The organism is Tatumella sp. JGM130 (assembly GCF_018257525.1).
Taxonomy (GTDB): domain Bacteria; phylum Pseudomonadota; class Gammaproteobacteria; order Enterobacterales; family Enterobacteriaceae; genus Tatumella; species Tatumella punctata.
Genome location: NZ_JAERJS010000004.1, coordinates 1 through 57,671 on the forward strand (window position 1 = coordinate 1; position 57,671 = coordinate 57,671).

Consider the following 57,671-nt stretch of genomic DNA (forward strand, 5'->3'; position numbering starts at 1 on the left):
AACGCACAGAAATGGAAGCCACAAAAGTACCTCAAAAACACCATCATACACTAATCAATAAGTTGGTAGCATTACCTTGGCGTACAATAAAACATCAGCATGATAACCAGCGGAATAAAACGCTCAAGGTCTCTGAAAAACAGATTTAATGAACTTATCGCTAAAGACAGCCCAAGAGTTAATATCATTTGCGCCATTCCGATTAACGGAACACCCCATAACCATGACCATGAGGGGGTCATATTATATATCAATAGGAAAATAATAATTACTGGTATGGTACAAATAAAATGCAAAAACTCCATGAAAACATTACAAAATGGAATGATTGACCTGGGGAATACGGTTTTTTTGATGATCTGTGCATTAGAAATAAATGAGAATAACGAATTACTGACTGAACTGGCGAACCATTGCCAGGGGAATAATCCGGTAATCAGAAAAACTGTATAGTCCGGTATCTGAACCCTCATTACCAATTTAAAAATAAAGTAATAAATCAGCGCAAATAATAAAGGATTTGCAATAGACCATAAATAGCCAAGAAAACTGCTTTTATACCTGACCTTCAGTTCTTTCTCCGTAAGCACAGAGATAAGATCGATTAAATAACCAGCACTAAACTTCATTTTCTCTATCCGATTTTAAGTCTGAGAAGGTAACTGACTGTATTTTTCCACGCTACCGCCCCGGGCTTTTCAGCTACCCGTACACTATATAACTGTTAAAAATTCAAGCTGAACTTATGTGCTAATATGCCGGCAACTCTGTCACCGGCATCCCAGATTCCTTATCAGCGATACCCGTTGGGATTTTTACTCTGCCACAACCAGGTATCACGCATCATTTCATCAAGGCCGCGGCTGACTGTCCAGCCCAGTTCACGTTCTGCCAGCGAAGGATCCGCCCAGAAAGCCGCCAGATCACCACTGCGACGTGGTTTGATAGTATAAGGCACCGGTTTTCCGCAGGCTTTTTCAAAGGCTTTGATCATTTCCAGCACCGAATAACCTTTGCCGGCACCCAGATTATAAGCACGGTAACCAGTACTCTGTTTCAGGTGATCCAGGGCTTTAAGGTGCCCTTCCGCCAGGTCAACTACGTGGATATAATCCCGCTGGCAGGTACCGTCCGGAGTGTGGTAGTCGTCACCGAAGACACCTAACTGCGCCAGCTTACCGATAGCTACCTGGGCTATATAAGGTAGCAGATTATTCGGGATACCGGCCGGGTCTTCACCGATTTCACCTGACGGGTGCGCCCCTACCGGGTTGAAATAACGTAACGCGATAGTATTAAACGCCGGCTCTGCACGGGAAAAATCCTGCAACACCTGTTCGATCATCACTTTAGATGTCCCGTAGGGGCTGGTCGTCCCGCCGATCGGGGTGGTTTCAACATAAGGAACCGGGGCATGCTCACCGTATACCGTCGCTGAAGAACTGAAAATAAAATTCATGATCCCGGCGTTGCGCATCTCTTCCAGTAATATCACTGTGCCTGAGACATTATTGTCATAATATTCAAGGGGCATACGGGTGGATTCACCCACCGCTTTCAGTGCCGCGAAATGAATGACTTCCGTCACAGGATAGTCAGCAAACAGTTTTTGCAGGCACTGACGATCGCGGACATCACCTTCAACAAAAGTCGCAGCTTTACCGGCCAGTTTTTCCACACGGCGCAGAGATTCCTGTGACGCATTACAAAGATTATCCAGTACCACAACGTCATCACCACGTTCCAGCAGTGCCAGTACCGTATGAGACCCGATATAACCTGCACCACCCGTGACTAAAACTGACATATCTGACTCCATGTTGTTAATGTTATAAAGAGATAACAATCAATTATTTTGCGATAATACGGCGTATGCTCTCACGGAATTCCTGCCCCTGTGAAGGGTTATGCAGCCCGTAACTGACAAAAGCCTGCATATAACCAAGTTTGCGCCCACAGTTATAATCCGTACCACTCAGTAACGAAGCTTCTACCGGTTGTTTTTTGCTCAGGCTGGCGATGGCATCTGTCAGCTGGATACGCCCCCAGGCACCGGCTTCCGTCTGCTCCAGCTCTTTCCAGATCGCCGCCGACAGTACATAACGCCCTGCCGCTGCCAGGTCTGATACTGTCTCAGCAGCCTGTGGCGGTTTTTCGATAAATTCTTCTATCTCGCTCACATCTCCGGGGTTATCAAGCACTGTGCGGGTAGTGATGACGGAGTATTCAGACAGGTCTTCGCCCGGCATATGCTTGCTCAGTACCTGGCTGCGGCCTGTTTCTTCGAAGCGCTCTATCATTGCCGCCAGGTTATAACGCAGGTGATCGGCAGTAAAACCATCCAGCACAATATCAGGCAATACCACGATAAAAGGATTATCGCCGATCATCGGTTTAGCACATAAAATAGCATCCCCCAGCCCCAGAGGTTGTGGCTGACGGACATTCATGATCGTCACACCCGGCGGACAAATGGACTGCACCTCTTTCAGTAACTGACGCTTAACCCGCTGTTCCAGCAGGGCTTCAAGTTCATAAGTCGTATCAAAATGGTTTTCGACCGCGTTTTTAGACGCATGGGTCACCAGGATAATTTCTTTAATCCCTGCGGTTGCACATTCATCAACGATATACTCAATCATTGGCTTATCAACTATTGGCAACATTTCTTTGGGAATAGCTTTTGTGGCCGGTAATAAATGCATACCTAATCCGGCAACCGGAATCACAGCTTTTAATTTGGTCATAAATAATCCATTCCTTAATCAAAATTAATGCCTGATTATGTGCGACAACGCAGCTTAATCTGCATCAGTATCTTCTGAAATCATCTCAGCGACCAGCCATTCCGTCGTCATTGTCTGCCGGTTCGCACTGCCGGTAACCCGGATGCCGTTTTCACCGGATAATGGTAGCCAGTACAGCGATACCGTTCAGGTACCGGTGACACAGCGTACCTTCTGAGTCACTGACTGCGTCTTATGCTGCTGGCTGTACAGTTATTCTCAGCAAAAACGAATGTTATTCACGTTCTGAAAAACCAGCCCCGTTCAGGTTTACCCTTTCCCCGCCATAATCAGCCCCCCGGGGGAAGGCTTATCCGGACAGACTATTTTTGAGGTGCAGTGCGATCCGTATGGTCTGTCCAGCGATTCAGGCGATTTCTCAGCTCATTGCGCATATCACCATTCAGCAGCTGGCCGATGGGTAATGCATAGCGCAGTTTATCCCATGGCCCGTAGAAACGCAGGGGTATTGGTTGGTCAGCCAGTAACTGTACCAGCCTGCTATCCCCTTGCCAGTTTTTCATCAGCAATGCAAAAGTGATATCCATAGAACGGGCCGAAAAACTGATATTCCCCTGACCGTTAAGTTGCATATCATGACTTTCTCCCCGCAGCTGAGTGATTTTCAGTACTCCCGGGGTCAGGCTGATGCGGCCATTAAGTTCCGGCACCGGTGAATGGGCCAGTGACCCCGCCTGTACCCTGTCACTGGATCTGGTAACCGCGTCACTGACCATCTGCGGCAGGTTGAAAGGTGCCGTATCCAGCTGATCGATTCCCAGGCTGGCTTCGCCCTGCCATTGATTAAGAATATCATTATTACTCAGGCCATTACCTCTGAACTGTCCGTTCAGTGTTAAGGTGCCTTTCACTGCCTGCGGTAACTGCAAAAAGGCCAGTACCGGTTGTAACTCAATATTACGTAATACGGGGCTGAAGCTGACCTGCATTTCGGCTGGCCGTAAGTCAATCTGTCCCGGCAGCGAGAAGTTCCCCGCCCCTGACTGCCCGGTCAGAGTATTAATATTGATTAATCCCTGATTCGCGGTGGTATCTAACTGTAAATGTGCTAATGGCAGCCCTCGCCATATGGCGTTACTGGCACGGATGCTGATATCCATATTCGCAGTACGTAGCCAGGTTTGCTGCAACGGCTGGCTGGCAGTATCGGCAATCACCGGTGCCCTGACGACATGGGGTGATGACTGACTGACTGAGCTGCCGGCAGATGCCAGCAACTGGTCAAAGTCCGCAGTGTCGGATACCAGTCGCGCCCGCAGTCGCGGAACAGGTTGTAACTGGCCGTCAATATTCCCCGAAAAATCACTGTTGTTCGCCTGCAGCGAAAGGCCGGAAACGGCAAACTGCTGACCTGACGGACGCCAGATGGCATTAAATACGGCATGGCCATTGATACCGTTTGCCGGTAAGTCGACCCCGGAAATCTGATAGCCGGACGCTGTTACCTGCAACCCCAGTTGTTGCGGATACTGGCTGGCATCCAGGTTACCGCTCACTGTCAGTTGCAGATTCTGCTGATTACGCGAGACCCTGCTACTGAAGTCAAACTGGCCTTGTTTATTTTTTTGCTGGCGGACAGACAAATTAAGATCACGAAAATTCATCTGGTTGCCGCTGGCGTCCTGCCAGACAAACAGGCTGTCGACAATATCCAGTCGGGCAATATCGAAACTCCATCCGCGTCCCACTGCCGGTTCTCCGGTGGGGCCTTCTGCCGGCCCCACCGGAGAACCGGGCTGGCGTTCACCTGCAGTCGACGGCAGGTCACGGATCACCGCATTTTTCAGCAACACCTGGCTGACTTTAAGCTGATGGGATAACAGTGGTAATAACTCAACATCCAGCCGCATATTTTCTGCTGTCACCGCCGGCTGGCTGGCACCCGGGGCGGTTAACGATAACTGGTCACTGAGGATGCTGAGCTTTGGCCATACATGCCAGCGTAATTCACCGGAGAGTTTTAACTGATAACCACTGCGTTTAGCGACCTGTTGCGCCATATACCCGCGAAAATCATTCGGATTTACCAGCAGTACCAGCGCTGTCATTCCTGCGACAATGACCACCAGTAATATTGCCAATGTGGTTATCAATCTTTTCATACCATCCCCGGTGTGAATAGTTAGTCTTTATCTATCCTGCTGGCAACTGCGCCTTGCTGATCGCGATATTTTGCGTCTTCTCTGCGATTATACGGGCGCTGGGCAGGGCCTGACAGTGGTTCGAAACTTAATGCCCCTATCAACATACCCGGTCGTAAAGCCAATGGCAATTTACCTGAATTATAGAACTCCAGCACAATCCGGCCTTTCCAGCCCGGGTCAATACGGTGCGCCGTCACATGAACCATCAGGCCCAGCCGTGCCAGAGAAGAACGTCCGTCCAGCCAGCCTACCAGGTCATCCGGCAGGGTCACCGATTCCAGGGTAACAGCCAGAGCCAGCTCACCCGGATGCAGGAAAAATGCATCCCCCTCCGGCAGGTTAATCTCATCACTCATCACCCGATCCAGTGCCGCGCTGACTTCAGCTTTCGGACCACTTAAATCGATATATGCCGCCGTGTGCCCGCGGAATGTCCGGAACTGGTTACCCAGCCGGACATCTACGGTCGCACCGTTGATACGCTCCACCGGCGGACGCGGTGAAATATCAAGTCTGCCATCGTCGAGCCAGTTTTCTATATCCCGGTCACACAATCTCATGCAGATGTCTCCTTTAATCCCTGCTGCTGACAAAAAAGGAGGGAAATCCCCTCCCTGTCGTCGTTATTCAAAAAACTGATTAATTTTCGCTTTCAGAATATCAATAGCAATGCGGTTTTTACCCCCGCGCGGCACAATGATATCGGCATACTGTTTGGAGGGTTCAATAAACTGCAAAAACATCGGACGAACCGTTTTCTGATACTGAGTCATCACGGAGTCCATTGATCGGCCACGTTCATTGACATCGCGTTTCATTCTGCGCATCAGACAAATATCTAACGGTGTATCGACAAAGATTGAGAAATTCAACTCATTGCGTAACCGCGGGTCGGTCAGTAACAGGATCCCTTCAAGGATAATAACCTTTTTAGGCTCCAGATTAATCGTTTCCTTCATCCGCGTGTGTTCAGAATAGCTATACACCGGAAGTTCGATCGCACTACCTGCTTTCATTGCCTGTAAATGCGCCAGTAATAAATCATGATCCATCGCATTCGGATGGTCATAATTAGTTTTAATCCTCTCTTCCATAGTGAGGTGGCTTTGGTCCCGGTAATAACAATCTTCCGGGATCACACCGATATGTTCGTCACCTACCTGGTCACGAATTTCACGATAGAGCGTGCTGGCAATCAAACTCTTACCTGAGGCTGAAGCTCCGGCAATACCGACGATTACGCACTGATGGGACGTGTCAGTCATACTTTTTTGAGACCTGAAACTGAAGCCGGTATTTTCTGATAATCTACAGATCATACAGGCAAATTGAGAGGGTATACGCCGGCGATTATAGGGATTTCACCGCACTGATGCCAGAAAAAAGCATCAGTAATCTTCAGACTACGCCCATAGGCTGCCCCGGTAATATTCTATATACTCCCCTGCCACACCGGATACTGATTAATTATTGCCCGCAGCTACGGCTATCACCTGAATACTATGTTCACCAGGGAAAATATGTACTGGAAAAATTTAACTTATTTTGGCGACAGTATGTTGCTGCTACCCACTGCCGTATTAATAGCTATATTTCTGCTCTGGAAAAGCGGTCGCTGGCAAACCGCCTTCGGCTGGCTGGTCACTTTTGGCAGTGCCGGTATGATTGTCAGTATCTCTAAGGTAATGTTTATGGGCTTTTTTCTCGGCAGTAAAACCTATAATTTTACCGGTTTCAGTGGCCATACCACTATGTCCTCCACCTTCTGGCCGGTCTTTATGTGGCTGATATCGGCCCAATGGCCGTTAGTGCGCCGCCGCTGCTTAATTATTGCAGGGTACCTGCTGCCGCTGGCTATTGGCTTTTCCCGGCTGCAATTACATGCCCATTCTCCCAGCGAAGTCATTACCGGCGCCATACTTGGCCTGAGTCTGAGTTCGCTGTTTTTGTTTGTTCAGCGACATACGGCGCTGAAAGCTATTCCGCTAACCCAGCTGGCACTTTTTGCCTGCCTGCCGGCGGTTATTTTATTGCAGGGACAACCCGCAACTACTCAGCAATTCCTGGCAAAGCTATCAGCACGGCTGGCAGGTATCGAAAAACCCTTCACCCGGGCTGAGCTGCTGCACTCAGGCACAACAAATTAATTTCAGCCATTTACGCACGGCCGTTAACAGGGTAAAGTCGCCCCTTTTTTTTATTGATCAGGGGGCGAAAGCCATGTTTATTGGTTTTGATTACGGTACGGCGAACTGTTCTGTCGCAACTGAACAGGCGGGGATATTCCGGCAATTACTGCTGGAGAATACGTCACCGCTGCTGCCGTCAATGATATCTGCGCCGCTGCGCACCGTCCCCAGTGAGTGGCTGTATCGCTGCCACAATATCGACTTTCCTGCTGCAGAGAATAAAGCACTGCTGCAATATGCATTGCGTCTCAACCGTGAAGAAGATATCCGTGTCACACCGCAGAATGTCAGTTTCGGCCTGCAAGCGCTGGAAAACTATATTGCTGACCCTGAAGATACCTGGTTCGTAAAATCACCAAAGTCCTTCCTCGGGGCTTCCGGTCTGAAACCACAACAGATCGCTTTTTTCGAAGATCTGGTCTGTGCCATGATGCTACATATTCGCCAGCAGGCAGAATTACAGACCGAAACCCCCGTCACCCATACAGTGATAGGCCGGCCGGTCAATTTCCAGGGGATCGGCGGCGAAGACGCTAACCGTCAGGCGCAGAATATCCTGTTACGGGCGGCACAACGTGCCGGATTCCGTGAAGTAGAATTTCAGTATGAACCTGTGGCTGCAGGGCTGGAGTTTGAAGCCACCCTGAGTCGTGAAACCCGGGTGCTGGTTGTCGATATTGGCGGCGGTACCACCGACTGTTCATTGCTGCTGATGGGCCCGGAATGGCGGAATAAAGCTGACCGTACCGCCAGCCTGCTCGGCCACAGTGGCTGCCGTGTCGGCGGAAATGACCTGGATATTATGCTGGCTTTTAAAACCCTGATGCCGTTACTTGGTCAGGGCGGTAACAGCCGTACAGGTACCGGCTTACCGACACTGCCATGGTGGAATGCTGTCGCCATTAATGATGTGAATGCTCAGAGTCAGTTTTATTCCACTGAATGCGGAGCACAACTCCGGCAGATGGTTAAAGACGCACAGCACAGCGAACTGGTACAGCGCTTATTCACGGTATGGAAACAGAAACAGAGTTACCAGCTGGTACGCAGTGCCGAAGAAAGTAAAATCCGCTTATCAGAAAGCAGTCACACTGCTGTTCCCCTCAGTTATATCGATGCCGGTCTCGAAACATCCCTGGATACCCGGCAGCTCAATGAAGCAATACGCCAGCCGCTGGACAAAATGATCCAGCAAATTACCGGCGTTATGGCCGGGTCAGATACGCTGCCGGATGTGGTCTATCTGACCGGCGGCAGTGCCCGCTCTCCTCTGTTGCGCGAGGCTATCGCCCGGGTTCTGCCTGAAACCCCGGTCACCAGTGGTGATGATTTCGGCTCCGTCACCCTTGGTCTGGCTCGCTGGGCCAGTACGCTGTTTGGTTAACTCTGCATTGAGTTACCGGCGCCCCGTTACGGGGCGTTTTTTTGCTTTCAGTTCCCCTTCTCCCGTCATCATTCCCTGTATTCCGCTGCCAGATATCCTTATTTCCTCCAACTTTCTGCCGAAATTTACGGTTATACTGAGCCAGTCTTAGAGCAGATTTACGCCGGAATTGATTATGCAGGAGAGCATAAAACAGTATGAGAGCAAAATATCGGATGGCTACCGTCGTTCTTTTTTTACTGATTATCATAGCGTTAATTTTAGCCGGCATTCATTCCTGGCATGGGAAAAGCGTCTACAGCACTCAGCAGGCCCGTGACCGGCAGTCATCCGCCATTCCTGTTCAGGTCGCGGTAGCACGCAGGGAGACTGTTCCCCTGTTTATCTCTGCCCTCGGCACCGTCAATGCATCCTCCACCGTGACTGTACGCAGCCGTGTTGACGGGCAACTGATGTCTCTGCATTTTAAGGAAGGAGATACTGTTACCGCCGGTCAGTTACTGGCCGACATTGATCCCCGGCCTTTCCGGGTCGCACTGTTACAGGCTCAGGGACAACTGGCAAAAGATCAGGCTACGTTAAGTAATGCCCGTAATGATCTGCGCCGCTACCAGAAACTGGCAGCCACCCGGCTGGTTTCACAGCAGGATCTTGATAACCAGCAGGCAGTAGTCCGCGAAAACGAAGGCAGCGTAAAAAGCGACCAGGCGGCGGTGGATAATGCGCAACTGAATCTGACCTATAGCCAGGTGACTGCCCCGATCAGCGGCACCGTGGGTCTGAAACAGGTTGATGCGGGTAACTATATTACTGCCAGCGACACCGGCGGTATTGTAGTGATCACCCAAACACAACCTGCGGATGTCATCTTTACGGTACCGGAAGGTATGATTGACCAGATAGTCAGCGCCCGCAGTGAGGGGACACCTTTACGGGTCGAAGCCCGCGATCGTACCGACAGCCGGCAACTGTCAGAAGGGCAATTACTTAGCCTGGATAACCAGATTGACAGCACAACCGGTACCCTGAAAATCAAAGCACGCTTCGCAAACCAGGATAACCGCTTGTTCCCGAACCAGTTTGTGAATATCCGTCTGCAGGTCAATACCCTGAAAGATGCACTGGTGATCCCGGTCGCGGCATTACAGATGAACACCGACGGTCCTTTTGTCTGGGTTGTCAGTCCGCAAAATACGGTCAGCAGGAAAGAGGTCACCACCGGACCACAGCAGGATATGCAGGCGGTCATTACCGCCGGACTGAGTGCCGGAGACAAAGTCGTCACTGATGGTATTGATCGCCTGAATGAAGGCTCAGTGGTGGATATTGTTCAGGGAGTACAGCAACTGCCCGCATCTGACAACACCACACAGGTCACGGCCCCATGAACCAGCCAGCAGAAACCCCGGCAGGAGGACCGTCTCGCCAGTTTATCCTGCGCCCGGTTGCCACCACCTTACTGATGGTCGCCATTGTACTGGCCGGTATACTGGGTTACCGGTTTTTGCCGGTATCGGCACTGCCGGAAGTCGACTACCCGACCATCCAGGTAGTAACCCTTTACCCGGGGGCCAGCCCGGAAGTCATGACGTCGGCAGTAACGGCCCCCCTTGAGCGCCAGTTTGGCCAGATGTCCGGTCTGAAACAGATGACCTCCGGCAGTTCAGGCGGTGCCTCGGTAATCACCCTGCAGTTTCAGCTCTCCTTGCCGCTGGATATTGCGGAACAGGAAGTGCAGGCAGCCATTAATTCAGCGATGAGTTATCTGCCGGCAGATCTGCCCAACCCCCCCGTCTACAACAAGGTAAATCCGGCTGACCCGCCGATAATGACCCTGGCAGTCACGACGTCCAGCCTGCCCCTGACCCGTGTACAGGACCTGGTGGAAACACGGATTGCCCAGAAGATTTCCCAGGTCGGCGGTGTCGGACTGGTCACCCTGGCTGGCGGACAGCGCCCGTCGGTACGGGTCGCCCTGAATTCTCCTGCGCTGGCAGCTCTCGGGTTAACCAGCGAAAATGTGCGCAGTGCTATCAGTGAAAGCAATGTGAATACCCCTAAAGGCAGCCTTGATGGTCCGGAACGGGCCATTACCCTGTCGGCTAATGACCAGCTACAGTCAGCCGAAGACTACCGTCGCCTGATTATCAGTTACCGGAATAATGCCCCTGTCAGACTCGGCGATGTGGCTTCGGTTACTGAAGGTGCTGAAAACCAGTGGCTGGGCGCATGGAGTAATGGCCAGGGAGCGATTATTCTGAATGTACTGCGTCAGCCCGGAGCCAATATTATCGAAACGGCGGATAATATCCGGTCCCTGTTACCGTCATTGAAGAGTACCCTGCCGGCATCCGTGGATTTGCAGCTTGTCAGTGATCGTACCCGGAATATCCGTGCATCTGTCAGTGACACGCAGTTTGAATTACTGCTGGCCATCGCTTTAGTGGTCATGATTATTTATCTGTTTTTACGCAATATACCGGCCACCATCATCCCTGCGGTAGCAGTGCCTATTTCCCTGATTGGTACTTTTGCTGCCATGTACCTGCTGGGATTTTCTGTCAATAATCTCACCCTGATGGCACTGACTATCGCCACCGGATTTGTGGTCGATGATGCTATTGTAGTGATCGAAAATATTTCACGTTATATCGAAAAAGGGGTTCCGCCGTTGCAGGCGGCATTGCGCGGGGCAGGGGAAATCGGCTTTACCATTATTTCACTGACCATATCCCTGATTGCCGTTCTGATCCCACTGCTGTTTATGGGGGATGTCGTCGGCCGGTTATTCCGTGAATTTGCCGTCACCCTTGCCGTCTCTATACTGATCTCCGGACTGGTTTCACTGACCCTCACTCCGATGATGTGTGCAAGGATGCTGAAAAACGGTACGCTTCACCAGCAAAACCGCTTTTCACTGGCCTGTGAAACACTGTTTGTGCGGGTGATTTCCGGCTATGGCCAGTTGTTAACCCGGGTTCTGCAACACCAGTGGCTGACCCTGAGTGTCGCGATCAGCACACTCTTATTCACGGTACTGTTGTGGATCCTGATCCCTAAAGGCTTTTTCCCGCAGCAAGATAACGGATTGATACAGGCCAGCCTGCAGGGGCCGCAGAATGTCTCATGGACCAGCATGGCACAACGTACCCGTGAGGTTGCCGGTATTATCCGGCAGGATCCTGACGTCGAAAATGTCAGTGCTTTTGTCGGTGTTGACGGCAATAACCCCTCACTTAACAATGCACGGTTGCAGATTACACTGAAACCACTTTCTGAACGCCAGCAACGTATCCCGGCCATTGAGCAACGGTTACAGCGTGAGGTCAGCCGGGTCCCGGGGATCAGCCTGTGGATGCAGGCAGTCCAGGATCTGACTATCGACACAGAGGCCAGCCGCACACCTTATCAGTTCACTCTGCAATCCCCTTCTCAGAATGATCTTTCCGTCTGGATACCCCGTCTGCTGGCGGAATTACAAAATGCCCCGCAGCTGCGCGATGTCAGCAGCAACTGGCAGGACCAGGGGAATCAGGCCTTTATCCGTGTCGACCGTGACAATGCCAGCCGACTGGGGATTACCATGGCCGATATTGATAACGCACTCTATGATGCTTTTGGTCAGCGGCTGGTTTCGACGATCTATACCCAGTCAAACCAGTACCGGGTAGTACTGTCCCAACAGACCGACACCACACCGGGCTTACAGGCACTACAAAATATCCGGCTGACCAATGCTGACGGCGGGACTATCCCCCTGACGTCCATAGCAAACATCGAACAGCGCCACAGCTTACTGGCAATAAACCATCTTGATCAGTTCCCGGCCGCAACGTTTTCTTTTGATGTTGCCGATGGTTATTCGCTGGGTGAAGCCGTGGATACCGTCACCCGTATCGAAAGTCAGTTAAACCTGCCTTCTGATATGCTGACACATTTCCAGGGCAGTACCCTTGCCTTCCGTGCCGCACTGTCAGGCACAGTCTGGCTGGTGATTGCCGCTATCGTTGCTATGTATATTGTGCTGGGGATCCTTTACGAAAGCTTTATTCACCCGATCACTATTTTATCGACACTGCCTACCGCCGGGGTCGGAGCACTGTTAGCGCTGCTGATATCAGGGCATGAACTGGATATTATTGCCATTATCGGCATTATTCTGCTGATCGGAATTGTGAAAAAAAACGCCATCATGATGATCGATTTCGCGCTGTCTGCCGAGCGCAATCAGGGGTTAACGGCACATGACGCCATTTACCAGGCCTGCCTGCTGCGCTTCCGGCCAATACTGATGACCACAATGGCGGCACTGCTCGGTGCCCTGCCCCTGATGCTCAGTGTCGGTGTCGGTGCCGAATTACGCCGGCCGCTGGGGATAACCATGGTCGGCGGATTAATCCTCAGCCAGATCCTGACCCTGTTTACCACGCCGGTTATCTATCTGATGTTCGACCGCCTTAGCCATAAACTGAAGCGTCATCGCCGGGCAGCTCCGGAGTCAATATCGTGAAGTTTCTGGCGTTGTTTATCTGTCGGCCGGTAGCCACCCTGTTACTCTCGGTGGCTATTCTGCTGGCCGGATTGCTGGGGTTTCGTTTACTGCCGGTTGCAGCCTTGCCGCAGGTAGATTTCCCGGCGGTAGTGGTCGCCGCCAGTATGCCGGGGGCTTCTGCAGAAACCATGGCTGCCTCGGTCGCCACACCGCTGGAACGTTCTCTGGGCCGGATTTCCGGGGTCAGTGAAATGACCTCTTATAGCTCTCTGGGTAATACCCGTATCATTATGGTGTTTGATCTGGACCGGGATATCAACGGTGCAGCCCGTGATGTTCAGGCGGCACTGAATGCTGCCCAGAGTCTGCTCCCCAGCGGTATGCCATCGCGTCCGACCTACCACAAGGTTAACCCCTCCGATGCCCCGGTAATGATCCTGACACTGACCTCCGGGAGTTACTCTCCGGGCCAGTTGTATGATTTTGCCACCACCCGTCTGTCACAGTCTGTATCGCAGATAGAAGGCGTCGGAGATGTCACTATCGGGGGTGCTTCACTGCCTGCGGTAAGGGTTGATGTTGACCCGCAGCAATTATTTAACCTCGGGATTTCCCTCGACCAGTTACGAACCACCATCAGCAACGCTAACCAGTTACGGCCGCAGGGGGCAATTGATGACACTCAGCAACGCTGGCAACTGGCGACTAACGATATGCTGGATAATGCAGCACAATACCGCCCGCTGATTATCCATTATAAAAATGGCGGCGTTGTACGCCTCGGTGATATCGCAACAGTGACCGATGGGGTGGAAGATAGCCGTAATATGGGAATGAGTGACGGTAAACCGGCAATACTGATGATGGTCAGAAAAACGGCCGACGCTAACGTAATATCCACCGTCGATCGGATCCGTGAGCAATTGCCGCGCCTGAGTCAGGAAATTCCGGCGGGGATCCAGCTCAGTGTGGCACAGGACCGTTCTCCCACCATCAGAGCGTCTCTGAACGAAGTCGAATTTTCACTGACAGTCGCAGTAGCACTGGTCATTATGGTGGTATTTCTGTTCCTCGGTTCGGCCAAAGCCACCCTGATCCCTGCCGTTGTGGTACCTGTATCGCTGATCGGCAGTTTTTCCGCCATGTATCTGTTTGGTTTCAGCCTGAATAACCTGTCCCTGATGGCCCTGACCATTGCTACCGGATTTGTGGTCGATGACGCGATTGTGGTACTGGAAAATATTGCACGGCATGTAGAATCCGGCATGAAACCCTTTAAAGCCGCGCTGCTTGGTCTGCAGGAGGTCGGATTCACGGTGGTCGCCATGAGTCTGTCACTGGTGGCAGTTTTTCTGCCCCTGATGCTGCTGGGCGGGCTGGTAGGTCGTTTTTTCTCAGAGTTTGCGATTACCCTGTCCGTCGCTATTCTGATTTCGTTATTTATATCTCTGACTCTGACGCCGATGATGTGTGCCCGTCTGTTAAGCAACAGCGGACCGCAGCAGCAACGCATCAGTCTGTTCCGGCGCATTATTGACCGGTTACAGGCCGGATATGGCCGTTCTCTGGTTTGGGTATTACAGCATCAGAAGCTGACTCTGGGGCTGTTACTGGCCACCTTCGGCCTGAATATTGTGCTGTTTATCAGTATCCCGAAAACATTTTTACCGGAACAGGATACGGGACGAATTTCCGGCAGTATTGTGGCTGACCAGAGTATTTCGTTCCAGGCCATGAGCGGTAAACTTGCTGATTTTATGCGGATTGTCCGTGCTGATCCGGCAGTAGATAACGTAACCGGTTTCACCGGGGGGATGCGTACCAATAGCGGTTCCATGTATATCGCCCTGAAACCACTGTCTGAACGTAATGTCAGTGCACGCCAGGTAATTGACCGGTTACGTAAAGTACTGGCAAACGAGCCGGGAGCCAGACTTTACCTGACTCCGGTTCAGGATATTCGCACCGGTGGCCGGGCCTCGAATGCCACCTATCAATACAGTCTGTTATCTGATGATTTGTCGGCATTAAGACAGTGGGAACCGGTGATCCTGAAGGCCTTCCGTCAGTTACCACAGCTGACGGATGTCAGCTCCGACCAGGAAGATAATGGCGGCGAGCTACGGCTGGTCTACGATCGGTCCGCGATGGCTGCATCAGGCATCAGCGTCGCCAGTGCCAATGCATTACTTAATAACGCATTCGGCCAGCGTCAGGTATCAACAATCTACCGGCCGCTGAATCAATATAAAGTGGTGCTGGAAGCTGACCCGCGCTATACCCGGGATGCATCGGCTTTATCACAAATGTACCTGATCAACAGTGACGGAAAACCTGTGCCCCTGTCGCGGATTGCCCGCTGGGAACCCGCCAACACGCCTGTAACGGTAAATCATCAGGGATTATCCGCCGCTTCAACCCTGTCGTTTAATCTCGCCGATGGCGTCGCCTTATCACAGGCTTCAGACGCTATCGAAGCGACAATGGTCAGGCTGGGGGTGCCCCCTGCCCTGCGCGGTGAGTTTGCCGGTAATGCAAAACTGTTCCGTGACTCCCAGTCCAGCCAGATCTGGTTAATTGTCGGCGCTATTGCCGCCGTCTATATTGTACTGGGCATGCTCTACGAGAGTTATATCCATCCGATAACCATCCTCTCGACTCTGCCCCCTGCCGGGGTCGGGGCATTAATCGCATTGCGGCTGTTTGATACGCCTTTCAGCCTGATAGCCATGCTCGGCATTTTACTGCTGATTGGGATTGTTAAAAAGAATGCCATTATGCTGGTTGACTTCGCCCTGGTGGCCGAGCGTGAGGGAAAATTATCACCGCGTGAAGCCATTTCTCAGGCCTGCCTGCTCAGGTTCCGGCCAATACTGATGACCACCCTGGCGGCACTGTTTGGTGCATTGCCTCTGGCACTCAGTTACGGAGATGGGGCAGAATTACGGCAACCGCTGGGGATTGCTATCGCCGGGGGGCTGATTATCAGTCAGTTACTCACCCTCTATACCACCCCGGTGGTGTTCCTGATGATGGATAAACTCAGAAAACGCCAGGCGCTGTCACAGGAAACAGGCGAATGAATAAAACAGCCCACGCCGATACCCCGCCACACCCTGTATCGGTACGCTGGCAGTTATGGAGTGTCGCTGTCGGTTTTTTTATGCAGTCACCGGAGACCACCAATGTCATCTATTCACTAACCTGAGAAAATAGAAAAATAATAAAAATCAACAGAGTATCAGGTGATACTGTTTTTCAACACCCCCGCAGTGTCAGCAGAGTGATGTAAGTTTTCCGGCAATAAAAAACTGTACCGGAACTCCCGCTGCTGGCAGGCGTGGTTAATTTCCGGCCATCTTTCTGCTGTTTACCCGTCACTGATTGATCCAAAAATGGAACAATCTAATCCAAAACACCCTCTTTATCCCCTGACAAGATCAGAGCATGATTACTCCATAATTTTGGAACAATCATTTTAGTACTGAGGTGATCCTTATGAGCAAACTGTTTACTCCGGTTAATTTGGGCCGTTACACACTCAAAAATCGCCTGGTTATGGCACCGATGACCCGTTCACGGGCTAATGCTGACGGAACTCCTGGCGAGCTTGCCGCATTATATTATGCACAGCGTGCGAGCATTGGCCTGATTATCGCCGAAGGCACTCAGCCGTCCGAAGACGGATAGGGATACCTGATGACTCCGGGAATTTATACTGATGCACATGTTGCTGGCTGGAAAAAAATTGCTGACGCTGTGCATCAAAAAGGCAGCAAATTATTCATTCAGCTTATGCATGCAGGCAGAATGTCCCACCCAGACAACACCCCCCATCACCGGCGGGGAGTCGGACCGTCTGCAATTGCACCTGGTTCTCAGATGTTTACTGCAACAGGTATGCAGGATATTCCCGTACCACGTGCGCTCAGTACTGATGAAGTGCATCAGACGATACAGGATTTCCGCTTTGCGGCACGTCGTGCTGTAGAAGCGGGAGCCGATGGCGTTGAAATTCATGGTGCAAATGCTTACCTCATTCATCAGTTTCTTGCACCGAGTGCGAATGTCCGTACTGATGAATATGGCGGTTCTGTTGAAAACCGGGCGCGTTTCGCAATTGAAGTCGCTAAAGCAGTCGCCGAAGAAATTGGTGCAGACCGGACTGGTATTCGTTTATCCCCGGGAATGAATATGTGGGGTATTGATGAAGGAACACAAAGCGAGGAGTTGTATCGTTATCTGAGTACCGAACTGAACAAACTAAAGCTCGCATATTTGCATATTATGCATATGAGTAATGAAAACTTATTGAAAGATATGCGGACCATTTGGAAAAGTGACCTGATTCTTAACCGTCCGGGGCGGCCACGTGAACAGGCTGGCCAGGATGTTGAGTCGGGACTGGCTGATCTGGAGTCTTACGGCACAATGGTACTGGCTAACCCTGACTTTGTTGAGAGACTGCAAACGGGTGCCCGCATGAACGAAGCTTATCGGGAAGGTTTTTTCGGGGGTACGGATAAATTCTATACCGATTACCCGGTAATAGGCTGATCGGAGGAAGGGTTATGACACCGGATATTGTCTCTCTTCGGAGAATGCGACATGGGGATAATTTTCGCGCAACTTCTTTACGTATGCCGGAAAATATTCAGGGCCCTGTGATCGGAGTTGATCATGCATGGATGAGCGGGCCTGTATTCCCGCCTCATCACCATGCGGGCCTGTCTGCAGTATCTTATGTATTTCTGGATTCGGAAACGGGTATAAATAACCGGGATAATATCGGTACCAGTAATTTTATCGCGCCGGGAGGAATGCACTGGACCACCGCTGGCCGGGGAATTATCCATGAGGAAGTTCCTGCTGAAAGTAACAAAACGGTACATTCTTTACAGATTTTTGTCGGGCTTTCGGCCGGCAAGCAGAGTATGCCACCAGAGGCTCTGCCCCTGGAAGCTTCTGAGATCCCGGTGGTGCGCACAGATAAATACAGTGTACGTATCCCGGCAGGTGATTTTCAGGGGATCAAATCCCCGCTGTTACCTCCTGAAGAGATCACGATACTGTATATCTCACTGGAGAAGAATGCGGTTATTGAGCTTCCCCTATCCGCTGACCACTGTGCTTTCATTCTCCCTGTCTACGGAGAAGTAAATATTGACGGGTTAAAATTTAACCACAATGATTTAAGGGTGCCGGTTTATTCATCACAGGATAAACCAGTAACTCTCTTTGCTGAGGCAACTGAAGAAAAAACAAAATTTATGTTTTTCTCTGGTCCTCCGCTTTCATAGAACTCAAGAGGAGTCGATGATGTCCTGGAACCGTTTTACTGCAGAAGACTGTGCTCTTTTACTTATCGATCATCAGGTCGGTACTATGGGATGGGCGAAATCTTTGCCTTTTGAGGAGCTGAAACGTAATGCATTAATGCTTGCTAAAACAGCCAAAATTCTGAATATCCCTGTTGTTCTGACCTCCAGCATGGAGGAATATGATCAGGGGCCATTATTCAGTGAGCTGGCCTCTGTTCTGCCTGACGAATTCGCGGCACGCATTAAGCGTGCCGGCATCGTCAACGCGATGGATGATGAAAATTTCTCACAGGCAGTGAAATCACTGGGCCGTAAAAAATTAATCCTCGCTGGTGTTACTAATGATGTATGCACCGTTTATCCGGCACTGAGTCTGGCCGGTGATGACTACGAGGTTCAGGTTGTAGCCGATGCCGGAGCTTCGCCGACAAAATTCGCTGATGATATTGCTCTGCGCCGGATGGAAAAAAATGGAGTAACGCTAACCAGCACCAATCAGGTTATCGCTGAACTTGTTGGTACCTGGGCATCACCTGAAGGTATGAAAATTGTTCAGGAAGTTGTAATGCCTGCATTGCAGGGATAATACATATCCCCTTCTGCTGCCAGTAGTCGGGGATAATTCATCATCCTATAGAGGCATTTCTGATGGCTACAAATAGATTGCCTGAATATCGGGACATCCTGGACTTCTGGTTTTTTTCCGAAAATAAACACCTCTGGTTCAAAAAAAATGATTATTTTGATCTGCTAATAAGAAAGCGGTTTTATCCTATCTGGATATCTGCCTGTCATGGAGAGTTATTTTCATGGCGGAGAAATGCCGGAGGCAGGCTGGCAGAAATAATTATACTGGATCAGTTTTCTCGAAATCTGAATCGGGGTTCAGGCAAAGCATACAGTCAGGATGGAATGGCGCTGATTCTTTCTCAGGAACTTGTTTCATCAAACATATGGGATGATCTGAACAGTGAGGAAAAAGCTATATCGTTGTTGCCATGGATGCATTCGGAATCACTGGTTATTCATGAAAAAGCTAAAGAATTATATAAGAGGATCCCTTTAGCAGGCTTCTATGAATATGAACTGAAACACAGTGAAATAATTGAAACTTTCGGAAGGTACCCGCACAGGAACGCGATCCTCAATCGTGACTCAACCCAGGGTGAATTAACATGGATGAAAAACAACCTTGGATTCTGATGGTTTCTATATAGCCACCATCACTTTTAATGAATACTAATCTGGCCTGTTAATTTATTTTCAGGCGTATATATAAAATCAAAGAGGCTAATATGACTGTTTTAGTTACAGGAAGCACCGGAACAATTGGTAAAGTTATTGTAAATAAACTGGCTGAGCAGGGTATTAATGTTCGGGCATTGATGAGAACTAAAAAAGAAGGCCTTTTCCCGGAAACGGTGACAACCGTCACCGGCGATATGACTTCAGTGTCTGATATGAAAAAAGCACTACAGGGAGTTGATACCTTATTCCTGTTAAATGCAGTTGTTCCGGATGAACTGACTCAGGCACTTATCACCCTCGATCTTGCGGTTGAGGCCGGTGTTAAAAATATTGTCTATTTCTCAGTGTTTAACCGCGAACATTTTATTAATGTCCCGCATTTTACCTCTAAATACACTGTAGAAAAGGCCATTAAAGAAAGTGGTCTTCATGCGACAATCCTTCAGCCAGCCTATTTTTATCAGAATGACTCAATGCTGCAGGAGGCAATTAAACACTATAATGCTTATCCAATGCCTGTAGGCAACCAGGGAGTCGCGATGGTTGATGCAAGAGATATTGCAGAAGTTGCTGCATTGGAAATCATACAGCGTGAGCATTCTGAGCAGCCATTGCCTTTAAAAACTATCGAAATCACCGGCCCTGACCTGATTACAGGTGAAAAAGCTGCCGCAGTCTGGAGCTCTGTTTTAGGAACATCTGTCAGCTATGCGGGAGATGATTTAGATGCTCTGGAAAATATGATGTTGCAGTTTGCTAATGAGACCCTGGCGAGAGATATGAAAATTATGTTCCGCAGTTTCCAGACAGGGGGTATGAAACCTGCCGCTGATACTGTAAGTAATGTTGAAAGCATTCTGAACAGAAAACTTAAAACCTATCAGGAGTTTATTGCTGAGTCAGTGAGATAAAACATCTGGCGATATGCAAACAGAGAAGAAAGCACGGTTACCCTGGCCCGATGGGTAATCGTGTCCCGGCCCTGTGATTATATATTACTCCCTGAGAACTGGTTAAACGTAAGTGGCAGGTATCTTTCCGGCAATATCTGCTTTATCTCACTTTCAACCTACGGATAACAGGGGTTCCGATTAACGCCATTAACAAACATTGCCAGCCACATTCTCCCGGCCTCGCTGTAGCATGGTGTCTTCATTATACTGGTTATGGTAACGACGGCTCTGCGTACACTCCCTGAAGTTCAGTATGATGAAACTGTATGTTCCTATGCTCAGCACGTCTGAAAACGCGTCCGTACCGTTGATGAGAAACATTCACCGACTGGTCAGGCACATAGTCTGGTCTTTTTATAGATATCTGCAGCGATAAAACAGCAGGCAACGATTTTTTCCTGTACAGATTTTTATCTGGCTGTGACTGTGGCAGGTATAGTATGTGTTTTTATCATGGTATTACAGTAATTGATAAAATAGAATCCCGTAATCAGCAAAGCGTAACTGATTAGCTGATTATAGGTTACTGTTCAACTACTCTTTTTAAAAGAGCGGACACCCTGATAAGAATGTTTATTCAGTATTGGTTTAATGACTATGAAAAATTACCTAAGTGATATGGCGCTTTTTGTCGAAGTGGTGAAAGCAAAAGGGTTCAGGAAAGCTGCAGAAATTACAGGTGTTCCAGGCTCAACGCTATCCCGCCGCATAAGTGTACTCGAAAAATCGACAGGGTTAAGATTGCTTAACAGAACTACGCGGAAGATCGAATTAACAGAGGCAGGACAAGTTTATTTTGACCGGTGTAAACGGATTGTGAATGAGGCACAGCTTGCCCATGAACAATTAGGCAGCATTTTAGCAAAACCCAGCGGTATCCTGAGAGTTTCCTTACCTGTTGACTTCGCTATTATTTATCTCGCGCCACTGGTTACTGAGTTTGCTGAACTGTATCCGGGTATAACATTTGACTTTGATCTGACCCCGCGAAAAGCTGATCTTATCAGTGACCCCTCAGATATTGCGATACGTATGGGAGAACCTGAAAATTCGTTACTTATTGCAAGACGTATCGCCACACTGACAGCAAAATTATATACATCTCCTGAATATATTCAGCGTTCAGGTATGCCCGAATCCCCCGCGGATCTTCAGCATCATGAGTGTCTCGGAATGCTGAAAACCCGTACCTGGACTCTTTGTTCACCGACAAAAAAAGAAACAGTCCCTGTCAGCGGTCGATTTTCTTTGAATAATGTGGGGATGATTAAGCGTCTTGTCGTTCTGGGACAGGGGATCATGCTGGTCCCCGAAGAAGTCGTGTCTGACGAGCTGACTTCCGGGAAAATCATACCTATACTGCCTGAGTGGCACAGCATACCACAGCCCGTATACGCACTTACCGAAACACGCCTGATTCCGGCGAAGACACAGAAATTTATAGATTTTATCAAGCTACGGCTTTCACAGAAAACACATCCCGACCGGTAATCTGCGGATGATTGTTCTTACCCGGCAATAACGGAATGCGACTGACTAAGTAAACGCTTAATTCAGAGGTTACTCACATTAAAATCCCTGTCAGCCTCTATAAATTAATCAGTGATGATAACTGCTTTAACACTTACCCCCTGCCATCACTGTTTAGTACATTACTTCTGGCGCTCAGTGACGGAAATAGGGAAGAATGACGGCAACCGCCGGGGGGCTGATTATCAGTCAGTTACTCACCCTCTGTCCCCCCCCCGGAGCTGTTCCTGATAATGGATAAACTCAGAAGACGCCAGGCTCTGTCACAGGAAACAGACGAATGAATAAAACCGCCCACGCCGATGCCCCGCCACACCCCGTATCGGTACGCTGGCAGTTATGGATTGTCGCTGTCGGTTTTTTTATGCAGTCACTGGACACCACAATTGTAAATACGGCGTTGCCATCAATGGCCAAAGCTCTGGGCACCAGTCCGTTGAATATGCATATGGTGATTGTCTGTTATGTACTTACGGTCGCCGTGATGTTGCCCCTGAGTGGCTGGTTATCTGACCGCTGTGGGGTGCGTAACGTATTTTGCGGAGCGATTAGTTTGTTTACCCTGGGCTCCCTGTGTTGTGCCTTATCTGCAAACACCGACCAGCTAATTCTGTCACGGATCCTGCAGGGCATCGGCGGAGCAATGATGGTTCCGGTGGGCAGGCTGACGGTGATGAAAATTGTTCCGCGGGCCCAATATATGGCGGCAATGACATTTGTCACCTTACCCGGCCAGTTGGGGCCGCTGGCTGGCCCGACGCTGGGGGGGATACTGGTCGAATATGCCAGCTGGCACTGGATTTTTCTGATCAATCTGCCGGTCGGTATTATCGGCATTATCGCCACCCTGAAATTACTGCCCAATTACCGTTTGCCACCCCGCCGTTTCGACTTCGGGGGATTTCTGCTGCTGGCAATTCCGATGGCAACCCTGACGCTGGCTCTGGAGAGCCATCAATGGACAATCACGCGACAGGGGGTATGGCCGTGGCTGTTGCTCAGTTGCGGCATCGGTTGTCTGCTGTGGTATCCCTGTTATGCCCGTCACCGGGATAATGCGTTGTTCAGCCTCGATTTATTCAAAAACAGGGTCTACCGGACAGGACTGATTGGCAGTATGCTGGCCCGTACCGGCAGTGGTATGCTGCCCTTTGTAATGCCACTCTTCTTACAACTGGCACTGGGTTACAGCCCTTTTCATGCCGGGCTGATGATGATTCCGATGGTCGTCGGCAGTATGCTGATAAAACGCGTGGTAGTACGGCTGGTAAACCGGGCTGGCTACCGTAACGCCCTGACCGGCGCGACCCTGTTGCTGGGTACGATCGTCCTGCTGCTGCCATTACTGATAAAATTCAACCTGCAGGGCGGATTACCGTTACTGCTGTTCCTGCTCGGCGGTGTCAACTCGATACGTTTTACCACCATGAATACCCTGACCCTGAAAGAATTACCCGATACGCTGGCATCCTCCGGTAACAGTCTGTTGTCGATGGTGATGCAACTGTCGATGAGTACCGGGGTCAGCCTGGCCGGATTACTGCTGGCAGCCTTCAGCGGCGGCCAGGTCACTGACAAGGCTGCGATGCTCAGTACCTTTAGTTATCTGTGGGTAGCTATCGGTATTTTCCTGTGGCTGCCTGTCGCCGTGTTCTGGTTTATCCCTGCCGGCCTCAGCCGTAACAGCCAGTTAAAAAAATCAGGTAAGCCATTATGAAATACCGCTGGCCCTTTACTATCGGCAGTAAGCTATTCATCACTCTATTTGCCACCTGTTTACTGGTACTGGTCACCATGCACTGGGCGGTCAGGATCAGCTTTGAACACGGCTTTGTCGATTATATCCGCGAAAGTAATGAACAGCGGCTGAACCTGCTCAGTGAGGCGCTGGCAGAACAATATGAACAGCACGGCAACTGGGACTTTATGCGGAATAATAACCGCATGATTTACACTCTGCTTCATTCCCTGGAACAGAACCAGCAACAGAGTAATTACCCGCAACCCGGCTGGCGGACGCCCTTCTGGATCGTTGACAGTCACTGTCGGGTGCTGCTGGGGCCCCGTGAGAAAATCCCCGCCGAACGGGTGGAGCATCCTGTCACTACCAGTCAGGGAACAATTGTCGGCTGGGTATTAGGTTCACCTCCGGAACAACTGACCCGCAGTACTGATATCAGCTTTGACCAGCAACAGAAAAGAGCCAGCTGGAGCATCGTCGGTTTAATTACCCTGCTGGCAGCAATTGTTGCCTGGCTGCTGGCCAGGGGCTTACTGGCCCCCGTGAAACGTCTGGTCAATGGCACACACCAGCTGGCGGCAGGCCAGCTGAACACCCGGGTGGAGGTCACCACCGGTGATGAACTGGGGCAACTGGCCCGTGATTTTAATCAGTTGGCCGAATCACTGGAGAAAACCGAAACCAATCGCCGCGCCTTTATGGCTGACATTTCTCATGAACTGCGCACGCCGCTGGCGATATTGCAGGGAGAACTGGAAGCGATTCAGGATGGTGTCCGCAAGCTAACCCCGGAGGCGATACAATCCCTGCAGAGTGAAGTCATGATCCTGAAGAAAATGGTCGATGATCTCCACCAGCTGGCTCTCTCCGATGCCGGTGCATTGCGTTACCAGATGATGGACTGTGACCTGAGCGAATTGCTGACCAGTCTTACAGAAACGTTCCGCCCGCGCTTTACCGCCGCAGGCCTGTCTCTGGAGTGCCAGTGCCCTCCGGAGGTACCGTTCCATGGTGATATCAACAGACTGAACCAGTTGTGCCACAATTTGCTGGAAAACAGCCTGCGCTATACCCGGTCTCCCGGCAGCCTGGAGATTCGCCTGACAGCGCAAGAAAATGACTGGCTGTTGCAGTTTTCTGACAGTGCCCCGGGCCTGACTACAGAGCAACAGCAGCATATTTTTGACCGTTTTTACCGGGCAGAAGATTCCCGCAATCGTGCCAGCGGCGGCTCCGGTCTGGGGCTGGCTATTTGCCGGGCGATTGCCGAAGCGCACCAGGGATCAATCAGCAGCCAGCACTCGCTCACCGGAGGTGTTACTATCAGGGTGATATTACCTTTCACTTCAGGCGGACGACCGTTATGACCGGGCAGTTACAGACAGCACATATTATGATCGTTGAAGATGAGCCAAAGCTGGCACAACTGCTGGTGGATTATTTGCAGGCTGCCGGTTACCGCACCACTGTAATTCACCGTGGTGACGAGGCGATTTACCAGCTAAAAATGCTGCAACCCGATTTAATGATCCTTGACCTGATGCTGCCGGGCAAAGACGGGCTGAGTATTTGTCGTGAACTCCGTCAGTTTTCAGATCTGCCGGTCATTATGCTGACAGCACGCAGTGAGGAAATCGATCGCCTGCTGGGCCTTGAAATTGGTGCCGATGACTATGTATGTAAGCCGTTCAGCCCGCGGGAGGTGGTGGCGCGGGTGAAAATAATTCTGCGGCGTTGTCTGGTAAGCCGTGAAGCACAGTATACCCGGCCTGCGGGGCTGCTGATTGATACGGGACGTTTTCAGGCCAGCTGGGAAAATCAGCCCCTGGAGCTGACACCTGCCGAATTCCGCTTACTGAAAACCTTGTCACAGGAACCGGGTAAAGTTTTTACCCGCGAACAATTGCTCAACCTGCTGTACGATGACTATCGTGTGGTTACCGACCGGACTATCGACAGTCATATTAAAAATCTGCGGCGTAAGCTGGAAAATCTGGACAGCGACCAGACTTTTATCCGTGCTGTTTATGGTATCGGTTATCGCTGGGATGCCGACAAAAGCCGGCTTCACTGATCCGCGTCATCCTGCCACGAAGTGATTTACATCGTTAGCGTCCCCCTCTACAATTCCCCTTCTTTTTGTAGGGTCGAATTTTTTCGTCCCGGATAACACTCACTGAGTGTCCTGACCTGATATCAGAAAACGAGAATGACCATGTCCAAGCCTGAACTGCTTTCCCCCGCCGGTACCCTGAAAAATATGCGCTATGCATTTGCCTACGGTGCAGATGCTGTCTATGCCGGTCAGCCACGTTACAGTCTGCGGGTTCGCAACAATGAATTCAGCCATGAGAATCTCCGGCAGGGTATTCAGGAAGCTCATGCCCTCGGTAAAAAGTTTTATGTGGTCGTCAACATTGCGCCGCACAACGCTAAGCTGAAAACCTTTATCCGTGATCTGCAACCGGTGGTGGATATGCAGCCGGATGCACTGATTATGTCCGATCCCGGGCTGATTATGCTGGTGCGTGAAGCCTTTCCCGACATCGCTATCCATCTGTCAGTACAGGCCAATGCTGTTAACTGGGCTACGGTTCGTTTCTGGCAGCAGATGGGGCTTAGCCGGGTTATTTTATCCCGTGAGTTATCTCTCGAAGAAATCGGCGAAATTCGCGCTCAGGTACCGGAAATGGAACTGGAAGTTTTCGTCCATGGCGCGTTATGTATGGCCTATTCGGGTCGTTGCCTGTTATCCGGATATCTGAACAAACGCGATCCTAATCAGGGAACCTGTACCAATGCCTGCCGCTGGGATTACCGGATGGAAGAAGGTAAAGAGGATCTGAACGGTAATATCGTCGAAAAATACCCGCCGATTCCGGTTAAACAGGCTGAACCGACTCTTGGCAGCGGACCAGTCACCGACAAAGTTTTCCTTATCACCGAAAAAATGCGGCCGCAGGAGCCGATGAGTGCTTTTGAAGATGAACACGGCACTTATATTATGAATTCAAAAGATCTGCGAGCCGTGGCCCATGTCGAACGTTTGAGTCAGTTGGGCGTTCATTCGCTGAAAATCGAGGGCCGCACCAAATCGTTTTATTATTGTGCCCGCACCGCACAGGTATATCGCCGGGCGATTGATGATGCTGCGGCAGGCAAGCCTTTTGATACCAGTTTGTTACAGACACTGGAAGGGCTGGCACACCGCGGTTATACCGAGGGTTTTCTGCGCCGCCATACCCATGACAGTTACCAGAATTATCAGCAGGGATATTCTGTCTCTGACCGGCAGCAATTTGTCGGTGAATTCACCGGCCAGCGCCAGGGTGACTATGCGGAAGTTGCGGTAAAAAATAAATTTCTGCTGCACGACTGTTTAGAAATCATGACACCTGCCGGTAACCTGACTTTCACTCTGCAGGAAATGCAAACAGCCAAACGGCAACCCGCTGCGGTCGCCCCGGGAGATGGCCATAAGGTATGGCTGTTGGTACCACAGGATATCAGCCTCGACTACGCTCTGTTACTGCGAAATCTGCCGGAAGGGTCGACAACTCAGGCACCACACAGCCACGCAGTACAGGCATAACTTTTCGCTATTTAGAATCAGATCACAGTTATCTGCTGAGCCTGCGGCTAAAATAGCCCCATTATAAAAAAGGATAAAGACTGTCTGATTACCTCAGAATCCACCTTATTTACCCGCCAGGTCCCCCCGGCGGGTTTCTTTTTTTCAGCCTGTCGCCAGTGAAGCCTGCCGCGCTTTTATGTTATAAATTCCGGTAGTCTGTTTACAGTGCCGGGAAAAAATTCATGAATTCCACCAGCAAAGCTGTTGTGATCCTTAACGGAAAGAGTGCCGCTAATGAGCAGTTACGTCAGGCAGTCATAGATCTGCGGGCCGGCGGGTATCAGATCGAGGTACGGGTCACCTGGGAGGCGGGAGATACACAACGCTATCTGCAGGAAGCCCTTAGCCTGCAGGCAGATACGGTGATTGCCGGAGGCGGTGACGGCACCATTAATCAACTGGTCAGTTGCCTGGCACAACTGCCACCGGCACAGCGTCCGGTTCTCGGTATCCTGCCTCTGGGCACAGCGAATGACTTTGCCCGCAGCGCTGGTATCCCTGAACAGATGGCACCGGCATTACAACTGGCTGTCAGTGGAACTGTATCGGCAGTTGATATCGTGACCGTCAACCGGCAGCGTTATTTTATCAATATGGCGACCGGTGGCTTCGGCACCAGAATCACCACCGAAACCCCGGATAAACTGAAAGCCGCACTCGGCGGTGTATCTTATGTGATACATGGCTTGCTGCGTATGGACACCCTGAAAGCAGATCACTGTGAAATTATCAGCGAAACCTTTCACTGGCAGGGCGATGCCCTGGTGATCGGTATCGGTAACGGCCGTCAGGCTGGGGGCGGGCAGCGTTTGTGCCCTTCCGCATTTATCAACGATGGTCTGATGGATATCAGCATCGTTACGGCGCAGCAATGGCTGCCGGGCATTGTCCATAACCTGACGGGGAATAGCGATAACCCCGCCATAACCAGCGCCCGTTGTCGTTCACTGGAGATTAAAGCCCGTCACCCGATGACATTTAACCTTGACGGTGAACCCCTGAGTGGCGAGCACTTCCGGATGGAACTACTGCCACAGGCAGTGCGCTGCAGGCTGCCGGAAGAGTGCCCGCTGCTGAGCCACCGGCAACAAGCGTGATCACCACCAGCGATAAAAATGATGTACCGGGCCGTTACCTTTACCTGCCTGTAATGTATCGGCCATTTCTATCGCCCCGCACAGCCACTGCTTAGCCGCATCCACGGTTGCCGCCCAGTCCGGATAACGGGGCCGTAGTGCACAGAGCGCCGCCGATAAACTGCATCCGGTACCGTGGGTATGACGGGTGTTAATCCGCAGGGTGGTAAAACGTTTCTGAAAACCGTCACTGACCAGCCAGTCCGGACTTTCTTCTCCGCCCAGATGCCCGCCTTTGATTAAAACGGCCTGGCATCCGGTTTCCAGTAACTTTTGCGCCTGCAACAGCATTTCCTGCTCGCTGACTGCTTCACGGCATCCCAGCAAGGCAGCAGCTTCCGGGAGATTCGGGGTGATCAGCGACATCCGGGGTAACAGTTTATCCCGCAACAGACTCACAGCCTGAGGATCCAGCAGAGGATCGCCGCTTTTGGCCAGCATAACCGTATCCAGTACCCGCCAGGGAACCGTGCAGTGACTCAAATCATCAGCCATAGCACGGATAATCTCTGCGTTATGCAGCATACCCAGTTTCAGGGTATCGATACGAATATCGTCCATCACTGCGGCAAGTTGTTCGCGCACAAAATCCGCCGCCACCGCCCGGACTGAACGTACCCCACAGGTATTCTGGGCGACCAGGGCAGTAATCACACTGGTACCGTAGGCGCCCAGCGCAGAAAAGGTTTTTAAATCAGCCTGAATACCCGCCCCACCGCTGGGATCCGTTCCGGCAATAGTTAATGCATTAATTCGCCGCATTGTCTTGTCCCTCCTGTCGATGGGTCTGGCATAGCTGCCAGAGAGCATCGATTAACGCGATTGAAAAACTGCCGGGCCCGCGGGACTGTTGTGCTGCCTGTTCAGCAGCCTGTGACATCAGCCAGCAGGCTGTCGCCACATGATATAACCGGTTGCCGGGCAACGTGCTGAATGCTGCCACCAGGGCTGATAACCCGCAGCCAGTACCGGTCACGGCCGTCATTAACGGGGACCCTCCTGTCAGCGTCAGGACAAGATGACCATCGGTAACATAGTCAGTCGCCCCTGATACCACCACAATACAGTTCTGATCTGCCGCCAGCTGTACCGCCGCGCTCACTGCCCGGCATGAATCATCCTTGCTGTCCATCCCCCGCCCGCCTTTTCCGGCCCCCGCCAGTGCCAGAACTTCAGAACCGTTGCCGCGGATCACCGCCGGAGAAAAATCCAGCAACTGCCGGCAAAAATCGCTGCGCAGTGGTAATACTCCCATCGCGACCGGGTCCAGTGTCCAGGGAACTGCGGCGCGGTTGGCGGACTCCACAGCGGCCTGCATCGCGGGGATTGCCTCGCGGGTCAGGGTACCGACATTAATCAGTAGTGCTGACGCATGCGCCGCCATCACCGGCGCTTCCTGCAGATCAATGACCATGGCCGGAGACGCTGAGCTGGCAAGCAATATATTGGCGGTCAGTGACTGTACCACCTGGTTGGTCATACAATGCACCAGCGGCGGGGTCACCCCATAGAGATGCCGTGAGGCGGAAGCTTCACGGGCAGAAAAAGAAGAATAAACCACTGACATTTCAACGCTCCTGACGGGCATCAGGAAACGGATACCGCATACAGCAGTATCAGACTTCCCTCCGCCGGCATTATCCGGTTCAGGTTCAACGGGTGTTTCTCAGCCATAACCGGCACCCCGAGTCATCATACGTCGTACAGGGTAAGGCAACTCTCTGCCGCTGCGCAAGTCACAACTATAATTCCGTCGCGGCGAAATTATTTTAGCTCTGCCGAAGCAGGCGGATCTCTGCTATTATGTCTGCTTATATATCCAGCCTGACGGTACTGTTTGCATCACTGCGCAGCCCCGGCAGTCCTGCGTCCCCTGATAATTGTCTGAGTAGAGTACACCCTGTGACCCAATCATTTGCATCTCTGTCGCTGCCCGCTGCGCAGCTCGAAAACCTTACCGAACTCGGTTATTCGGCTATGACGCCGGTACAGGCTGAGGCGTTACCGGTTATTTTACAGGGCCATGATGTCCGTGCGCAGGCAAAGACCGGGAGCGGAAAAACAGCCGCCTTCGGCATCGGCCTGTTACAGAAAATAGATGCTTCGCAGTTTACCACTCAGGCAATGGTGTTATGCCCGACCCGTGAACTGGCGGATCAGGTCACCAAAGAACTGCGCCGTCTGGCACGCTACATTCCGAATATTAAAATTCTGACCCTGTGCGGTGGTCAGCCGATGGGTCATCAGCTGGCATCTCTGGCCCATGCTCCTCACATTGTGGTGGGTACGCCGGGACGTCTTCAGGAACATCTGCGCAAGCAGAGTTTACTGGTTCAGGGACTGCACGTACTGGTGCTCGATGAAGCTGACCGTATGCTTGACATGGGATTCAGTGAAGCGATTGATGATATTATCGGCTATCTGCCGGTCAAACGTCAGACACTGCTGTTTTCCGCCACCTACCCGCAGGGCATTGAAACTATCAGTGCACGGATCCAGCGTTCACCGGTCAGTATTACGACCGGTGATGTGTCGGTACTTCCGGATATTGAACAACAATTTTATGAAGCCTCACGCGGCGGAAAACTGTCACTGCTGAAAACGTTACTCGGCCACCATCAGCCTTCTTCCTGCGTCGTTTTCTGTAATACCAAACGCGACTGCCAGCAAGTCTGTGAGGCTCTGACGGAACAAGGGATCAGTGTGGCCGCGCTGCACGGTGATTTAGAACAGCGTGACCGTGATCAGGTGCTGATACGTTTTGCTAACCATAGCTGCCGGGTACTGGTCGCTACGGATGTGGCTGCCCGCGGACTGGATATTAAAGATCTGCCGATGGTCGTAAACTATGAACTTTCTTTCGACCCGGAAGTTCACGTACACCGGATAGGCCGTACCGCCCGTGCAGGTGGCAAAGGTCTGGCCGTGAGTCTGGTCGCCCCGGCAGAGATCACGCGGGCTAACGCACTGGAAGATTATATCGACCTGAAACCACAGTGGTTGTCAGCCGGTGACCTCACCGTTACTGCCGGAGTATCACTGGAGGCCGACAAGGTAACACTCTGTATCGACGGTGGCCGTAAAGCCAAAATACGCCCCGGTGACATTCTTGGCGCTCTGACCGGGGATGCCGGACTGACAGCCGATGATGTCGGTAAAATTGATATGTCAGCGATGCATGCTTATGTGGCTATTCGTAAAGCAGCGGCCAGTAAGATGTTTCGTCAGCTACAACAGCTGAAAATCAAAGGTAAGAACTGCAAGGTCAGATTACTGAAATAATTATTGCCGCTTTCTGCTTAGCTCTCCGCCCCGCTGGCGGGCGGAGAGCGTTCTTATTTTTTACAGTTACCACCGGCTGGCTTTTCTGACCATTTCACGAATAGCAGTTTCAGATGCAGGGCTGACCGCAGGGTGACTTTAGCTGCAATCCGTCTTAATAACCGGCCGATGCTGGCTGACGTTCAGCGCTTCCCGACGCTATTTTTTTGCAACTGTCGCTGATCACTTTTCTGTGCCGCCTCTGCCAGCGCAGGAAAATCCTGCCAGCGGTAAAATGTTTCCGGTGCAGGAAGCCTGACCATCGATTTACCGGGCAGCAATCGTAATTCGGCCAGAGAGTTAATTTGCTCACCGGCATAGCTGGCAGGAAATGTCAGGGGCAGACTGGCTTCCGGTTCTCCCGGGACCGGGGTCGGTACCCTGTCATTGCCGGTCAGATAATTACGTTTCAGCAACAGGAACTTTTCCGGTACCGCTTTGCTGCTGTCCCACCACAATTTATCGACCATATCAAAATGAAAACGTGTCTGGCTGGCACTGACCGCGCCGAGACGGTGTAACGCCTGTGGCAGTATTGTCGTCATCGCCAGATTAAAACCACGTTTACTGTAACCGTGTCCGGTCAGCAATAACGTCGCCGCCAGCCTGGCCCCGACCATATTTGAGTAGAGATCTTCCGGCGAGAAGGCTGAAATCCCCTCAGAAAAACCGGGAATTGATTCGAAACCATACCACTGAGCAACTTCATGCCAGGCTGCAATATCATAGGCAATTGTCGCCGCGATCCATACGGCCAGTGTATAGGCCTGTGCCGGATCCTTCGGTGGGGTAAATGCCCTGAAAACCACTTGTCGTTTTGCCAGCTCTTCCTCACCGGGAGAAAGGGTAAAGGCGGTGCCCAGTCTTGGGTATAGCTGGCTGAATAACCAGAAAGTCATATCCGCACTGTCACGAATATGAGCAGTATCAATAAACCCGCCACGCAGAGTATAAACAATACCGTTATGCTCTTTTCCCAGCCCGCTAAGCGCCAGTAATGAATTCCAGTGACTGTCGTTATAGTTATGTCTGCCGAGGTTATCTGTTTCAGCGACATTATTAATCCGGTAAAAAGGTACCGGTACGCCCAGCAGTTGCGTTTTCAACCGGTAACCAAAAGCACAGCAAGGCCGCAGACCATCAGGCGGTGACAGCGGCACGCTGACCGGCCAGGCTTCTGCGGCCTGCTGCTGAGGAATATGGGAAAAATCACTGCCGATCTCAATACGGGCGGATACGGGTGATGTGCTGAATAATACCGCTAACAGCGGCGCGTAAATCCATCCTTTCAAAAAGCTTCTCCTGCCTGAAAATAAAAAGCACTGCTGTTTTTACCTATTCCGTAGTCCAGCCGGATATTGACGCCCGGTTTAAACGCAAACCGGTATCCGGCCCCGATGGTCGGTAACCAGCGCTGCCCTGCAGCGGCTGAAAAATGTGATGCCATAGTGCCGCTGCCAATCCAGCCGACAATACCGTTTCGCCAGCTAAGTGACTGACGGTATTCAAGCTGGGTACTGATAACATCACGTTCGCGGTAACGTCCCGGGTAATACCCCCGGAAATGATCACTGTCCCCCAGTGATGGCAGCATATTCCACGGCACCTGGCCGCTGGTAAAAGCGCCATTGATCTCCCAGGCCAGTACCCGTTTTTTATCAATTTCATGGTAAGCGCTAAAATGGGCCGTCCATGCATCAAAACGCGTATTGCTGCCGGTTTGCGGGCTGTAGCGGATATATTGCAGGCTGGCTGAAATACCTTTATGCGGGTTAGGTAAAAAGTCCCGGCTGTCATAGCTCAGGCTAATCAGTGGCCCGCTACTGAACACTCCGCGCCCGTCGGCTTCCAGGGCAGGCCCGTTTTTTTGAGGATCATGTACCGATCCGGCCTGCATGTTGTTCAGCGACCAGCCCAGCCCGAAATAAGTCCGGCTGGCTATCTGCCGCATCACCTGCGGCATCATGCTGATTTCCCGTGCAACGTAGCGCTGTTTATTCCGGTTATTACTGCCAGCGCGAAACCCTTTTCCCCAGTACCATGTCGGGGTATCGCTTAGCTCTCCCTGTACAAAGAATCGCCACTTGTCCTGGTCATAAAACCCGTAATTATTGACCTGCAGTCCGAATGCGCCGGTGCTGCTGGCATAACCACTTAATGTGACTGATGAATTCTGACTGATATGATCATCGGGATCGGGCCGGTATAACCCGGCGACCACCGCCCCCACCCCGGCGCCCAGCTCCGGTGTATAGAAGGGGCCCGGCATAATTCCCCAGTCGATCCCCTGGTCCGGATTAAACGTTCGGTTAGCCCCGAGGGGAGCCAGCCAGCGGTCAACCTGTTGTCGGGTGGGGATTATTCCGGCGGCTGCCTCTGAGGGCCAGAGAATTACAGCCAGTATCAGCACACTCAGCCGCCGCAGTAACATCAGAAACGATACTCTCCGGATACCATAATGCTGTTGCGCTGAGCAAAGCCCAGTTCTGCGGCAATATTAAAATGCCGGGTAATGCTGTACTGTGCGCCCGCCAGTACATTCCAGGGGGACTGCAAATGCTGCTTAACATCAAAACGGCCATTACCATTTCGGTTAGCCAGAGCCATTAATTGCTGTAATGAACCCGGCATCGCCAGATCGTTAAGACTGCCTTTAAATTCCTGCTGAACATCCTGATACATGGTCCCTACCCAGACATTCAGTTTTCCGGGTTCCAGCCCTATCGCACGGATCCCCGGAGTGGTAAAGCGGTAACCTACGCGCGGTGACAAGGTAAAGGCATTAATACTGCCATCGAGAATATCGAACCTTGTCTGGGTATAGTTAAAGTCCACCAGCCCGTACCAGTCACCGACCCCTCCGGCCAGCACTGTCCCGACGCCATACGTGGTGCCTTTAAACTTAAGTTCAAAATTCAGATTATCGAACTGCCCTGCGTTATGCATGTTGTGCACCACACCGGAGATTAGCTGGTTCAGAAAGTCCCCTTTAAACTGAGAGGGGTCGGAATCAACGCCAATCGCTGAAATGGAATGACCACGGGTTTTACCGACAATCCCGTACAGGTTCCAGAACGGCAGCAGCCAGGCATCCAGCCGCAGAGTCGTCGTTTTACTGTATTGCCGGGTTTTACTGGCATCTATATTAAACAGGTTGGATGGGAAATTGAGTTTTCCCAGGCCAAGTCCGCTAAAATTAATCGAGTCAACACTGATATTCTGGCGAATGTTCATATAATTAATACCGATACCAAAAGGTTCCGGTAATTCATATCCCATTTGTACTGCTTTATCGCCAAGCAACGGGAACCAGCGATCATAGTGTTTAATTGCCGGAGGCGTCGGGGGCTGACTATTCAGCCGGTTATCTGCCGCCGGTATCTGGCTGGATTCCGGAAGCTGATACAGGGAGCTAAGGTCCCGGGGCGTGGCTGCAAAAGATTCGGTAAATATGCCGGGAATAGCCAATAACCCCAGGGCCAGATATCTGATTTTCATTGTTTTTACGATCTGCCATTGCCAGAAATAATAAATAAATACCGCGGTAAAGTGGCTGAAATTATGCGGCAGCCGTTAAATAACTTATCAGCATAACGTGCTAACAAATATAATATTTTAAATTAAAATATTACATTTAAATTAATTTAAATTTATTAATTCTTAACAGATAAATAAAAAGAATGAATTATAAGAAAAAATATATCAGATGTTATCAGAAACAGTTAATTAAGCGGGCTGATAATGAAGGAAATGATTAATAACGTGCGAAATATGAAGTGTAATTAATATATATAATTCATCATTGTATAATGCTGATTATATTAAATCCGCGGACTGTGAGCAGGCTGGCGGATAAAGAATAGCCTGCTCAGGGTAACGCTTATTCAGATACAGGTGAGGTTCTGATCAGATAATCAAAGGCGCTCAGTGATGCTTTAGCCCCCTCTCCGCTGGCAACAATAATCTGCTTATAGGGGACAGTCGTACAGTCACCGGCGGCAAAAATACCCGGCTGGCTGGTTGCACATTTGGTATCGATATCAATTTCACCAAACCGGTTACGCGCCACAGAGTCACCCAGCCACTGGGTATTTGGCAGCAAACCAATCTGCACAAAAATACCGGAGACTGCCAGCCCCTGCTGTTCCATCGTCTGACGATGCTGATATTGCAAGCCGGTGACCTGCTTACCATCACCGGTAACTTCCAGAGTCTGTGCATTAAGGATGACTTCCACATTTTTCAGGCTGCGCAGTTTCTCCTGCAGTACCTGGTCGGCTTTCAATTCTGCTGCGAATTCCAGCAAAGTGACATGGCTGGTGATCCCTGCCAGATCAATCGCCGCTTCCACCCCGGAATTTCCTCCGCCGATCACGGCAACCCGTTTTCCCTTAAATAAAGGGCCGTCACAGTGCGGACAATAGGTCACACCGCGCGTCCGGTATTGCTCTTCGCCCGGTACGTTCATATTACGCCAGCGGGCACCGGTTGCCAGGATAACGGCTTTTGCCTGCAGGGTTGCCCCGGAGACTGTGGCTACTGAATGCAGCCCTCCCGGTGCCGCGGACGGTAACAACTGGCTGGCAGTCTGTGCTTCAATAACATCAATCTGATAATCAGCCACATGCTGCCGCAACGCACCCGCCAGCTGACTGCCTTCGGTTTTGGGTACCGAAATATAGTTTTCGATATCTACCGTATCTAATAGCTGCCCGCCAAAACGTTCCCCGAGTAACCCGGTACGGATCCCTTTACGCGCCGCATAGATAGCCGCTGCCACACCAGCCGGACCGCTGCCAACGATCAACACATCGTAGGGCTGACGCTGATTCAGGGATTCGGCTGCTTTTTTCCCGGCATTGGTATCGACCTTACTGACGATCTCACTCAGACTCAGGCGCCCCTGGGCGAAGCTCTGACCATTAAGGTATACCGCAGGCACCCCCATCACTTCACGTTGTTCTATTTCATGCTGAAAAACGCCGCCATCTATCGCCGTATGGCTGATCCCGGGGTTGAGGATCGCCATCAGGTTAAGCGCCTGTACCACATCCGGACAGTTATGGCAGGACAGTGAATAATAGGTTTCAAAATTCAGCTCAGTATCCAGCGCTGCCACCTGAGACAGCAGCGCCTGACTCTCTTTCGATGGATGACCGCCGGTTTGTAAAAGAGCCAGTACCAGCGAAGTAAACTCATGGCCGAGGGGAGAACCGGCAAACCGCGGACCATGGTTCTGGCCGGGGGCTGAAATCATAAAAGAGGGTTTACGAACTGCCAGGCTGTCATCCAGCCGCAAACTGATTTTATCTGATAACCCGCTAATTTCTTCCAGTAATTCCCGCACTTCGCCGGAGGTGTTACTGTCATCCAGAGTCGCAATCAGCTCTACCGGACGGGTTAATTTTTCAAGATAAACGCTGAGTTGATGTTTTAATGTATTATCGAGCATGGTGATCTCCCTGGCAGAAAAACGGGTGCCTCAGCACCCGTGAAAAAACAAACCCCTGGCTGGCGCACTGATCAGATTTTACCGACCAGATCTAATGAAGGAGACAGTGTCGCTTCCCCTTCCTTCCATTTTGCAGGGCAGACTTCACCCGGATGGCTTGCCACATACTGGGCTGCTTTTACTTTACGCAGCAGGTCAGATGCATCACGACCGATGCCTTCTGCGGTAATTTCGATCGCCTGAATGACCCCTTCCGGGTCAACAATAAAGGTGCCACGATCTGCCAGTCCCTGTTCTTCACGCATAATTTCGAAATTACGCGTCAGTGCTCCGGTCGGGTCACCGATCATCGCATAACGGATTTTGCCGATAGTTTCAGAGCTGCCATGCCATGCTTTGTGGGTAAAATGGGTATCCGTGGAGACAGAGTAGATATCGACACCCAGTTTACGAAACTCATCATAGTGATCTGCCACATCACCCAGTTCGGTCGGGCAGACAAAAGTAAAATCAGCCGGGTAGAAAAAGAAGACACTCCACTTACCTTCCGTATCTTTCTCTGTCAGTTCGATAAACTGACCTTCTTTGAATGCGCTGTTTTTAAACGGTTTGATCTTAGTGTTGATAATTGACATCAGTTGCCCCTCCGTAAAAGTAGGATGCCAAAGTAACCTCTTTAGCGGGCAGCGGCTAATACTCTGTTATTATCGATTTGATAACTAAAATCTATTAACCCCGCGCTCAGCATTGTGCTGAACTGGTCACCTGAATTTACCCCATGGGAGTCTGTTATGGGCCACTCTGCGCCAGTCATCATTCGTGATTATGATGAGGCTGATCGTCCCTTTCTGCGAACGTTATATCTCGCCAGCCGCCGTGCAAACTGGCACTGGCTGAAAGGTGAAGACTGGCAACTGGAAGATTTTGACCGGTTAATTACTGGCGAAAAAGTGCGGGTTGCCATGGACGGTGAACAGCGGGCCGGATTTTCATCCTGTGCTGTAGTGGATAATTTTTTACATAGCCTGTTTGTCAGCCCGTCCTGTCAGGAGCAGGGAATTGGCACAGCCTTATTACAGGATGTCTGCCGGCGATTCACCGCCACTGGCAGCCTCAAATGTATGGCGGTAAACCAGCGCGCCCGCCGTTTTTATCACCGACACGGCTGGCAGGAGATTGCCACCGGCTGCGGAGAAGAAGGTGACTATATCCTGATGCATTACCCGCGCCAGCCGTGACTTTCCACTGGTGCCGGACGCAACATTCGCTTACAGGGCGCGGAAGCTGATATCGGCAGGAATAACCTCACCCTGCCAGTACAAACCGGCAGCAATGCCACCGGCGATCTGCCGATATCGCCGGGTAAACTCACCGTCGGGCTGACGGGTCACCGTCGGCAGCCCGGCATCCAGATCTTCACGTAACGAAATATGCAGCGGGATTTGCCCGCACAGAGTAATACCATACTCTTCAGCCAGCCTTTCTGCGCCGCCGGTGCCGAAAATGGCTTCATGGTGCCCGCAGTTGCTGCAAATATGCTGGCTCATATTCTCGATGATCCCCAGCACCGGCACATCAACTTTGTTGAACATCACGACCCCTTTACGGGCATCCAGTAAGGCCACATCCTGCGGAGTGGTAACCACCAGGGCCGCAGTCACCGGAATATTTTGTGCCAGTGTTAACTGGATATCACCGGTTCCCGGGGGCATATCGATGATCAGATAATCAAGATCCGGCCACAGGGTTTCATTCAGTAATTGCAACAACGCTTTACTGGCCATCGGCCCGCGCCAGACCATCGCGTTTTCTTCCGTGACCAGGTAACCTATTGAATTGGTCGCCAGACCGTGTGCCATCACCGGTGCCATATGCTTACCATCCGGTGAGGAGGGCCGTTGTTGTTCGGTCCCCATCATCAGGGGTACCGACGGGCCATAAATATCAGCATCCAGCAAACCGACCCGTGCGCCTTCTGCCTGTAAGGCCAGTGCCAGATTAATCGCCGTGGATGATTTACCTACTCCCCCTTTTCCGGAACTGACAGCAATAATATTTTTTACCCCGTGGCTGGAGGGCTGATTTTTTACCCGTTTCAGGGTGGCAATATCACAACTCAGTCGCCATTCAATGCCCTGTGCACCGCTCAGCTGCAGTAATTGCTGCTGAGCGGTGCGTTGTAACGCCTCAAATGCTGACTGCCAGGCAAAGGGCATCACTATTTCTATATGCAGTATATTATCCAGCAAAGCCACATGGCGGACAGCTTTCAGCCGAATCAGATCCTGTTGCAGTGTCGGGTGTTCAAAGCGTTGTAATACGGCGCTGACCTGCTGGCGCAATATTTCCGGTGAGTGATGCTGACGGGCATCTGACATCATCCCTTCTCCTTGTAACGATGCATTGTTAAAACAACGTAAAAAAATCAATCAGTCTCTATCCTAGCAGAATGGCCGGCGTAACGGCGACACCGGATAAGCATTATCACCCGCCACTTGTTTACGTTAACGGTGCCTTCGGTTACCATTCTATGTTCTTTTCCAAACCAACAGAAAGCTACGCAAACTATGACTCAAGTCGCAAAAAAAATAATGGTAACGTGCGCTCTGCCGTACGCTAATGGATCTATCCATCTCGGGCATATGCTGGAACATATCCAGGCAGACATCTGGGTACGTTACCAGCGAATGCGTGGCAATACCGTGTGGTTTATCTGTGCTGATGATGCCCACGGTACTCCAATCATGCTCAAAGCGCAGCAACTGGGTGTTGCTCCGGAAAAAATGATTGATGATATGAGCCGGGAACATCAGACGGATTTCGCCGGGTTTAATATCAGCTATGACAACTACCACTCAACCCACAGCGAAGAAAACCGCGAGCTGTCTGAACAAATCTATGGCCGGCTGAAAGAGAACGGTTTTATTAAAAACCGTACCATCTCCCAGTTATATGACCCGGAAAAAGGCATGTTTTTACCGGATCGCTTCGTAAAAGGCAGCTGTCCTAAATGTAAAGCTGCCGATCAGTATGGCGATAACTGCGAAGTCTGCGGGGCAACCTACAGCCCGACCGAGCTTATTGAACCGAAATCGGTGATTTCCGGTGCAACACCTGTAATGCGTGACTCAGAGCATTTCTTCTTTGATCTGCCATCATTCTCTGCCATGTTGCAAACCTGGACCCGCTCCGGTGCGCTGCAGGAACAGGTCGCTAATAAGATGCAGGAGTGGTTCGATTCCGGTTTGCAACAGTGGGATATTTCCCGCGATGCGCCTTATTTCGGTTTCGAAATCCCCGGAGCCCCTGGTAAATATTTCTATGTCTGGCTGGATGCGCCTATCGGTTACATGGGGTCGTTTAAAAATCTGTGTGATAAACGCGGTGATCTGGATTTTGACGAATACTGGAAGAAAGATTCTTCTACCGAGCTGTACCATTTTATCGGTAAAGATATTGTTTATTTCCACAGCCTGTTCTGGCCGGCCATGCTGGAAGGCAGCCAGTACCGTAAACCGGATAACCTGTTTGTACACGGTTATGTGACGGTTAACGGCGCTAAAATGTCAAAATCGCGGGGGACTTTCATTAAAGCCAGTACCTGGCTGCAACACCTGGATGCCGACAGCCTGCGTTACTACTATGCGGCTAAACTCTCTTCACGCATTGACGATATTGACCTGAACCTGGAAGATTTTGTCCAGCGGGTAAATGCTGACATCGTGAATAAAGTGGTTAATCTGGCGTCACGCAATGCCGGGTTTATTACCAAACGTTTTAATGGTCAGCTGTCAGAGACTCTGGCAGACCCTGCCCTGTATCAGACCTTTGTCGATGCCAGCGAGAAAATTGGTGAAGCATGGGCAAGCCGTGAGTTCAGCCGTGCGATCCGTGAAATTATGTCACTGGCAGATATGGCAAACCGTTATGTCGATGAGCAGGCCCCGTGGGTTATTGCGAAGCAGGAAGGCCGTGATGCTGAACTGCAGTCTGTCTGCTCAATGGGTATCCATCTGTTCCGCGTGCTGATGACCTGGCTGAAGCCGGTACTGCCGGAGCTGGCTGAACGTTGTGAAAACTTCCTAAACAGTGAGCTGACATGGGACGGTGTGGCCCGGCCTCTGACTGGCCACACTGTGGCACCATTTAAAGCACTGTATCAGCGTATTGAAATGGCAAAAGTTAACGGACTGATCGAAGCCTCTAAACACGATGCTGGCCAGACCACAGCACCGGCTGCCGCCAAACCGAAGAAAACCGCTGTGGCCGAAAAGCCGGCTAAAAAAGCAGATGTACAGGCAGAAGGTATTATTAGTATCGATGATTTTGCCAAAGTAGATATGCGGGTAGCGCTGATTGAGCAGGCTGAACTGGTCGAAGGGTCTGATAAACTACTGCGCCTGGTACTGGATGTCGGCGGTGAAAAGCGTCAGATTTTTTCAGGTATCCGTGCGGCCTATCCGGATCCGTCGGTACTGACCGGCCGTCTGACCATTATTGTAGCAAACCTTGCACCGCGTAAGATGCGTTTTGGCGTATCGGAAGGCATGGTGTTATCTGCCGGCAGTGGCGGCAGCGATTTATTTATCCTGTCCGCCGACAGCGGCGCACAGCCGGGCATGCAGGTCGGTTAATTCTGCCAGCCATGCCCTCAGTCCATAAGCCGGTGTAAACCGGCTTTTTTTTCCGCGGAATTCATCCTTCCCTCTGAATCTTGATGTCTGTCAGAAAAACTTTGCGATGAATCGCGCAAAGTTGTAATGCAAACCGCCGTGTACATTGTGCATTTGATAGAGATCACATATAAAAATCAGATACCGCAGTTTCACTGAATGAGGCTTCGTATGCACCCACGTTACACCACCGCATTTGAAACACTGACTCCCCGCTTACAGGCCGCCCTGCGTCCTGTGCTGGAGGATCCGCAGTTTACAGCGATTCTGTCCGCGCAGACAGTGAGTCAGTTAACCGCAGACACAGGTCTGGACGAGAATGCCCTGGCTCTGGCCTTACTGCCACTGGCTGCCAGTTGTGCGGTGACACCATTATCCGCGTTTAATGTCGGCGCAATCGCCCGCGGCACCAGTGGCAACTGGTACTTCGGCGCCAATATGGAATTCCGCGGCGCCACCATGCAGCAAACAGTCCATGCCGAACAGAGCGCTATCACCCATGCCTGGCTGTCCGGTGAAAAGAAACTGGCGGCGGTGACCGTCAACTACACCCCCTGCGGCCATTGTCGTCAGTTTATGAATGAACTCAACAGTGGCGGAGAGCTGGTGTTGTGTCTGCCCGGTAAACCGCCACGAACTCTGGCCGACTATCTGCCTGATGCTTTTGGCCCTGCAGATTTGCAGATCAGTGATCTGCTGATGGATGACCAGACGCAGAATTTCCCGGTCAGTGGTGATGCCCTGCAACAGGCGGCTATCAGGGCAGCGGCTAAAAGCTATGCTCCCTATTCTTCTGCCTATAGCGGAGTGGCCTTAATGACCAGCAACGGTACTATTTATGCAGGTCGCTATGCAGAAAATGCCGCCTATAACCCGTCACTGCCGCCGTTACAATCCGCCCTGATACTGCTTAACTTACAGGGGGGCAATTGCCTTGATATTCAGCAAGCGGTACTGGCCGAATCTGAACAGGCCGCAGTCAGTCAGCTGGCGGCGACCCGGGCAACCCTCGCGGCTCTGGGGTGTGATCAGTTACGAGAGGTCAGTCTGTCACTGTAGCCCCCGCCGCGGCTAAATTTGCGGCGGCATTAACATTTTATTGATTTTTTCTGCTTATCATCGGCAGCTGAAGGCTATATTTTTGTCTTACCCTGATACCTTCGGCCAGCCGCTGTGGCCGCCGGAGAAAACGCTGAGGAGCATGCACGACATGGAACTCGATTACGAAAGCAAACGCCCGCTGTATATCCCTTATGCCGGCCCTATTCTGTTAGAATTTCCGTTACTTAATAAAGGCAGTGCCTTTACGCAGGAAGAACGTAACGAATTTAATCTTAACGGATTACTTCCTGAAACCGTAGAAACTATCGAAGAACAAGCAGAACGTGCCTGGCACCAGTTTCAGCAATTTAAAAACAATAACGATAAACACGTCTTTTTGCGTAATATTCAGGATACCAATGAGACACTGTTTTACCGTCTGCTGGATGACCATCTGGAAGAGGTGATGCCAATCATCTATACCCCGACCGTCGGCACGGCCTGTGAACACTTTTCTGAAATTTATCGCCGTGCCCGCGGTGTTTTTATCTCATACCCTAACCGTGAGCATATCGAAGATATGCTGCAAAATGCCACTAAGCAGAATGTCAAAGTTATTGTCGTCACTGACGGCGAGCGAATTCTCGGTTTAGGCGATTTAGGCATTGGTGGTATGGGAATACCTATTGGTAAACTCTCACTGTATACCGCCTGTGGCGGCATCAGCCCTGCCTATACGTTACCCATAGCGCTGGATGTCGGTACTAACAATCAGCAATTACTCAACGATCCTCTGTATATGGGCTGGCGTCATCCGCGGATCAGCGGCGAAGAGTACACAACATTTGTGAACGAATTTATTTCGGCCGTCAAGCGCCGCTGGCCCAATGTTCTGTTGCAGTTTGAAGACTTTGCTCAGAAAAATGCGATGCCGTTGCTGGAGCAATACCGCGACGAACTGTGCTGTTTTAACGACGATATCCAGGGCACTGCAGCCGTCGCTGTCGGCACCCTGGTGGCGGCCAGCCGCGCTGCCGGAAGCCGGATTTCTGAGCAGACCGTCGTCTTCCTCGGTGCCGGCTCTGCAGGCTGCGGAATTGCAGAACAAATTATTACCGAGATGAAAGCGGACGGACTGAGCGATAAACAGGCCCGTCAGCGGGTAATGATGGTCGATCGTTATGGCCTGCTCACGGATAAACTCACCAACCTGCTGCCATTCCAGACCCGCCTGATTCAGGATTCTGCGCATATTGCCGGCTGGCAGACAGAAAACGATGCTGTATCTCTGCTGGATGTTGTACGTAACGCAAAACCGACCGTACTGATTGGCGTCTCCGGACAACCGGGGCTGTTTACCGAAGAAATTATCCGGGAAATGCATCGCCACTGTCCGCGGCCAATCATTATGCCGTTATCTAATCCGACATCACGGGTTGAAGCGGTACCTGCCGATCTGATCGCCTGGACCGAGGGCGCAGCCCTGGTCGCCACCGGCAGTCCCTTTGCCCCGGTGACCTGGCAGGATAAAACCTATCCGATTGCACAGTGTAATAATGCTTATATCTTCCCGGGAATCGGTCTTGGTGTACTGGCTTCTAAAGCCAGCCGGATCACCGATGCCATGCTGATGAGCGCCAGTCGGGCGCTGGCCGACTGCTCACCGTTAGCGACCCGCGGTGAAGGTGCTGTTCTGCCAGAGTTAAAAGATATCCAGCAGGTCTCCCGTTATATCGCGATAGCCGTTGCAAAAGCGGCACAGGCCGAAGGTGTGGCCGCGGAAACGTCAGAAGAGGCTCTTTCACAGGCAGTAGAAGATAACTTCTGGAAACCCCTGTACCGTCACTATCGACGTACCTCAATCTGACAGCGGCTTCCCGGCAGTAACTCTCTGACATTGCCGGAGCCAATATCAGACCTTGCCTGCCCGAAGTGGCTCAAGTACCCTTGAGTCACTTTAACCGTCAATAAGTGAGTAATAAGGCCGCATGCTGAGACGTATCTTTACCATTACCTGTTGCCTGATTTTGCTGGCAGGAGTAACAGCATTAGGTCTCGATCGCTGGATCAGCTGGAAGACTGCACCTTATATCTATGAAAACGTCAGTGATTTACCCCATCGTGCAGTCGGCGTGGTGCTCGGTACGTCAAAATATTACCGTGGCGGTGAACCAAATCAGTACTATTTATACCGCATTCAGGGTGCACTGAACGCCTATAACAGCGGCAAAGTCAATTACCTGTTATTAAGCGGCGACAATGCCCTGCAAAGCTATAATGAACCCCGCACCATGCGTAAAGATCTTATCAAAGGCGGAGTCGATCCGGCCGACATTGTGCTGGACTATGCCGGATTCAGAACCCTGGATTCAATTATCCGCACAAGAAAAGTCTTTGATACCAATGACTTTATTATCATCACTCAGCGTTTCCATTGTGAAAGGGCGTTGTTTATCGCTATGCACCAGGGGATCCGCGCACAGTGTTATGCGGTCCCTTCACCGAAAAATATGCTGGGGATCCGTATCCGCGAGATTGGTGCGCGCCTGGCTGCACTGGCAGACTTGTATATATTCAAAAGTGAACCGCGTTTTCTCGGACCATTAATCCCGATACCCTCGGTGACAGAAATACCGGAAAACAGTCCCGGCTATCCGGCGGTGACCCCGTGGCAGGTCGATACAATGCCAGCGGCCCCCCGGCCGGCACCGGCAGCCACCGATAAACACTCGCCGGGTAATCCAGCCAGCGGCAGCGTCAAAGTGCTCCCGCAGCCTCCGGTACACAACAATACCAGTACTTCTGATTCAGGCGGTTTGCCGGGTCAGATACCGCCACAGGGCCTCCAGCGGTCCGCGACGGAAAAAATGCAGCCAGCAGACGGAAAACAACAGACTGACCAGCCAGATACAGGGAACGATCAGCAATAACTGCCAGCGTTGAAAATGCATAAACAACCCGCCAGTCGAAAAAATCAGAGTGCAAATCAGTGTCTGTAAAATGTAATTACTCAGGGCCATCCGGCCAACACAACACAGCAGATAACACACTCTGCTGGCTGCTATTTTTTTCCAGAAGCCGAGCACCAGGGATACATATCCAAGGCTGACCAGCGGACTGGCAATTTCTCCGGGCAACTGCAGATAAAAACCACTCCAGCGAAATGACCAGCCAGTCAGCCATTGGGCAGTCACCCCGGCGGCTTCCAGAGAAAATCCTGCCACCAGTAATAATCCGCCGCTACGGAGATATTCAGCCTGACTCCGCTTACCGATCAGCCAGCCGTTATGTACCAGTGCAGCACCGGCCAGCATCAGTCCGGACAATTCCCAGCCGTACTGGGTAAAAAACGCCAGCAGCATAGACCCGAGATGATCGAGCCGGTAATTTATGGCCACCAGCCCGGGATGCAGTTTCGTCTGTTTCTCGAAAGCGATTTCCGCCAGACCGGGTAACCAGCTACTGCCGCCCTGCCCGCCAGATAACATGCCAAACACCAGCAACATCAGGCAGCCGACCGTATAAAACAGTATCCCGGTGCGTAATAATGTCTGCCAGCTGCGAGCGTCCCGGATCAGCCGCCAGCTCAGTATACCGGCTATCCCCCATGCGACCAGGATATCTCCTTCCCAGAGCAGTACTGCGTGCAGCAAACCAAAAACAATCAGCCATCCCAGTCGGGATTGCAGCCAGCCCGTTCCTTTGGGCAGCAGGAACACCAGACCGGCCCCAAACAACAGTGCAAACAGATTAAGAAATTTCAGGCGGGCCACCATCTCCAGAGCTGCCCAGCAGACAGCATCCGCCAGGCTGACAGTGCCCTGCCAGGCCGGATTCAGGTAAGCCGCAGAAGGTAAAGCAAAGCTGATAATGTTAAGCAGTAAAATACCGAGGATCGCGGCACCACGGATAAAATCGAGCTGGGGATAACGTGGCATGGGTGTCCTGCAAAGCAAGCCAGGGCCGGCACCGTATTCACCGGCGGACCCTGTAAAAAAGAGATCAGTTATGTCTGACGGACCGTAAAAACTCCTGGCGGGTATTCTGACTCGACTTAAATAATCCCCCCAGTGAGGTGGTGGTGGTTGCACTGGTGGCATCCTGCACCCCGCGGGCTTTGACACAATAATGCACCGCATCAATACACACTGCGACATTATTGGTTCCGAGCAAAGTTTGCAGCGCGACCAGCACCTGCTGGGTCAGACGTTCCTGTACCTGCGGACGCCGTGCAAAAAACTGTACAATCCGGTTAATCTTTGAAAGACCGATCACTTTATCTTTCGGGATATAAGCGACCGTCGCTTTACCGTCGATCGTCACAAAATGGTGTTCACAGGTACTGGTCAGGGAAATATCACGTACCGTGACCATTTCATCGACCTTCATTTTGTTTTCAATAACCGTAATCTTTGGGAAATTCGCGTAGTCCAGACCGGAAAAAATTTCATCGACGTACATTTTAGCAATACGATGAGGCGTTTCGGTCAGGCTGTCATCCTGCAAATCCAGATTCAGTAACTGCATAATTTCGGTCATATGACCGGCAATAAGCGATTTACGTGTCTGGTCATCCAGCTCACGCGCAGGCTTACGTAAAGGGGTTTCCAGACCGCGTGCCACCAGTGCTTCATGTACCAGTGCCGCTTCCTGACTAAAAATGGACATTATTTCTTCTCCGGCAGGTGAATTCTCTGCCCTGAATGCGGACGGAGCATCATCATCAGCGCATATTGTGAAGCAGTCCACGAGGATTATCCAGTCTCTTACCGCAATCATCCTTTATCACTGTGTAAATATATTCACTGATTACTCCGCACAACAAGGTTGCCTGGCATCGGCTCTGGCCGTAAAATAACTCAAATCGTGAATAACCTATTTAAAGTTAGTTTCATAAAGAGAATAATTATGGATTTGGTCCAGCTCCGGATGTTTTGTGCTGTCGCAGAAACCGGTTCCGTTGCCCGTGCCGCGGAACTACTGCACCGGGTTCCCTCAAATCTGACGACCCGGCTAAAACAACTTGAGGAAGAACTGGGGGCCGCTCTGCTGATCCGCGAAAAGCAGCGGGTGCGTTTATCACCGATGGGCCACAATTTCCTCGGCTATGCTCAGCGTATACTTGCCCTGAGCGAAGAAGCAATCAGTATGACCCGCCAGGGTGAACCCTCGGGTAACTTTGCTCTTGGCACCATGGAAAGCACTGCCGCCACCCGGTTACCGGCGTTATTGTCGGCTTACCATCAGCGCTACCCTGCCGTCTCTCTGTCACTGATCACCGGCACTTCAGGTGAAATTATCGATCATGTCCGCGAAGGTACGGTTGCGGCGGCACTGGCCGACAGACCGGAAGGTTACGATGAGTTAAACAGTTGTGTGGCTTTTGAAGAAGAGCTGGTGCTGATCACCAGTAGCGAACGCAACCGGGTCACCTGCCCGCGGGATGTACAGGGTGAAACTTTTTTCGCCTTCCGTAACAGCTGTTCTTACCGGTTAAAACTGGAAGAGTGGTTCCGCGAAGGAGATGCTCAGCCGGGCAGTATTATGGAGATACATTCTTATCATGCCATGATTGCCTGTGTGGCCGGAGGGGCCGGACTGGCCATTGCGCCTGCCTCGGTACTGGCACAAATCAGCGATCGTACACGGATTAAAACCCACCCTCTGCCCGAAAAGTATGGGAAGGTGTCAACCTGTCTGATCTGGCGACGGGATGCATTTACCCCCAATGTAGAAGCACTGAAAGAATTAATGCTGACCTTATTTACCCCGCCGCCAGCCTCCGGACGGCCAGTCAGCACCGGTAATTTGTAATAACGCATCACTGCCCGGACCGGCAGTGATGCACTCTGAGAACAAGACAGGAGCCATTATGTCCGAGATGACACTCTGCGAAGAACACCTGATGTTCGGCGGCCGCCAACAACGCTGGCAACATCATTCTGCGGTGCTGGGATGCACCATGAGATTCAGCCTGTTTTTACCCCCGCGGGCCGCTACCGGCCCGGTACCGCTGATCTGGTGTCTTGCCGGTCTGACCTGCACCGATGAGAATTTTTCGATAAAGTCCGGGGCCCAGCGGCTGGCTGCACAAGCCGGTATCGCGCTAGTCATGCCTGATACCAGCCCGCGCGGAGAGCATGTTGTCGATGATGCTGCCTATGACCTGGGACAGGGGGCCGGTTTTTACCTGAATGCCACCCGTGCCCCCTGGAACCAGCACTACCGCATGTACGATTATCTGACCACTGAATTACCGTCATTACTGGACGGACTGTTTTCATTCAATGGTCGTCAGGCGATTATGGGGCACTCCATGGGCGGACACGGGGCCCTGGTACTGGCCCTGCGTGAGGCTGGCCGCTTTACGTCTGTTTCGGCCTTTGCTCCGATTGTCAATCCGGCGCAGGTGCCCTGGGGACAAAAAGCATTTACGGCTTACCTTGGGGAAAATGTTGCTGACTGGCAGTGCTATGATGCCTGTGCCCTGATGCAACAAGCTTCTCACCGGGTGCCGGTACTGATTGACCAGGGCAGTGCCGATACTTTTCTGCCCCTGCAATTACAACCAGAAGCCCTGGAAAAAATAGCACGTCAGCAACAGTTTGATTTCACATTACGCTGGCAGCAAGGCTACGATCATAGCTATTATTTTATTGCCAGCGTGATAGACGACCACCTGCGGTTCCATTCCCGCTATTTACAGGACGACGCAGAATAGTCTGCCGTCGCCGGACGGCGATCAGCGCAACATTAACCTCTGCTGTAAGTAAAAAAACCATGCCGCGGCATGGTTTTTTTACTTTATCGCTGTTTAGTCAGTATCAGTGCTTATCCTCACCGACAGCAGGAAATTCCATATCCTGATATCTGACAAACCGAGTGCCGCGGGACCATTTATAGCCCAGCCAGATCAACAGGAACAACGGAATGCCGATATAGGTTGCCGTAACCCCATACCAGTCAATATGGTCTTCCATAAAGGCCTGATAGTTCTGTCCGAGAGTAATCAGCAGACAAAGCACAAAAGCAAACACCGGACCGAGCGGGAATAATCCGGAGCGGTAAGGCAAGGCATCCAGATCCAGTCCGCGAGCCACATAGCCACGGCGGAAACGATAGTGGCTGATGGCAATGCCCAGCCAGGCGATAAATCCGGTCATACCAGAGGTATTCAGTAACCACAGATATACTGTCTGGTTACCAAATTTTGACGACAGGAAACATAAGCCGGCAATTACCGTAGTCGCAATCAGGGCGTTACGTGGTACCCCGTTTGCCGTCAGGCGCGCAAAAATCTTTGGCGCTTTACCTTCCTGAGCCAAGGTAAACAGCATACGGGTTGAAGCATACATCCCGGAGTTACCGGCAGACAACACTGCCGTCAGGATCACCGCATTCATCACCGCGGCAGCAGACAGTAACCCGGCATTCTGAAACACCAGAGTAAACGGACTGACACTGATATCTTTAACATCATTGTGCAATAGCCGCGGGTCCGTATAAGGCAGCAGCAGGCTAATGATCAGAATCGCCAGCACGTAAAACAGCAGAATACGCCAGAAAACCTGCCGGACCGCGCGCGGAATATTTTTACCCGGATTTTCGGATTCCCCGGCAGCAATACCGATCAGTTCAGTGCCCTGGAAAGAGAACCCCACAATCATAGCCACACCAATCATGGCCGAAAAACCGCCGGCAAAAGGCGCATCGCCGATAGTCCAGTTATGCCAGCCGCCGCCTGTACCTGCGCCGCGCATAATCCCGGTGACCATCAGCAGACCGACAATGATAAATACCACTACGGTGACAACTTTAATCAGTGAGAACCAGTATTCAGCTTCACCAAAGCCTTTAACGGAAATCACATTCAACAGGAAGATGATCGCCAGGAACAGGCAGCTCCAGATCCAGCCCGGTACTTCCGGCAGCCAGTAGCCCATGACCAGTTGCGCTGCCACCAGATCAACAGCGATGGTTACCGCCCAGTTGTACCAGTAGTTCCAGCCGAGGGCGAAACCAAACCCTTCTTCAACATATTTTGACCCGTAGGTTGCAAAAGAACCGGAGACCGGCATGTAAGCGGCCAGTTCCCCGAGGCTGGTCATCAAAAAATAGACCATCAGGCCAATAACGGCGTAAGAGAGCAATGCTCCCCCCGGCCCTGCCTGAGAAATGCTGGCACCTGAGGCAACAAACAAACCGGTACCAATTGAACCGCCAATGGCAATCATGGTCAGATGGCGGGCTTTTAATACGCGCTTCAGGGCAGGCTTATCTGTGGTATTTGAATTATTATTCATCAGTAAACACTATGCTGGATAAAAATGAGGCGCGATTGTACCAGCTAACTTATCACTGTATAGCATTACCACGGTTGTTATTAGTTACCTTCATGATTGTCCGGCGATTATTAGCAAACCTGCCATAAAGCAGGAATAAATACTGCCTCGCCGGTTCTTTTGGCTATCATTTTATTCATGACAATAGGACAAAAAACGCAGTAATGCGCGGGATAAATGCTTCTGCTGATGATGGATCCGGTACAGGGTCCGTGTCAGTGGCGGTAATGGCAGCGCTACCTGTCGCAGGCTGCCATTTTCCAGCTGGTCGGTAATTACCCGCCGTGACAGGCAGCTGATCCCCATACCATAACGGACCGCATGTTTGATGGCTTCGGAATTCCCCAGTTCCATCCCGACCCGGAAATAAGGTAAATGAGATAACAGAAGGTAATCGACAATCTCACGGGTACCGGATCCCCGTTCACGAAGGATCCACGGTGATAACGCCAGTCTTTCAAGGGTAACCGGCCGGGAGAAAATATCAGCACGGGGATCTGCGAAAACGACCAGCTCATCATCCATCCAGTTCTCACTGACAATCCCGGTCACATGACAAGGGCCTTCAATCAGCCCCACATCCACACGAAAATCGCTTACTGCCTGAATCACATCCTGACTGTTACCCACAGTCAGTTCCAGCGGGGAATGGGGATAGTCGCGACGGTAATTTGCCATCATTGCCGGCAGTAAATAATTCCCGATGGTACTGCTGGCAGCGATCTGTATCGCCCCTTCATCATCACAAAACAACTGTTCGGCTTCTTTTGCCTGTTCCAGTAAAGAGATGGCTTTCGGGTACAGCAACCTGCCATGTTCGTTAACCACCAGTCTTTTTCCTGCCCGGTCAAATAACTGTACCGACAGCTGGTTTTCCAGGTCTGCAAGGGCCGCACTGACAGCAGACTGAGACAAGGCCAGCTGTCGGGCAGCCTGAATGGTGGAACCATTCTTAACAATTGCACAAAATACGTCCAGTTGTCGCAGGGTAATATGCATGCTCTTTTCCTCCGGCAGGCGCGCAGACCAGGCTGCTAACTTACTTACCACTTATAATGGTTAATTATAAAATTATAATCAATTTCTCTTTTAATGAAAATCAATGCAGGATCGCGGGTGTTCAGCATACAGAGGAGAATGCCATGCACACCCGATACCAGGGATACAATCCTGCCGCAGCCATTAACTGGCTAAGTGGTATAGCCGTCACCGTGCTGATCGCTGCCGGTAGTATATTGCTGACACAGATTCAGCAAATTACAGCCACGGGACTGGGCACTCTAACCCTGGCGATTATTGCGGGAATGATTATCGGTAATCTGCTTCCGGCCCGCATCAGTGAGCACTGCACAGCCGGAATAAATTTCAGTAAACATTACCTGTTACGTGGCGGTATTATTTTATACGGCTTTAACCTGACTTTTCAGCAAATCGGGACCATCGGTTATCAGGGCTTGTTTGCCGACCTTATTATGCTGAGCAGTACCTTTTTTCTGACCTGTCTGGCGGGGATCTGCTGGCTGAAACTCGACCGGCAGACCGTCTGGCTGATTGGGGCTGGCAGCAGTATCTGCGGCGCTGCTGCGGTACTGGCCACCGGACCGGTGATCAGAGCCGGAGCAAATCACACGGCGGTGGCGATAGGGACAGTGGTGATCTTCGGCAGCAGTGCAATTATAATTTATCCGTTACTATGGAATCTTATCCATCCTCTGTACCCTGCCCTGACCGCCGCACAATTCGGTATTTATACCGGGTCCACAGTCCATGAAGTTGCCCAGGTCGTGGCGGCAGGTCATTCGATCAGTACTGAAGCAGAAAACAGTGCCGTCATTGCCAAAATGCTGCGGGTGATGATGCTGGCACCCTTTCTGTTATTGCTCAGTCAGTGGCTCACCGGCACCCTCCCGCAGCATGCCGGTCCGCAGGGCAAGATTCGTTTCCCGTGGTTTGCGCTGCTGTTTATGCTGGTGGCAGGGATTAATTCTTTCCATTTATTGCCGCAACCTGTGCTGCAACTTATCCATCATACCGATAATCTGATGCTGGCAATGGCCATGGCGGCCCTGGGGCTGACAACCCGCACCAGGCAACTCAGACAAGCGGGGCTGAAACCCATGCTGCTGGGTCTGCTGATATTTATCTGGCTGATTATTGGTGGTGCCGCGGTCAATCTGTTGCTATGGCATGTTATGAAGTAATTCCTCAGGTATTATAGTGTTAAATCTATCGCAAGCCCGATACTGAGGAGAAACGGCTATGAAGTTTATTGGTGCGCATGTCAGCGCTGCTGGCGGAGTCGAAAATGCAGTCCTGCGCGCACACGAATTAGAAGCTACCGCTTTTGCTCTGTTTACCAAAAATCAGCGTCAATGGCGGGCCGCAGCACTGACATCACAAACTATTGATGCGTTTCGCCAGGCCTGTGAAAAATATAATTTCAGTACGGCACAGATCCTGCCCCATGACAGTTACCTGATCAATCTGGGACATCCGGTCAGTGAAGCGCTGGAAAAATCACGGCTGGCTTTTATCGATGAAATGCAGCGGGCCGGATCACTGGGGCTGTCATTACTTAATTTTCATCCCGGCAGTCATCTGCAGCAAATTACTGAGTCAGCCTGTCTGAAACTGATTGCTGAGTCGGTGAACATTGCCCTTGATCAGACCGAAGGAGTGACTGCGGTGATAGAAAACACCGCCGGTCAGGGCAGTAACCTCGGCTTTCGTTTTGAACATCTCGCGGAAATCATTGACCAGGTTGAAGACAAAAGCCGGGTCGGGGTGTGCATCGATACCTGCCATGCTTTTGCCGCTGGCTATGATTTACGCAGCGTCGAAAGCTGTGAAGCGACTTTCAGGGAATTTGAACGGGTGGTCGGCTTTAAGTATCTGCGCGGCATGCACCTTAATGATGCAAAAAGCGAGTTCGGCAGTCGGGTCGACCGGCATCATAGCCTGGGCCAGGGAAATATCGGCAATACCGTTTTTAGCTGGCTGATGAAAGATCCACGTTTCGACGGTATTCCGTTAATTCTGGAAACCGTTGATCCGGAGATCTGGAAAGACGAAATCGCCTGGCTGAAAGCGCAACAAACGGCCTGAAAAAACTAAAACCCGGGGCGCTGTGCGCCGCGGGTTTTTTTCTGCTGCCAGCCGTCAGGCGGTAGCCGTGGTTGCTGCCACCGTTTCCGGTCTTTTCAGCAGCGCATAGGCGATACCTGAAAGCAGAGTACCCGCAATAATCGCCAGCAGATAACCTAATACCGGGGTGATCGCACCGGGGATCAGCAGAACAAACAAACCGCCATGAGGTGCCATCAACTGTGCGCCAACCGCCATAGAAATTGCGCCTGTTACCGCCCCCCCGACCATACAACACGGGATCACACGGATAGGATCCCTGGCGGCAAACGGAATCGCCCCTTCAGAAATAAAGCATAAGCCCAGCACCAGTGCTGCTTTACCGCCTTCCTGTTGTCCCTGATTGAATTTTTTACGGGCCAGCAACGTCGCCAGACCCATTGCCAGCGGTGGTACCATACCGGCGGCCATAATCGCAGCCATAGGCCCATAGGTTTTGGTACTTAACAGACCCACCCCAAACGCGTAGGCCACTTTATTGACCGGTCCGCCCATATCCGAACACATCATGCCACCCAATACCGCGCCTAACAGCACCGCATTCGCCGTTCCCATATTACCCAGCCAGTGGGTCAGTCCTTCCATTACCGCCGCAACAGGTTTACCGACAACGTAGATCATCAGCAATCCGGTCACCAGACTGGCCAGTAGCGGTATAATCAGAATAGGCTTCAGCGCTTCCATACTTTGCGGTAACTTCAGCCGGGTACTGATAAATTTAGCCACATAACCGGCAATAAACCCGGCAATAATCCCCCCGAGGAAGCCAGCATTCGTGCTGGTAGCCAGCATACCGCCAATCAGGCCCGGGGTTAAACCAGGACGATCGGCAATCGAGAAAGCGATATACCCGGCCAGTACCGGCACCATCAGGGCAAACGCACTGCCACCACCGATTTGCATCAGTGCGGCTGCCAGTGAGCCTTCCTGTTTAAAGGCATTGATACCAAAGGCAAAAGACAGAGCAATACATAACCCGCCGGCCACCACCATCGGTAGCATGTAAGACACCCCGGTCAGCAGGTGTCGGTAAGCACCGGCCTTTTCTTTACTGCTGTCACCACTACCCGCTGCAGCCGCCGGACTGCCGGCCGGGTTGTAGGGTTTCGCTTCACTCAGGGCTTTATCAAATTCCTGAGCAGTTTTCTTTAATGCCAGGCTGGTCGAGGTCCGGTACATTGGCTTGCCGGCGAATTTTGCCAAATCCACTTCGATATCTGCAGCCACAATGACCAGATCTGCAGCAGCAACTTCTTCGGGCGTAATCGCATTGCCAGCCCCGACTGAACCGCGGGTTTCGACCTTATACCACCAGCCACGTTTTTTCGCCTCTGCCTCAATCGCTTCTGCCGCCATAAAGGTATGCGCCACACCGGTCGGGCAGGCGGTGACCGCAACAATACGCTTAGGTCCGCCCGGCAGGTCAACCGCCGGCAGGACAGATTCGGCAATATCGGTGGCCTGCCATTCGCTGGCTTGTTCACGGGCAGTGGTCAGAAAAGCCACGCTATCATTCAGTAACGCCTGCAATTCACCTTGCCAGAGTTTTTTCCCTGACAATCCGCCGTCAGAAGGCAGAGTATTGCCTGCAACAATCACCAGTTCTGCATCTTCCGCTGAGGTGGTAAGTGTAATTCCGCTTTTTTCGGCAGCAGCTTCAGCCGCTTTGCCTGCAAAAAATGCACTGGCTTTGCCCAGTGATGCATCAGTTATCAGCAGCGCTTTCATCATTTATTCCTCTTCTGCTGTCAGTGGACGGGTTGTAAATCGACACGTGCCATCATTGCCGCCAGTTGTGCCCTGTCGGAGACGCCTACATTGCTCTGGCTGACAGCCAGTGCAGCCACTGCCGTTGCCAGCCGCAAGGTATGCTCACTGGACTCACGCATCAGCAGGCCATAAATCAGCCCGCCGACCATTGAGTCTCCGGCCCCCACAGTACTGACGACTTCACAGGCCGGGGGCTTCGCCAGCCATTCACCCGACGCATTAACCCATAATGCACCTTCGGCCCCCAGAGAGATCACCACATGGGCAATCCCTTCTTCACGTAACCGGTGGGCGCTGTCAATCACATCCTGCAGGGTTGGCAGTGGTTTTCCGGCCCAGGTTTCCAGTTCACGGCGATTAGGTTTAACCAGCCATGGTGCTGCTTTCAGCCCCGCTTCAAGTGCACTGCGGCTGCTGTCAAAAATAATGCACGGACATAAGGAACGCAGGGCTTTCATCCATTCGGTAAAGGCTTGCGGGGAAACACCTTCCGGCAGACTTCCGCTGACACAGACCATATCAAACTGACCCAGCCAGCTAAGGGAGTCCGTCGTAAAACGATCCCAGTCGCGGGGGGTGACACTGAAACCGGAGAAGTTAAAATCTGTCACATCACCGGTTTGCTCAGTCAGCTTAACGTTAATCCGGGTACGGCCCTCAACTACCTGAAAACGGTTAGCAATCCCCAGTTCACTGAATAATTGCTGAAACCCGTCCTGGTTTTCTTTGCCCAGAAAGCCACCCACAGTGACATCAATCCCCAGGTCTTTGAGTACCTTAGCAACATTGATACCTTTACCTGCAGCATGCAGGCCGGTAGTTTTCACCAGGTTAACTTCACCGAGTTCCACTGCCGGGGTCGAGCCCACCAGGTCATATGCCGGGTTTAATGTAATAGTCGCCACTCTTCTGCTCATGCTGCACCCTCCCCGAGACCACTATCGATGGCGGCTTTGATAGCGTCGATTGCCGCATGGGCATCTTCACCGCTGGCGGTGAAACGCAGCCGGTGGCCTTTTTTGACCCCGAGGGCAACGACTTTCATCAGGCTGCGTCCGTTGGCTGGTTTACCGCTGCCATCAAGATTAGTGACAGTAATATCACTGTTAAAGCCTTTGATTACACTCACCAGTGCGGTACTTGGTCTGGCATGCAAACCATGCTCATTGCGGATAACAAACTCAGCCGTAACGGCTTCACTGGCTGCCACATACTCACTGGTCAGCAATGACAGAATGCCTGCCTGATCGGCGGTAAGCAGTTGTCCGGTGTTATTACTGACTAATAATTTATGCAGATAACCTAACGCGCCCAGAGGCTGATCATCGATAGCGGAGACCGTAATCAAC

45 protein-coding genes, 3 pseudogenes and 1 riboswitch (1 of these 49 running past the window's edge) are annotated in these 57,671 nt (G+C 51.4%); of the genes and pseudogenes, 27 read left to right on the forward strand and 21 right to left on the reverse strand.

What is annotated here, in order from left to right; all coding sequences use genetic code 11:
- Positions 1–77: 77 nt before the first annotated feature.
- From JK211_RS02695 to udk, 6 genes and pseudogenes are all read right to left on the reverse strand, one after another.
- A pseudogene (locus JK211_RS02695) lies at positions 78–629 on the reverse strand (ABC transporter permease); the annotation flags it as partial.
- Between the two features lie 164 nt (positions 630–793).
- Positions 794–1,807 carry a UDP-glucose 4-epimerase GalE gene (galE, locus tag JK211_RS02700; RefSeq protein ID WP_212707139.1) on the reverse strand — a complete coding sequence of 338 codons (1,014 nt, stop codon included), beginning with the start codon at positions 1,805–1,807 and terminating at the stop codon, positions 794–796.
- A gap of 43 nt (positions 1,808–1,850) precedes the next feature.
- The gene (galF, locus tag JK211_RS02705) at positions 1,851–2,747 is read right to left on the reverse strand and encodes a UTP--glucose-1-phosphate uridylyltransferase GalF (protein WP_212707140.1); all 897 of its coding nucleotides are present in this window, start codon (positions 2,745–2,747) and stop codon (positions 1,851–1,853) included.
- 362 nt (positions 2,748–3,109) lie between these two features.
- Positions 3,110–4,909, reverse strand: a complete 1,800-nt coding sequence (gene asmA, locus JK211_RS02710) for an outer membrane assembly protein AsmA (RefSeq protein WP_212707141.1) — start codon at positions 4,907–4,909, stop codon at positions 3,110–3,112.
- Between the two features lie 20 nt (positions 4,910–4,929).
- Entirely contained in the window at positions 4,930–5,511 is a 582-nt protein-coding gene (dcd, locus tag JK211_RS02715; RefSeq protein WP_212707142.1) for a dCTP deaminase, read from the reverse strand.
- 63 nt (positions 5,512–5,574) lie between these two features.
- Entirely contained in the window at positions 5,575–6,216 is a 642-nt protein-coding gene (udk, locus tag JK211_RS02720; protein WP_212707143.1) for a uridine kinase, read from the reverse strand.
- 255 nt (positions 6,217–6,471) lie between these two features.
- Between udk and JK211_RS02725 the strand changes: the two genes are divergently transcribed.
- From JK211_RS02725 to yegS, 17 genes and pseudogenes are all read left to right on the forward strand, one after another.
- Positions 6,472–7,098 carry a phosphatase PAP2 family protein gene (locus JK211_RS02725; protein WP_212707144.1) on the forward strand — a complete coding sequence of 209 codons (627 nt, stop codon included), beginning with the start codon at positions 6,472–6,474 and terminating at the stop codon, positions 7,096–7,098.
- A gap of 73 nt (positions 7,099–7,171) precedes the next feature.
- Positions 7,172–8,524 carry a molecular chaperone gene (yegD, locus tag JK211_RS02730; RefSeq protein ID WP_212707145.1) on the forward strand — a complete coding sequence of 451 codons (1,353 nt, stop codon included), beginning with the start codon at positions 7,172–7,174 and terminating at the stop codon, positions 8,522–8,524.
- A 197-nt stretch (positions 8,525–8,721) separates the two neighbouring features.
- Positions 8,722–9,912, forward strand: coding sequence for an MdtA/MuxA family multidrug efflux RND transporter periplasmic adaptor subunit (locus JK211_RS02735; RefSeq protein WP_212707146.1), 1,191 nt, complete (start codon positions 8,722–8,724; stop codon positions 9,910–9,912).
- Complete coding sequence (locus tag JK211_RS02740; protein ID WP_212707147.1) at positions 9,909–13,034, forward strand: MdtB/MuxB family multidrug efflux RND transporter permease subunit; 3,126 nt, start codon at positions 9,909–9,911, stop codon at positions 13,032–13,034. The genes JK211_RS02735 and JK211_RS02740 overlap by 4 nt, the downstream gene beginning before the upstream one ends.
- Positions 13,031–16,099, forward strand: coding sequence for a multidrug efflux RND transporter permease subunit MdtC (gene mdtC / locus JK211_RS02745; RefSeq protein WP_212707148.1), 3,069 nt, complete (start codon positions 13,031–13,033; stop codon positions 16,097–16,099). The genes JK211_RS02740 and mdtC overlap by 4 nt, the downstream gene beginning before the upstream one ends.
- Positions 16,096–16,224, forward strand: a complete 129-nt coding sequence (locus tag JK211_RS16995; protein ID WP_256441123.1) for a hypothetical protein — start codon at positions 16,096–16,098, stop codon at positions 16,222–16,224. Before mdtC ends, JK211_RS16995 begins: the two co-directional genes overlap by 4 nt.
- A 290-nt stretch (positions 16,225–16,514) precedes the next feature.
- Positions 16,515–17,573 (forward strand): annotated as a pseudogene (locus JK211_RS02750) (alkene reductase).
- A gap of 14 nt (positions 17,574–17,587) precedes the next feature.
- Complete coding sequence (locus JK211_RS02755; RefSeq protein WP_212707149.1) at positions 17,588–18,316, forward strand: pirin family protein; 729 nt, start codon at positions 17,588–17,590, stop codon at positions 18,314–18,316.
- Positions 18,317–18,332: 16 nt separating this feature from the next.
- Positions 18,333–18,923 (forward strand): isochorismatase family protein, encoded by a 591-nt coding sequence (locus JK211_RS02760; RefSeq protein ID WP_249213745.1) that lies wholly within the window; start codon positions 18,333–18,335, stop codon positions 18,921–18,923.
- Between the two features lie 62 nt (positions 18,924–18,985).
- Entirely contained in the window at positions 18,986–19,540 is a 555-nt protein-coding gene (locus JK211_RS02765; RefSeq protein ID WP_212707150.1) for a DUF924 family protein, read from the forward strand.
- A gap of 92 nt (positions 19,541–19,632) precedes the next feature.
- Positions 19,633–20,496: an SDR family oxidoreductase gene (locus JK211_RS02770; protein ID WP_212707151.1), complete on the forward strand. Its 864-nt coding sequence runs from the start codon at positions 19,633–19,635 to the stop codon at positions 20,494–20,496.
- 633 nt (positions 20,497–21,129) lie between these two features.
- Positions 21,130–22,029 (forward strand): LysR family transcriptional regulator, encoded by a 900-nt coding sequence (locus JK211_RS02775; protein WP_249213165.1) that lies wholly within the window; start codon positions 21,130–21,132, stop codon positions 22,027–22,029.
- Between the two features lie 319 nt (positions 22,030–22,348).
- The gene (gene mdtD / locus JK211_RS02780; RefSeq protein ID WP_212707152.1) at positions 22,349–23,785 is read left to right on the forward strand and encodes a multidrug transporter subunit MdtD; all 1,437 of its coding nucleotides are present in this window, start codon (positions 22,349–22,351) and stop codon (positions 23,783–23,785) included.
- Positions 23,782–25,176 (forward strand): two-component system sensor histidine kinase BaeS, encoded by a 1,395-nt coding sequence (baeS, locus tag JK211_RS02785; RefSeq protein WP_212707153.1) that lies wholly within the window; start codon positions 23,782–23,784, stop codon positions 25,174–25,176. Before mdtD ends, baeS begins: the two co-directional genes overlap by 4 nt.
- Complete coding sequence (gene baeR / locus JK211_RS02790; RefSeq protein ID WP_212707154.1) at positions 25,173–25,883, forward strand: two-component system response regulator BaeR; 711 nt, start codon at positions 25,173–25,175, stop codon at positions 25,881–25,883. The genes baeS and baeR overlap by 4 nt, the downstream gene beginning before the upstream one ends.
- A gap of 141 nt (positions 25,884–26,024) precedes the next feature.
- Entirely contained in the window at positions 26,025–27,401 is a 1,377-nt protein-coding gene (gene yegQ, locus JK211_RS02795; protein ID WP_212707273.1) for a tRNA 5-hydroxyuridine modification protein YegQ, read from the forward strand.
- 224 nt (positions 27,402–27,625) lie between these two features.
- Positions 27,626–28,540 (forward strand): lipid kinase YegS, encoded by a 915-nt coding sequence (gene yegS, locus JK211_RS02800; RefSeq protein WP_212707155.1) that lies wholly within the window; start codon positions 27,626–27,628, stop codon positions 28,538–28,540.
- Here yegS and thiD read toward each other — a convergent pair whose 3' ends face one another.
- A complete protein-coding gene (gene thiD / locus JK211_RS02805; protein ID WP_212707156.1) occupies positions 28,541–29,341 on the reverse strand; it encodes a bifunctional hydroxymethylpyrimidine kinase/phosphomethylpyrimidine kinase in 801 nt (266 codons plus the stop codon).
- Positions 29,328–30,146: a hydroxyethylthiazole kinase gene (gene thiM / locus JK211_RS02810; RefSeq protein WP_212707157.1), complete on the reverse strand. Its 819-nt coding sequence runs from the start codon at positions 30,144–30,146 to the stop codon at positions 29,328–29,330. The genes thiD and thiM overlap by 14 nt, the downstream gene beginning before the upstream one ends.
- Before the next feature lie 39 nt (positions 30,147–30,185).
- Positions 30,186–30,276: riboswitch (TPP riboswitch) on the reverse strand.
- 106 nt (positions 30,277–30,382) lie between these two features.
- Here thiM and dbpA point away from each other — a divergent pair.
- On the forward strand, positions 30,383–31,861 hold the full coding sequence (gene dbpA, locus JK211_RS02815) for an ATP-dependent RNA helicase DbpA (protein WP_212707158.1): 1,479 nt from the start codon (positions 30,383–30,385) through the stop codon (positions 31,859–31,861).
- A gap of 182 nt (positions 31,862–32,043) precedes the next feature.
- Here the strand turns inward: dbpA and JK211_RS02820 are convergent, their stop codons facing one another.
- The 5 genes from JK211_RS02820 to ahpC form a co-directional block, all read right to left on the reverse strand.
- A complete protein-coding gene (locus tag JK211_RS02820) occupies positions 32,044–33,192 on the reverse strand; it encodes a DUF4056 domain-containing protein (RefSeq protein ID WP_212707159.1) in 1,149 nt (382 codons plus the stop codon).
- Positions 33,189–34,325: a BamA/TamA family outer membrane protein gene (locus JK211_RS02825; protein WP_249212990.1), complete on the reverse strand. Its 1,137-nt coding sequence runs from the start codon at positions 34,323–34,325 to the stop codon at positions 33,189–33,191. The genes JK211_RS02820 and JK211_RS02825 overlap by 4 nt, the downstream gene beginning before the upstream one ends.
- A gap of 5 nt (positions 34,326–34,330) precedes the next feature.
- On the reverse strand, positions 34,331–35,398 hold the full coding sequence (locus JK211_RS02830; protein WP_212707161.1) for a hypothetical protein: 1,068 nt from the start codon (positions 35,396–35,398) through the stop codon (positions 34,331–34,333).
- Positions 35,399–35,780: 382 nt separating this feature from the next.
- Complete coding sequence (gene ahpF, locus JK211_RS02835) at positions 35,781–37,352, reverse strand: alkyl hydroperoxide reductase subunit F (RefSeq protein ID WP_212707162.1); 1,572 nt, start codon at positions 37,350–37,352, stop codon at positions 35,781–35,783.
- A gap of 71 nt (positions 37,353–37,423) precedes the next feature.
- Positions 37,424–37,987: an alkyl hydroperoxide reductase subunit C gene (gene ahpC, locus JK211_RS02840; RefSeq protein ID WP_212707163.1), complete on the reverse strand. Its 564-nt coding sequence runs from the start codon at positions 37,985–37,987 to the stop codon at positions 37,424–37,426.
- Positions 37,988–38,143: 156 nt separating this feature from the next.
- On the opposite strand from ahpC, the gene JK211_RS02845 reads away from it, so the two are divergent.
- Positions 38,144–38,590 (forward strand): GNAT family N-acetyltransferase, encoded by a 447-nt coding sequence (locus JK211_RS02845; RefSeq protein ID WP_212707164.1) that lies wholly within the window; start codon positions 38,144–38,146, stop codon positions 38,588–38,590.
- A gap of 30 nt (positions 38,591–38,620) precedes the next feature.
- Here JK211_RS02845 and apbC read toward each other — a convergent pair whose 3' ends face one another.
- Complete coding sequence (gene apbC, locus JK211_RS02850; RefSeq protein WP_212707274.1) at positions 38,621–39,730, reverse strand: iron-sulfur cluster carrier protein ApbC; 1,110 nt, start codon at positions 39,728–39,730, stop codon at positions 38,621–38,623.
- Positions 39,731–39,919: 189 nt separating this feature from the next.
- Here apbC and metG point away from each other — a divergent pair, with 189 nt between their 5' ends.
- The 4 genes and pseudogenes from metG to sanA form a co-directional block, all read left to right on the forward strand.
- The gene (metG, locus tag JK211_RS02855) at positions 39,920–41,986 is read left to right on the forward strand and encodes a methionine--tRNA ligase (protein ID WP_212707165.1); all 2,067 of its coding nucleotides are present in this window, start codon (positions 39,920–39,922) and stop codon (positions 41,984–41,986) included.
- A 210-nt stretch (positions 41,987–42,196) separates the two neighbouring features.
- A complete protein-coding gene (gene cdd, locus JK211_RS02860) occupies positions 42,197–43,084 on the forward strand; it encodes a cytidine deaminase (protein WP_212707166.1) in 888 nt (295 codons plus the stop codon).
- Between the two features lie 151 nt (positions 43,085–43,235).
- Positions 43,236–44,933 carry an NAD-dependent malic enzyme gene (locus JK211_RS02865; protein WP_212707167.1) on the forward strand — a complete coding sequence of 566 codons (1,698 nt, stop codon included), beginning with the start codon at positions 43,236–43,238 and terminating at the stop codon, positions 44,931–44,933.
- A gap of 121 nt (positions 44,934–45,054) precedes the next feature.
- Positions 45,055–45,744, forward strand: a pseudogene (sanA, locus tag JK211_RS02870) (outer membrane permeability protein SanA); the annotation flags it as partial.
- Positions 45,745–45,873: 129 nt separating this feature from the next.
- On the opposite strand, the gene yeiB reads toward sanA, so the two are convergent.
- Together yeiB and folE are read right to left on the reverse strand one after the other, a co-directional pair.
- Entirely contained in the window at positions 45,874–47,004 is a 1,131-nt protein-coding gene (gene yeiB / locus JK211_RS02875) for a DUF418 domain-containing protein YeiB (RefSeq protein WP_212707168.1), read from the reverse strand.
- Between the two features lie 64 nt (positions 47,005–47,068).
- Positions 47,069–47,734, reverse strand: a complete 666-nt coding sequence (gene folE, locus JK211_RS02880) for a GTP cyclohydrolase I FolE (protein WP_212707169.1) — start codon at positions 47,732–47,734, stop codon at positions 47,069–47,071.
- A 240-nt stretch (positions 47,735–47,974) separates the two neighbouring features.
- Here folE and JK211_RS02885 point away from each other — a divergent pair, with 240 nt between their 5' ends.
- Positions 47,975–48,880, forward strand: a complete 906-nt coding sequence (locus JK211_RS02885) for a LysR family transcriptional regulator (protein ID WP_212707170.1) — start codon at positions 47,975–47,977, stop codon at positions 48,878–48,880.
- A gap of 67 nt (positions 48,881–48,947) precedes the next feature.
- Positions 48,948–49,787, forward strand: a complete 840-nt coding sequence (gene fghA / locus JK211_RS02890; protein WP_212707275.1) for an S-formylglutathione hydrolase — start codon at positions 48,948–48,950, stop codon at positions 49,785–49,787.
- 103 nt (positions 49,788–49,890) lie between these two features.
- Here the strand turns inward: fghA and JK211_RS02895 are convergent, their stop codons facing one another.
- Both JK211_RS02895 and yieE read right to left on the reverse strand, forming a co-directional pair.
- Positions 49,891–51,369, reverse strand: coding sequence for an amino acid permease (locus JK211_RS02895; RefSeq protein WP_212707171.1), 1,479 nt, complete (start codon positions 51,367–51,369; stop codon positions 49,891–49,893).
- A gap of 171 nt (positions 51,370–51,540) precedes the next feature.
- Positions 51,541–52,407, reverse strand: a complete 867-nt coding sequence (yieE, locus tag JK211_RS02900) for a DNA-binding transcriptional regulator YeiE (protein ID WP_212707172.1) — start codon at positions 52,405–52,407, stop codon at positions 51,541–51,543.
- Between the two features lie 143 nt (positions 52,408–52,550).
- On the opposite strand from yieE, the gene JK211_RS02905 reads away from it, so the two are divergent.
- Both JK211_RS02905 and nfo read left to right on the forward strand, forming a co-directional pair.
- On the forward strand, positions 52,551–53,609 hold the full coding sequence (locus JK211_RS02905) for a YeiH family protein (protein WP_212707173.1): 1,059 nt from the start codon (positions 52,551–52,553) through the stop codon (positions 53,607–53,609).
- 58 nt (positions 53,610–53,667) lie between these two features.
- A complete protein-coding gene (nfo, locus tag JK211_RS02910; protein WP_212707174.1) occupies positions 53,668–54,513 on the forward strand; it encodes a deoxyribonuclease IV in 846 nt (281 codons plus the stop codon).
- 54 nt (positions 54,514–54,567) lie between these two features.
- Here nfo and fruA read toward each other — a convergent pair whose 3' ends face one another.
- The 3 genes in view from fruA to fruB are tightly spaced (at most 20 nt apart) and all read right to left on the reverse strand, a layout consistent with a single transcriptional unit that may run on beyond the window.
- Positions 54,568–56,280 (reverse strand): PTS fructose transporter subunit IIBC, encoded by a 1,713-nt coding sequence (fruA, locus tag JK211_RS02915; RefSeq protein WP_212707276.1) that lies wholly within the window; start codon positions 56,278–56,280, stop codon positions 54,568–54,570.
- Positions 56,281–56,300: 20 nt separating this feature from the next.
- Positions 56,301–57,239, reverse strand: coding sequence for a 1-phosphofructokinase (gene fruK / locus JK211_RS02920; RefSeq protein ID WP_212707175.1), 939 nt, complete (start codon positions 57,237–57,239; stop codon positions 56,301–56,303).
- Positions 57,236–57,671, reverse strand: the end of a protein-coding gene (gene fruB / locus JK211_RS02925; RefSeq protein WP_212707176.1) for a fused PTS fructose transporter subunit IIA/HPr protein. It continues 698 nt past the right edge of the window; the window shows 436 of its 1,134 coding nt (coding positions 699–1,134); its start codon lies beyond the right edge, outside the window; the stop codon is at positions 57,236–57,238. Before fruB ends, fruK begins: the two co-directional genes overlap by 4 nt.

Coding starts and splice junctions, on each gene's coding strand:
- galE (WP_212707139.1), bottom strand. CDS start 1,807: ATGTCAGTTTTAGTCACGGGTGGTGCAGGTTATATCGGGTCTCATACG.
- galF (WP_212707140.1), bottom strand. CDS start 2,747: ATGACCAAATTAAAAGCTGTGATTCCGGTTGCCGGATTAGGTATGCAT.
- asmA (WP_212707141.1), bottom strand. CDS start 4,909: ATGAAAAGATTGATAACCACATTGGCAATATTACTGGTGGTCATTGTC.
- dcd (WP_212707142.1), bottom strand. CDS start 5,511: ATGAGATTGTGTGACCGGGATATAGAAAACTGGCTCGACGATGGCAGA.
- udk (WP_212707143.1), bottom strand. CDS start 6,216: ATGACTGACACGTCCCATCAGTGCGTAATCGTCGGTATTGCCGGAGCT.
- JK211_RS02725 (WP_212707144.1), top strand. CDS start 6,472: ATGTACTGGAAAAATTTAACTTATTTTGGCGACAGTATGTTGCTGCTA.
- yegD (WP_212707145.1), top strand. CDS start 7,172: ATGTTTATTGGTTTTGATTACGGTACGGCGAACTGTTCTGTCGCAACT.
- JK211_RS02735 (WP_212707146.1), top strand. CDS start 8,722: ATGAGAGCAAAATATCGGATGGCTACCGTCGTTCTTTTTTTACTGATT.
- JK211_RS02740 (WP_212707147.1), top strand. CDS start 9,909: ATGAACCAGCCAGCAGAAACCCCGGCAGGAGGACCGTCTCGCCAGTTT.
- JK211_RS16995 (WP_256441123.1), top strand. CDS start 16,096: ATGAATAAAACAGCCCACGCCGATACCCCGCCACACCCTGTATCGGTA.
- JK211_RS02755 (WP_212707149.1), top strand. CDS start 17,588: ATGACACCGGATATTGTCTCTCTTCGGAGAATGCGACATGGGGATAAT.
- JK211_RS02760 (WP_249213745.1), top strand. CDS start 18,333: ATGATGTCCTGGAACCGTTTTACTGCAGAAGACTGTGCTCTTTTACTT.
- JK211_RS02765 (WP_212707150.1), top strand. CDS start 18,986: ATGGCTACAAATAGATTGCCTGAATATCGGGACATCCTGGACTTCTGG.
- JK211_RS02770 (WP_212707151.1), top strand. CDS start 19,633: ATGACTGTTTTAGTTACAGGAAGCACCGGAACAATTGGTAAAGTTATT.
- JK211_RS02775 (WP_249213165.1), top strand. CDS start 21,130: ATGACTATGAAAAATTACCTAAGTGATATGGCGCTTTTTGTCGAAGTG.
- mdtD (WP_212707152.1), top strand. CDS start 22,349: ATGAATAAAACCGCCCACGCCGATGCCCCGCCACACCCCGTATCGGTA.
- baeS (WP_212707153.1), top strand. CDS start 23,782: ATGAAATACCGCTGGCCCTTTACTATCGGCAGTAAGCTATTCATCACT.
- baeR (WP_212707154.1), top strand. CDS start 25,173: ATGACCGGGCAGTTACAGACAGCACATATTATGATCGTTGAAGATGAG.
- yegQ (WP_212707273.1), top strand. CDS start 26,025: ATGTCCAAGCCTGAACTGCTTTCCCCCGCCGGTACCCTGAAAAATATG.
- yegS (WP_212707155.1), top strand. CDS start 27,626: ATGAATTCCACCAGCAAAGCTGTTGTGATCCTTAACGGAAAGAGTGCC.
- thiD (WP_212707156.1), bottom strand. CDS start 29,341: ATGCGGCGAATTAATGCATTAACTATTGCCGGAACGGATCCCAGCGGT.
- thiM (WP_212707157.1), bottom strand. CDS start 30,146: ATGTCAGTGGTTTATTCTTCTTTTTCTGCCCGTGAAGCTTCCGCCTCA.
- dbpA (WP_212707158.1), top strand. CDS start 30,383: ATGTCTGCTTATATATCCAGCCTGACGGTACTGTTTGCATCACTGCGC.
- JK211_RS02830 (WP_212707161.1), bottom strand. CDS start 35,398: ATGAAAATCAGATATCTGGCCCTGGGGTTATTGGCTATTCCCGGCATA.
- ahpF (WP_212707162.1), bottom strand. CDS start 37,352: ATGCTCGATAATACATTAAAACATCAACTCAGCGTTTATCTTGAAAAA.
- ahpC (WP_212707163.1), bottom strand. CDS start 37,987: ATGTCAATTATCAACACTAAGATCAAACCGTTTAAAAACAGCGCATTC.
- JK211_RS02845 (WP_212707164.1), top strand. CDS start 38,144: ATGGGCCACTCTGCGCCAGTCATCATTCGTGATTATGATGAGGCTGAT.
- apbC (WP_212707274.1), bottom strand. CDS start 39,730: ATGTCAGATGCCCGTCAGCATCACTCACCGGAAATATTGCGCCAGCAG.
- metG (WP_212707165.1), top strand. CDS start 39,920: ATGACTCAAGTCGCAAAAAAAATAATGGTAACGTGCGCTCTGCCGTAC.
- cdd (WP_212707166.1), top strand. CDS start 42,197: ATGCACCCACGTTACACCACCGCATTTGAAACACTGACTCCCCGCTTA.
- JK211_RS02865 (WP_212707167.1), top strand. CDS start 43,236: ATGGAACTCGATTACGAAAGCAAACGCCCGCTGTATATCCCTTATGCC.
- yeiB (WP_212707168.1), bottom strand. CDS start 47,004: ATGCCACGTTATCCCCAGCTCGATTTTATCCGTGGTGCCGCGATCCTC.
- folE (WP_212707169.1), bottom strand. CDS start 47,734: ATGTCCATTTTTAGTCAGGAAGCGGCACTGGTACATGAAGCACTGGTG.
- JK211_RS02885 (WP_212707170.1), top strand. CDS start 47,975: ATGGATTTGGTCCAGCTCCGGATGTTTTGTGCTGTCGCAGAAACCGGT.
- fghA (WP_212707275.1), top strand. CDS start 48,948: ATGACACTCTGCGAAGAACACCTGATGTTCGGCGGCCGCCAACAACGC.
- JK211_RS02895 (WP_212707171.1), bottom strand. CDS start 51,369: ATGAATAATAATTCAAATACCACAGATAAGCCTGCCCTGAAGCGCGTA.
- yieE (WP_212707172.1), bottom strand. CDS start 52,407: ATGCATATTACCCTGCGACAACTGGACGTATTTTGTGCAATTGTTAAG.
- JK211_RS02905 (WP_212707173.1), top strand. CDS start 52,551: ATGCACACCCGATACCAGGGATACAATCCTGCCGCAGCCATTAACTGG.
- nfo (WP_212707174.1), top strand. CDS start 53,668: ATGAAGTTTATTGGTGCGCATGTCAGCGCTGCTGGCGGAGTCGAAAAT.
- fruA (WP_212707276.1), bottom strand. CDS start 56,280: ATGAAAGCGCTGCTGATAACTGATGCATCACTGGGCAAAGCCAGTGCA.
- fruK (WP_212707175.1), bottom strand. CDS start 57,239: ATGAGCAGAAGAGTGGCGACTATTACATTAAACCCGGCATATGACCTG.